Annotated in this window: 53 protein-coding genes, 1 tRNA gene and 2 pseudogenes (1 of these 56 running past the window's edge); 20 read left to right on the plus strand and 36 right to left on the minus strand. The window is 57.9% G+C overall.

Features of this window, described 5'->3' with window-relative positions:
• The 5 genes and pseudogenes from Q0O19_RS00740 to ppsA form a co-directional block, all read right to left on the minus strand.
• Positions 1 to 80 (minus strand): annotated as a pseudogene (locus Q0O19_RS00740) (30S ribosomal protein S18); the annotation flags it as partial.
• Positions 81 to 94: 14 nt separating this feature from the next.
• A complete protein-coding gene (gene priB, locus Q0O19_RS00745; RefSeq protein ID WP_295518999.1) occupies positions 95 to 382 on the minus strand; it encodes a primosomal replication protein N in 288 nt (95 codons plus the stop codon).
• Positions 383 to 399: 17 nt separating this feature from the next.
• Positions 400 to 765: a 30S ribosomal protein S6 gene (gene rpsF / locus Q0O19_RS00750; protein WP_089958179.1), complete on the minus strand. Its 366-nt coding sequence runs from the start codon at positions 763 to 765 to the stop codon at positions 400 to 402.
• 96 nt (positions 766 to 861) lie between these two features.
• A complete protein-coding gene (locus Q0O19_RS00755; protein ID WP_295519002.1) occupies positions 862 to 2976 on the minus strand; it encodes a VC_2705 family sodium/solute symporter in 2115 nt (704 codons plus the stop codon).
• A 34-nt stretch (positions 2977 to 3010) separates the two neighbouring features.
• The gene (gene ppsA, locus Q0O19_RS00760; RefSeq protein ID WP_295519005.1) at positions 3011 to 5401 is read right to left on the minus strand and encodes a phosphoenolpyruvate synthase; all 2391 of its coding nucleotides are present in this window, start codon (positions 5399 to 5401) and stop codon (positions 3011 to 3013) included.
• A gap of 144 nt (positions 5402 to 5545) precedes the next feature.
• Here ppsA and Q0O19_RS00765 point away from each other — a divergent pair, with 144 nt between their 5' ends.
• Positions 5546 to 6367, plus strand: a complete 822-nt coding sequence (locus tag Q0O19_RS00765) for a pyruvate, water dikinase regulatory protein (RefSeq protein ID WP_295519008.1) — start codon at positions 5546 to 5548, stop codon at positions 6365 to 6367.
• A gap of 19 nt (positions 6368 to 6386) precedes the next feature.
• Here the strand turns inward: Q0O19_RS00765 and glmM are convergent, their stop codons facing one another.
• From glmM to Q0O19_RS00785, 4 genes are all read right to left on the minus strand, one after another.
• Complete coding sequence (glmM, locus tag Q0O19_RS00770; protein WP_295519011.1) at positions 6387 to 7715, minus strand: phosphoglucosamine mutase; 1329 nt, start codon at positions 7713 to 7715, stop codon at positions 6387 to 6389.
• An 85-nt stretch (positions 7716 to 7800) separates the two neighbouring features.
• Complete coding sequence (gene folP / locus Q0O19_RS00775; RefSeq protein WP_295519014.1) at positions 7801 to 8688, minus strand: dihydropteroate synthase; 888 nt, start codon at positions 8686 to 8688, stop codon at positions 7801 to 7803.
• A 64-nt stretch (positions 8689 to 8752) separates the two neighbouring features.
• Positions 8753 to 10669, minus strand: a complete 1917-nt coding sequence (gene ftsH, locus Q0O19_RS00780) for an ATP-dependent zinc metalloprotease FtsH (protein WP_295519017.1) — start codon at positions 10667 to 10669, stop codon at positions 8753 to 8755.
• Positions 10670 to 10776: 107 nt separating this feature from the next.
• On the minus strand, positions 10777 to 11439 hold the full coding sequence (locus Q0O19_RS00785; RefSeq protein ID WP_295519020.1) for an RlmE family RNA methyltransferase: 663 nt from the start codon (positions 11437 to 11439) through the stop codon (positions 10777 to 10779).
• A 31-nt stretch (positions 11440 to 11470) separates the two neighbouring features.
• Here Q0O19_RS00785 and Q0O19_RS00790 point away from each other — a divergent pair, with 31 nt between their 5' ends.
• A complete protein-coding gene (locus tag Q0O19_RS00790; RefSeq protein ID WP_295519023.1) occupies positions 11471 to 11944 on the plus strand; it encodes a YhbY family RNA-binding protein in 474 nt (157 codons plus the stop codon).
• Positions 11945 to 12014: 70 nt separating this feature from the next.
• On the opposite strand, the gene greA is transcribed toward Q0O19_RS00790, so the two are convergent.
• From greA to rpsB, 19 genes are all read right to left on the minus strand, one after another.
• Positions 12015 to 12491, minus strand: coding sequence for a transcription elongation factor GreA (greA, locus tag Q0O19_RS00795; protein ID WP_295519026.1), 477 nt, complete (start codon positions 12489 to 12491; stop codon positions 12015 to 12017).
• A gap of 98 nt (positions 12492 to 12589) precedes the next feature.
• Positions 12590 to 15850: a carbamoyl-phosphate synthase large subunit gene (gene carB, locus Q0O19_RS00800; RefSeq protein WP_295519029.1), complete on the minus strand. Its 3261-nt coding sequence runs from the start codon at positions 15848 to 15850 to the stop codon at positions 12590 to 12592.
• A gap of 2 nt (positions 15851 to 15852) precedes the next feature.
• Entirely contained in the window at positions 15853 to 17016 is a 1164-nt protein-coding gene (carA, locus tag Q0O19_RS00805; RefSeq protein WP_295519032.1) for a glutamine-hydrolyzing carbamoyl-phosphate synthase small subunit, read from the minus strand.
• Positions 17017 to 17214: 198 nt separating this feature from the next.
• Positions 17215 to 17988, minus strand: a complete 774-nt coding sequence (locus Q0O19_RS00810; RefSeq protein ID WP_295519034.1) for an RNA methyltransferase — start codon at positions 17986 to 17988, stop codon at positions 17215 to 17217.
• Positions 17979 to 18602 (minus strand): ribonuclease HII, encoded by a 624-nt coding sequence (gene rnhB, locus Q0O19_RS00815; RefSeq protein WP_295519036.1) that lies wholly within the window; start codon positions 18600 to 18602, stop codon positions 17979 to 17981. The genes Q0O19_RS00810 and rnhB overlap by 10 nt, the downstream gene beginning before the upstream one ends.
• Complete coding sequence (gene lpxB, locus Q0O19_RS00820; RefSeq protein WP_295519040.1) at positions 18574 to 19752, minus strand: lipid-A-disaccharide synthase; 1179 nt, start codon at positions 19750 to 19752, stop codon at positions 18574 to 18576. The genes rnhB and lpxB overlap by 29 nt, the downstream gene beginning before the upstream one ends.
• The gene (locus Q0O19_RS00825; RefSeq protein ID WP_295519043.1) at positions 19752 to 20852 is read right to left on the minus strand and encodes a DegT/DnrJ/EryC1/StrS aminotransferase family protein; all 1101 of its coding nucleotides are present in this window, start codon (positions 20850 to 20852) and stop codon (positions 19752 to 19754) included. The genes lpxB and Q0O19_RS00825 overlap by 1 nt, the downstream gene beginning before the upstream one ends.
• A gap of 26 nt (positions 20853 to 20878) precedes the next feature.
• Positions 20879 to 21820, minus strand: a complete 942-nt coding sequence (locus Q0O19_RS00830) for a Gfo/Idh/MocA family oxidoreductase (RefSeq protein WP_295519046.1) — start codon at positions 21818 to 21820, stop codon at positions 20879 to 20881.
• Positions 21821 to 21871: 51 nt separating this feature from the next.
• The gene (gene lpxA, locus Q0O19_RS00835; protein ID WP_295519049.1) at positions 21872 to 22687 is read right to left on the minus strand and encodes an acyl-ACP--UDP-N-acetylglucosamine O-acyltransferase; all 816 of its coding nucleotides are present in this window, start codon (positions 22685 to 22687) and stop codon (positions 21872 to 21874) included.
• A 6-nt stretch (positions 22688 to 22693) separates the two neighbouring features.
• Positions 22694 to 23134 (minus strand): 3-hydroxyacyl-ACP dehydratase FabZ, encoded by a 441-nt coding sequence (fabZ, locus tag Q0O19_RS00840; protein ID WP_295519052.1) that lies wholly within the window; start codon positions 23132 to 23134, stop codon positions 22694 to 22696.
• Positions 23118 to 24122 (minus strand): UDP-3-O-(3-hydroxymyristoyl)glucosamine N-acyltransferase, encoded by a 1005-nt coding sequence (gene lpxD / locus Q0O19_RS00845; protein WP_295519055.1) that lies wholly within the window; start codon positions 24120 to 24122, stop codon positions 23118 to 23120. The genes fabZ and lpxD overlap by 17 nt, the downstream gene beginning before the upstream one ends.
• A 23-nt stretch (positions 24123 to 24145) precedes the next feature.
• Positions 24146 to 24664 carry an OmpH family outer membrane protein gene (locus Q0O19_RS00850; protein ID WP_295519057.1) on the minus strand — a complete coding sequence of 173 codons (519 nt, stop codon included), beginning with the start codon at positions 24662 to 24664 and terminating at the stop codon, positions 24146 to 24148.
• Positions 24664 to 26976, minus strand: coding sequence for an outer membrane protein assembly factor BamA (bamA, locus tag Q0O19_RS00855; protein ID WP_295519060.1), 2313 nt, complete (start codon positions 26974 to 26976; stop codon positions 24664 to 24666). The genes Q0O19_RS00850 and bamA overlap by 1 nt, the downstream gene beginning before the upstream one ends.
• A gap of 218 nt (positions 26977 to 27194) precedes the next feature.
• Entirely contained in the window at positions 27195 to 28388 is a 1194-nt protein-coding gene (gene ispC, locus Q0O19_RS00860; protein ID WP_295519063.1) for a 1-deoxy-D-xylulose-5-phosphate reductoisomerase, read from the minus strand.
• A 16-nt stretch (positions 28389 to 28404) separates the two neighbouring features.
• Positions 28405 to 29253, minus strand: a complete 849-nt coding sequence (locus Q0O19_RS00865; protein ID WP_295519066.1) for a phosphatidate cytidylyltransferase — start codon at positions 29251 to 29253, stop codon at positions 28405 to 28407.
• 73 nt (positions 29254 to 29326) lie between these two features.
• Positions 29327 to 29887 (minus strand): ribosome recycling factor, encoded by a 561-nt coding sequence (gene frr, locus Q0O19_RS00870; RefSeq protein ID WP_295519069.1) that lies wholly within the window; start codon positions 29885 to 29887, stop codon positions 29327 to 29329.
• Positions 29888 to 29911: 24 nt separating this feature from the next.
• On the minus strand, positions 29912 to 30634 hold the full coding sequence (gene pyrH / locus Q0O19_RS00875; protein ID WP_295519072.1) for a UMP kinase: 723 nt from the start codon (positions 30632 to 30634) through the stop codon (positions 29912 to 29914).
• Positions 30635 to 30693: 59 nt separating this feature from the next.
• A complete protein-coding gene (gene tsf, locus Q0O19_RS00880; protein WP_295519074.1) occupies positions 30694 to 31587 on the minus strand; it encodes a translation elongation factor Ts in 894 nt (297 codons plus the stop codon).
• Positions 31588 to 31665: 78 nt separating this feature from the next.
• The gene (gene rpsB / locus Q0O19_RS00885) at positions 31666 to 32415 is read right to left on the minus strand and encodes a 30S ribosomal protein S2 (protein WP_295519077.1); all 750 of its coding nucleotides are present in this window, start codon (positions 32413 to 32415) and stop codon (positions 31666 to 31668) included.
• A 211-nt stretch (positions 32416 to 32626) separates the two neighbouring features.
• Here rpsB and Q0O19_RS00890 point away from each other — a divergent pair, with 211 nt between their 5' ends.
• Both Q0O19_RS00890 and Q0O19_RS00895 read left to right on the plus strand, forming a co-directional pair.
• The gene (locus Q0O19_RS00890) at positions 32627 to 33982 is read left to right on the plus strand and encodes an amidase (protein ID WP_295519080.1); all 1356 of its coding nucleotides are present in this window, start codon (positions 32627 to 32629) and stop codon (positions 33980 to 33982) included.
• Positions 33979 to 35472, plus strand: coding sequence for an NAD(P)H-hydrate dehydratase (locus Q0O19_RS00895; RefSeq protein WP_295519082.1), 1494 nt, complete (start codon positions 33979 to 33981; stop codon positions 35470 to 35472). Before Q0O19_RS00890 ends, Q0O19_RS00895 begins: the two co-directional genes overlap by 4 nt.
• 6 nt (positions 35473 to 35478) lie before the next feature.
• Here the strand turns inward: Q0O19_RS00895 and rnr are convergent, their stop codons facing one another.
• A complete protein-coding gene (gene rnr / locus Q0O19_RS00900; RefSeq protein WP_295519085.1) occupies positions 35479 to 37764 on the minus strand; it encodes a ribonuclease R in 2286 nt (761 codons plus the stop codon).
• A 9-nt stretch (positions 37765 to 37773) separates the two neighbouring features.
• Between rnr and Q0O19_RS00905 the strand changes: the two genes are divergently transcribed.
• A tRNA-Leu gene (locus Q0O19_RS00905) sits at positions 37774 to 37858 on the plus strand.
• A 132-nt stretch (positions 37859 to 37990) separates the two neighbouring features.
• Here Q0O19_RS00905 and rimO read toward each other — a convergent pair.
• A complete protein-coding gene (gene rimO / locus Q0O19_RS00910) occupies positions 37991 to 39400 on the minus strand; it encodes a 30S ribosomal protein S12 methylthiotransferase RimO (protein WP_295519088.1) in 1410 nt (469 codons plus the stop codon).
• Positions 39401 to 39457: 57 nt separating this feature from the next.
• A complete protein-coding gene (phaR, locus tag Q0O19_RS00915) occupies positions 39458 to 40009 on the minus strand; it encodes a polyhydroxyalkanoate synthesis repressor PhaR (protein WP_295519164.1) in 552 nt (183 codons plus the stop codon).
• Between the two features lie 214 nt (positions 40010 to 40223).
• On the opposite strand from phaR, the gene Q0O19_RS00920 reads away from it, so the two are divergent.
• The 10 genes and pseudogenes from Q0O19_RS00920 to tolA form a co-directional block, all read left to right on the plus strand.
• Complete coding sequence (locus Q0O19_RS00920; RefSeq protein ID WP_295519090.1) at positions 40224 to 40862, plus strand: riboflavin synthase; 639 nt, start codon at positions 40224 to 40226, stop codon at positions 40860 to 40862.
• Entirely contained in the window at positions 40859 to 41986 is a 1128-nt protein-coding gene (ribBA, locus tag Q0O19_RS00925; RefSeq protein ID WP_295519092.1) for a bifunctional 3,4-dihydroxy-2-butanone-4-phosphate synthase/GTP cyclohydrolase II, read from the plus strand. The genes Q0O19_RS00920 and ribBA overlap by 4 nt, the downstream gene beginning before the upstream one ends.
• Before the next feature lie 2 nt (positions 41987 to 41988).
• On the plus strand, positions 41989 to 42495 hold the full coding sequence (ribH, locus tag Q0O19_RS00930; RefSeq protein ID WP_295519095.1) for a 6,7-dimethyl-8-ribityllumazine synthase: 507 nt from the start codon (positions 41989 to 41991) through the stop codon (positions 42493 to 42495).
• Complete coding sequence (gene nusB / locus Q0O19_RS00935) at positions 42495 to 43019, plus strand: transcription antitermination factor NusB (protein WP_295519098.1); 525 nt, start codon at positions 42495 to 42497, stop codon at positions 43017 to 43019. Before ribH ends, nusB begins: the two co-directional genes overlap by 1 nt.
• 26 nt (positions 43020 to 43045) lie before the next feature.
• The gene (locus Q0O19_RS00940) at positions 43046 to 44233 is read left to right on the plus strand and encodes a pyridoxal phosphate-dependent aminotransferase (RefSeq protein ID WP_295519101.1); all 1188 of its coding nucleotides are present in this window, start codon (positions 43046 to 43048) and stop codon (positions 44231 to 44233) included.
• A complete protein-coding gene (gene ybgC / locus Q0O19_RS00945; RefSeq protein ID WP_295519104.1) occupies positions 44230 to 44661 on the plus strand; it encodes a tol-pal system-associated acyl-CoA thioesterase in 432 nt (143 codons plus the stop codon). The genes Q0O19_RS00940 and ybgC overlap by 4 nt, the downstream gene beginning before the upstream one ends.
• Complete coding sequence (gene tolQ / locus Q0O19_RS00950) at positions 44658 to 45356, plus strand: protein TolQ (protein ID WP_295519107.1); 699 nt, start codon at positions 44658 to 44660, stop codon at positions 45354 to 45356. Before ybgC ends, tolQ begins: the two co-directional genes overlap by 4 nt.
• Positions 45357 to 45367: 11 nt before the next feature.
• Positions 45368 to 45787 carry a biopolymer transporter ExbD gene (locus tag Q0O19_RS00955; RefSeq protein WP_295519110.1) on the plus strand — a complete coding sequence of 140 codons (420 nt, stop codon included), beginning with the start codon at positions 45368 to 45370 and terminating at the stop codon, positions 45785 to 45787.
• A 10-nt stretch (positions 45788 to 45797) separates the two neighbouring features.
• Positions 45798 to 46154, plus strand: a complete 357-nt coding sequence (locus tag Q0O19_RS13995; RefSeq protein ID WP_366939014.1) for a hypothetical protein — start codon at positions 45798 to 45800, stop codon at positions 46152 to 46154.
• Between the two features lie 15 nt (positions 46155 to 46169).
• A pseudogene (gene tolA / locus Q0O19_RS14000) lies at positions 46170 to 46760 on the plus strand (cell envelope integrity protein TolA); the annotation flags it as partial.
• Positions 46761 to 46780: 20 nt separating this feature from the next.
• On the opposite strand, the gene Q0O19_RS00965 reads toward tolA, so the two are convergent.
• The 5 genes from Q0O19_RS00965 to Q0O19_RS00985 form a co-directional block, all read right to left on the minus strand.
• Entirely contained in the window at positions 46781 to 47767 is a 987-nt protein-coding gene (locus tag Q0O19_RS00965) for an NADPH:quinone reductase (protein ID WP_295519113.1), read from the minus strand.
• Between the two features lie 10 nt (positions 47768 to 47777).
• A complete protein-coding gene (gene dnaE, locus Q0O19_RS00970; RefSeq protein WP_295519115.1) occupies positions 47778 to 51320 on the minus strand; it encodes a DNA polymerase III subunit alpha in 3543 nt (1180 codons plus the stop codon).
• A 46-nt stretch (positions 51321 to 51366) separates the two neighbouring features.
• Positions 51367 to 52062: a DUF599 domain-containing protein gene (locus Q0O19_RS00975; RefSeq protein ID WP_295519117.1), complete on the minus strand. Its 696-nt coding sequence runs from the start codon at positions 52060 to 52062 to the stop codon at positions 51367 to 51369.
• A gap of 79 nt (positions 52063 to 52141) precedes the next feature.
• Positions 52142 to 52675 (minus strand): flavodoxin family protein, encoded by a 534-nt coding sequence (locus tag Q0O19_RS00980; protein WP_295519120.1) that lies wholly within the window; start codon positions 52673 to 52675, stop codon positions 52142 to 52144.
• 29 nt (positions 52676 to 52704) lie between these two features.
• A complete protein-coding gene (locus Q0O19_RS00985) occupies positions 52705 to 53418 on the minus strand; it encodes a pirin family protein (RefSeq protein ID WP_295519123.1) in 714 nt (237 codons plus the stop codon).
• A gap of 106 nt (positions 53419 to 53524) precedes the next feature.
• Here Q0O19_RS00985 and Q0O19_RS00990 point away from each other — a divergent pair, with 106 nt between their 5' ends.
• The 5 genes from Q0O19_RS00990 to Q0O19_RS01010 form a co-directional block, all read left to right on the plus strand.
• Positions 53525 to 54457, plus strand: coding sequence for a LysR family transcriptional regulator (locus Q0O19_RS00990; protein ID WP_295519126.1), 933 nt, complete (start codon positions 53525 to 53527; stop codon positions 54455 to 54457).
• A gap of 68 nt (positions 54458 to 54525) precedes the next feature.
• A complete protein-coding gene (locus Q0O19_RS00995; protein WP_295519129.1) occupies positions 54526 to 55572 on the plus strand; it encodes an FAD-dependent oxidoreductase in 1047 nt (348 codons plus the stop codon).
• 20 nt (positions 55573 to 55592) lie between these two features.
• On the plus strand, positions 55593 to 56486 hold the full coding sequence (gluQRS, locus tag Q0O19_RS01000) for a tRNA glutamyl-Q(34) synthetase GluQRS (RefSeq protein ID WP_295519131.1): 894 nt from the start codon (positions 55593 to 55595) through the stop codon (positions 56484 to 56486).
• Between the two features lie 32 nt (positions 56487 to 56518).
• Positions 56519 to 57259 (plus strand): tRNA (guanosine(46)-N7)-methyltransferase TrmB, encoded by a 741-nt coding sequence (gene trmB / locus Q0O19_RS01005; RefSeq protein ID WP_295519134.1) that lies wholly within the window; start codon positions 56519 to 56521, stop codon positions 57257 to 57259.
• 1 nt (position 57260) lies between these two features.
• Positions 57261 to 57671 carry the beginning of a pseudouridine synthase gene (locus Q0O19_RS01010; protein WP_295519137.1) on the plus strand. Its footprint extends 498 nt past the window's final position, so 411 of the gene's 909 nt are visible here — the first part of the coding sequence; its start codon is at positions 57261 to 57263; its stop codon lies beyond the right edge, outside the window.

Below are 57671 nucleotides of genomic sequence, written 5' to 3' on the forward strand. Positions count from 1 at the left end.
AAACGCTTGCGCTTGAACAGCAGTGACTGGGTGTTGCGCTTAGGGCGCTTGTCTTTGTTGAATTTTTTGAACGTGGCCATGGGGCCTCCTGAAATTAATCTTGCTGAAACTCTTGAATGTGCAACACGACACTTTTGCCTTGTCGAGGGGTGGCCAAAAAGCCTTTGAACGTCCAAACACTGCCCACCGCTTGCTTAACCAACCTCTCCGCCAAGGACCCCAAGGCCAACGCGCGGATTTTCAATTGGACTTTTCGCATTTGCCCGGCCTCTTCGATCTCAGAGGCATGCTCCAGAATCAAATCAAGAGCAGGCATACCGGCGGGGGTGTATCGCAAAGCGGCTTGCTCGGCAATACAGGCATTCAGTTCGGTTCGGTTCACTCCTCAACAGGCACGTGTCAAGCTGCGAATTCGGCTTGTTGTGACTTGCGGGCTTCTTCGCGCTCGACCGTCTTCATCATGGACGAAGGACCAGTGTCGGCTTTTTTCTTCAGCACAGTCAGGTGACGCAGCACGGCGTCGTTGAACTTGAACGCGTGTTCGAGTTCTGCCATCACAGCCTGATCGGCCTCGATGTTCACGCACAGGTAATGGGCCTTGCCCAACTTGTTGATCTGGTATGCCAGTTGACGACGGCCCCAGTCTTCCACACGGTGGATAGCACCACCGCCGGCAACAATCATGCCTTTGTAGCGCTCCAGCATGGCTGGAACTTGTTCGGACTGATCGGGATGGATCAGCAAAATGATTTCGTAATGACGCATTGAGACTCCTTGTGGTTAACCCAAAAAGGTTGGAAAAGCCGCCCCCAGCGTCGGGTCGGGGTGCGGCAAGGCGAAGTCTGAAATTATAGCGTTATTTCAGAGCCCTGGATACTCGCTTTGGACTTTTGAAGTCGGTGGGGCAGGTGCCACGCGTGGCGTGACCCATGAGCTGGGCAACAAGCAAGTCAAAAGGGCCATGACCAAAAAGCCAACGGGGACACCGAAAACGCCCGCCGACAGGGGCTGAATGCCAAACCACAAACCCTCATTTGCCGGCAACCCCATAAAGTAACGAAACCCGGGCGCATTGATCACCATGTAATAAAGGGTGACGCCCAGACCCGCCAACATGCCCGCCACCACCGCTGGGCGATGGACTTTTCGCCAAACCATGCCCAAGACCATGCCGGGGAAAAACGCCGCAGCGGCTAAAGAAAAAGAAGTGGACACCAAAGCCAAAATTTCGGCCGGTTTGAAAGCGGCCACCACGGCCGCCAACATGGCCACGGCCAAAAGTGCAAATTTGGACAAGATGACCCGCCCTTCGGATGACTTGGGTTTGCGCTCACGACCGGGCCCAATGTCATGCACCAGCGCATTGCTGATGGTCAACAGCAAGCCGTCAGCCGTCGACAAAGCGGCCGCCAAGCCACCGGCAGCCACCAGGCCCGACACCACAAAAGGCATGCCGCCCATCTCGGGCGTGGCCAGCATGACCATGTCAGCCCCCAGTTTCAACTCGCCCAGTTGCAAAATCCGATCGCCATTGACGTCGGAAAACTCCAAGAGCCCAGAGTCCAACCGGGCCCATTGGGCCATCCAACTGGGCAAATCTTCAAAACTGCTGCCCACCAAGTTGTTGAGCACCTCGAACTTGACCAGCACGGCCAGGGCGGGAACGCTCAGGTAGAGCAATCCTATAAAAAACAAGGACCAAGCGACAGAAGTGCGAGCCTCTGCCACCGAAGGCACGGTGTAAAACCGCGTGAGCAAATGCGGCAAACCCGCTGTCCCCATCATCAAACAAAAGACCAGGGCCAAAAAGTTCAGACGGGATTCGTTGAACAGCTTCACCTCTTTGGGGCTGCCTTCGGGGTTACCGGCATAAGCCTGAGTGTGCGGTGGCATACCGCCCAATGGCTTGGACCGCTCCCGGTTGTCGTGCATGGCCCGCGTCCACTGCTCTCGGGCGGTGGAGGCATCGCGTGGCACCGCCAAAAGTTCTCGCCTGGCTTGTGCAATGGCGGCGTAATCGGCCGATTGCGACTTGAGCATCCGGATTTTTTCCTCCAACTCCTGGCGCAAAATCACCATGGATGCGTCGACATTTTTCAAGCGGTCTTCGTAAACTTGGGCCCGACGCGCAAAGGCTTGGCGCACCTCGATTTCAGCGGGGTCGTTGATCAGTTTTTGCTCAATGGCCTCAATTTGTGCCAATTGCTGACCATAGGCCAAGGGCGCCAGCGGGGTCCCCAATTGCTTGTAAGCCAGCCAAGACACTGGAATCATGAATGCCAGCAGCAGCATGATGTATTGCGCCACCTGCGTCCAAGTAATAGCCCGCATGCCGCCCAAAAAAGAACACAACAAAACACCGCCCAGGCCCAGCAAAATGCCAATTTCGAACTGCACGCCAGTCAGGCGTGAGGCAATCAAACCAATGCCATAAATTTGCGCCACCACATAGGTGAACGAACACAAAACAGACGCCAAAGCGGCAAGGATGCGGGGCCAGCGCCCGCCGTAGCGCTGGTCAAAATAGTCAGGCAAGGTGTACAGCTTCATGGCGCGCAAATGGGGTGCGATCAACAAAGCCACCAGACAAAACCCACCCGTCCACCCCATCACATAGGCCAAACCACCCGGTTGCTGCCCACTTCCAGAAAAGCCTTGCAAATAAAGTGCCCCCGCCAAACTGATAAAGGATGCGGCACTCATCCAATCCGCCGCTGTGGCCATCCCGTTGTACATGGCAGGGATGCGCCGCCCAGCCACGTAATACTCGTCTTCGTCGGTGGTACGACTGGAAATGCCGATCAAGGCATAGATCATCACCGTGCTGAAAAGGAAGATGGGGCCAATCAAGTTGCGCGACAAACCCCATTGTTCTGCCCAAGCCATGGCCCCGATCAAACTGACGAGGATCACCAAGTAAATGAACACATTGCGATGAATCCGCCGATGGTAAGCCGCAAGGGGTCGGGGCGCCATGGAGGGTTTCATCGCCAATCGTTCCTTTGAAGAATCAGTTGCCCAGTTGGGTCCAAGTCGCGATGACGGTGTCCGGGTTCAGCGAGATCGAACTGATGCCCTGAGCCATCAACCACTGTGCAAAATCGGGATGATCAGAAGGCCCTTGGCCACAGATGCCGACGTATTTGCCCTGAGCCAAGCAAGCCTGAATGGCTTGGGATATCAAGGCAGTCACCGCAGGGTCACGCTCATCAAAATCGGCTGCCAACAAAGCCATGCCCGAGTCGCGGTCCAGACCCAATGTGAGCTGCGTCAAGTCGTTGGAGCCGATCGAAAAGCCGTCGAAGAACGCCAGAAACTGCTCTGCAAGGATCGCATTGCTGGGCACTTCGCACATCATGATGATTTTGAGCGCGTTCTCGCCCCGGCGCAAACCTTGGTTGGCCAACAGTTGCGTGACCTTTTCGGCCTGCCCCAAAGTGCGCACAAAGGGCACCATGATCTGGACATTGGTCAGTCCCATATCGCCACGCACCCGCTTGAGGGCTTCACACTCCATGGCAAAGGCTTCACCAAAGTCTGCACTGATGTAACGCGCTGCCCCCCGAAAACCGAGCATCGGATTTTCTTCTTCGGGCTCATAACGGCTGCCACCAATCAGTTTGCGGTACTCGTTGCTCTTGAAGTCAGACAGCCGCACGATGACGGGCTTGGGCCAGAAGGCAGCAGCGATGCTGGCCACCCCTTCGGCCACCTTGTCCACATAAAAAGCGCGGGGCGAGGCATGGCCACGCGCCACCGATTCGACAGCCTTCTTCAAGTCGGCGTCAATCGCGGGATAGTCCAAGATGGCCTTGGGGTGCACACCAATGTTGTTGTTGATGATGAACTCCAGGCGGGCCAAACCGACCCCGGCATTGGGCAACTGGGCAAAGTCAAAAGCCAACTGGGGGTTGCCCACGTTCATCATGATTTTGGTTTTGATCTCCGGCAACACACCGCGCTGGACTTCACTGATCTCGGTTTCGAGAAGACCATCGTAAATGAGCCCGGTATCACCCTCGGCACAACTGACGGTGACCAAGGTGTCTTCGCTCAGTTGCTCGGTGGCATTGCCGCAGCCGACCACCGCAGGAATGCCCAGTTCACGCGCAATGATGGCGGCGTGACAGGTACGCCCACCCCGGTTGGTCACGATGGCACTGGCACGTTTCATCACGGGTTCCCAGTTCGGGTCGGTCATGTCGGTCACCAGCACATCCCCGGGTTGAACCTTGTCCATCTCGCTGATGTTAAGCACCAATCGCACCGGGCCCGTGCCAATTTTTTGGCCGATCGCACGGCCCTCTGCCAAGATGGCGCTTTTGCCTTTGAGTTTGTAACGCAGCTCAGGCGTGCCTTTGGCCTGGCTTTTGACCGTCTCAGGGCGCGCTTGCAAGATATAGAGCAAGCCGTCGGTACCGTCTTTGCCCCACTCGATGTCCATGGGGCGGCCATAGTGCTGCTCGATCACCACCGCGTAGCGGGCCAATTGCTCGACCTCATCATCGGTCAGGCTGTAGCGGTTGCGCAGTTCAGTGGGCACGTCAGTGGTTTTGACCAATTTTCCTGTGCTGGCTTTTTCTTCGGGCGTGGCGAACACCATCTCCATCATCTTGGAGCCCAAATTACGGCGAATCACGCTGCGGTTGCCCGCTGCCAGCATGGGCTTGTGGACATAAAACTCGTCAGGGTTCACCGCGCCCTGCACCACCGTCTCACCCAAACCATAACTGGAGGTGATGAACACCACATCTTCAAAACCCGATTCTGTGTCGATGGTGAACATGACACCCGCCGCGCCCAAATCGGAACGCACCATGCGCTGCACACCGGCAGACAAAGCCACATCGGCATGGGCAAAGCCCTTGTGCACGCGGTAGCTGATGGCACGGTCGTTGTAGAGCGAGGCGAACACCTCTTTCATCTTGAGCAGCACGTCCTCGATGCCCACCACGTTCAAGAAGGTCTCTTGTTGGCCCGCGAAAGAAGCATCCGGCAAATCCTCGGCTGTGGCCGAAGAGCGCACGGCAAACGAAGCATCCGTGTTGCCGCCTTGCAGGCGCACAAACGCTTCCCGAATGGCTTGAGCCAAGTCTTCCGGAAAAGGCTGCGCCTCGACCATGGCGCGGATTTCAGCCCCCGCTGCGGCCAAAGCACGCACATCCTCGGTGTCCAACGCGTCCAAACGGGCGTTGATGCGCTCGGTCAGGCCGCCAAACGCCAAAAACTGGCGAAATGCGTGCGCGGTGGTGGCAAATCCGGTCGGCACCCGCACGCCAGAAGGCAGCTGGGAAATCATCTCCCCCAGGCTGGCGTTTTTGCCACCGACCGACTCGACATCGGTCATGCGCAACAACTCAAAGGGAACGACCAAAGCGGTCTCGTTGAAAAGATCAGACATGCAAAGCTCCAAAGTTAAAACCTGGCTCCAATGCGTTGCTCAGGGTTGTTCTTGTTCTTGGCATGGAACCCTGAGCCGACAGCGGTGGATAATCGATTGATTTTAGGGGTCTAGCTGATCTCGCACTTGAAACCAATCACCAGCATGTCGAAACGCACTGTATTTTTTGTATCGGACGGCACGGGGATCACGGCCGAAACTTTTGGCAACGCCATTCTTGCCCAGTTCGACATGAAGACCCGGCATGTGCGGCTGCCCTTCACCGACACCATTGACAAGGCGCACCAAGCGGTCCGGCAAATTAACCACACCGCCGATACCGAGGGCAACAAACCTATCGTGTTCACCACCTTGGTGAACATGGACGTGCTCAGGGTGCTTCAAGAACATTGTCAAGGGATGCTGCTCGACATGTTTGGCACCTTTGTGAACCCGCTCGAAGCCGAACTGGGCATCAAATCCCACCACCGGGTCGGTCGTTTTTCAGATGTAAGCAAAAGCAAGGAATACCAGGACCGGATCGAGGCTATCAACTTCTCCCTGGCACACGATGATGGCCAGTCCAACCGCGATCTGGAGTCGGCCGATGTGATCCTGGTCGGCGTGAGCCGCAGTGGCAAAACACCCACCAGCCTGTACCTGGCCATGCAACACGGCCTCAAAGCCGCCAACTACCCCTTGATTCCAGAAGACTTTGACCGCCGTCAACTGCCACCCGCTTTGGTGCCGCACAACAAAAAGATCTTCGGCCTGAGCATTCACCCGGACCGCTTGGCGGAAATCCGTGCAGAGCGCCGACCCAACTCCCGCTACGCCAGCCTTGAGAACTGCCGCATGGAAGTCTCGGAAGCCGAAGCCATGATGCGACGCTCGGGCATCCGCTGGCTGTCGACCACGACCAAATCGATTGAAGAAATCGCCACCACCATCTTGCAAGAAATCAAACCGGAGCGGCTGATCTACTGAGGCAGAGCAGACACCTTGACTATCTCAAAGTGGCCGCCATGCGTTCGGCACATTCTCGCGCCTGCACCGCATCTCGCGCCTCCACCATGACCCGCAGCAAAGGCTCGGTGCCGCTGGCGCGGATCAAGACCCTGCCCGAATCTCCCAGTTCAAGCTCTACCGAGCGTTTCGCATCCCACAGAGGCTGGTGACTTTGCCAGTCAAAGTCGGGGGACAAACGCACGTTGATGAGGGTTTGCGGGAAAAGCGTGATGCCCCCCAGCAATTGGGCCATGGTCTTGCCGCTGCCCACGCAGGCTTGCAACACCTGCAAAGCGCTGACCAGTCCATCGCCCGTGGTGTGCTTGTCCAAGACCAACAAATGGCCAGAGCCCTCGCCTCCGATCAACCAGCCCTTGTCGTGCAAGACCTCCAACACATAGCGGTCACCCACTTGGGCCCGTTCAAACTGCACGCCGCGTTGCTTCAGAGCCACCTCGACCGCCAGGTTGGTCATCAGTGTGCCCACCGCCCCCGGCACGGCCTCGTCTCTGGCCAGGCGATCCGTGACCATCAAATACAAGAGCTCATCGCCATTGAACAATCGCCCGGTCGCGTCCACCAACTGCAAGCGGTCAGCATCGCCGTCCAAAGCGATACCGTAATCGGCTCGGTGGTCTTCGACCGCCTGGACCAATGCCGCCGGGTGCGTTGCACCCACGTCTTTATTGATGTTCAGACCATCGGGTGAGCAACCGATGGCGATGACTTCCGCACCCAGTTCATGAAACACTTTGGGCGCGATTTGATAAGCCGCGCCGTTCGCAGCATCCACCACAATCTTCAAACCCTTGAGGGTCATGTCACTTGAAAAAGTGCTCTTGCAAAACTCGATGTAGCGGCCTGCGGCATCGTCCAAACGTCGGGTTTTGCCCAAAGCGGCAGATTCTGCCCAAACGGGGTCCTCAAGCAAGGTGGCCTCCACGGCTTCTTCCCAGGCGTCCGATAGTTTTTGCCCCTGCGCGCTGAAAAACTTGATCCCGTTGTCCGCGTAGGGGTTGTGGCTGGCACTGATCACCACACCCAACGATGCACGTTGTGCACGGGTCAAGTACGCCACCGCCGGCGTGGGGACAGGCCCCAACAACACCACATCCACCCCTGCAGAATTGAAACCCGACTCCAAGGCACTTTCCAGCATGTACCCGGAAATCCGCGTGTCTTTGCCAATCAATACCGTGGGATGCGCATCTTGGGCCTTCAATACTCGGCCCACCGCATGCGCCAAACGCAAGATGAAATCGGGTGTGATGGGGCTTTGACCCACCGTACCACGAATGCCATCTGTCCCAAAGTAATGACGCGCCATGTGAACGATCCTGATTTTTGTAATAAGTGAAGGAATTTTAGCCCTCCGCACCCTGCAAGCCACTGAGCCAGCACGTATCAGCAATTCAAAGTGTGCTGGATTGCGCCTGCATCGCGCACCAGATTTTGAGTGCGTCCACCGTGTCCTTCACATCATGCACCCGCACAACAGAAGCGCCCCGTTCCACGGCCATCAAGGCAGCCGCCACACTGGCCACCTGTCTTTGCGCAGGTTCGGGGGCTGCTCCGTCTTGAGCCAGAATGGCCCCTAAAGCCGATTTGCGAGACCAACCAGCCAACAAAGGGGCGCCCAAATGCAGCAAATCGGCTTGCCTTGCCAAGAGCTGAAAGTTCTGGGCCACGGTTTTGCCAAAACCAATGCCAGGGTCCAGCACCAATCGGGATGCCGCCACACCATTGGCCAACAAGACCGCCAAACGAGAACGCAAAAAAGCGTCGACTTCTGCCAAGACATCGCCCTGCATGGGCTCAATTTGCATGGTTTGGGGGTCCCGGTGCATGTGCATCAAACACACGCCGCAATGAGGATGGGCCGCGACCACTTGCAGGGCACCCGGCAGGCGCAGGGCCCAAATGTCATTGACAATGTCCACGCCCCAGTCCAAGCAGGCCTGCATCACCTCCGGTTTGTAGGTATCCACCGAAATCGGGACCTGCCAGCGCACCGCTTCACGCAAAACTGGCTCAAGCCGCGCCAACTCTTGGGGCGCAGGCACCACGACAGCCCCTGGGCGCGTGGATTCAGCACCGATGTCCAAAATGGCTGCCCCATCGCGCAGCAGTTGCTCAGCATGCCGCAATGCCTGCGAGGTCTCGGCGTTCAGACCACCATCCGAAAAAGAGTCTGGGGTGACATTGACTATGCCCATGACCAAAGGCTTGGCGAGGTCCAAGACAAAGCGCGTGGTTTGCCAGTGTCTGTCCGGTAGCGATGGTCTGGGAGCGCTGTTCATCGGTGTCCTTCCATGAAAAACGGGGCCCAAAAGCCCCGCTTCATGACACACGCATTTTGAAAAATCAAGCTGCAGTGGTCGCCGGTTCAGTTTGCACCGCAGGGGTTCCGCCACCGCTGCCGCCACCCGAGGGGGGCGTACGAGGCGTCCAATCCTTGGGAGGCATAGGATCACGCCCTGCCATGATGTCGTCAATTTGGTCCTTGTCGATGGTTTCCCATTCGAGCAAAGCTTTGGCCATGGCGTGCATCTGAGCGCTGTGCTCTTCGATCAGATGGCGTGCCAGTTTGTATTGCTCGTCGATGATTCGGCGCACTTCCATGTCCACTTTTTGCATGGTGGATTCACTCATGTTGGTGGTCTTGGTGACCGAACGGCCTAAAAAGACTTCGCCTTCGTTCTCGGCGTAGACCATCGGCCCCAGTGCATCGGTCATGCCATAGCGCATCACCATGTCACGGGCAATGGAGGTGGCGCGTTCAAAATCATTGCTGGCACCGGTGGTCATCTGGTGCATGAACACCTCTTCAGCGATGCGGCCACCAAAAAGCATGCTGATTTGGTTCAACATGAACTCTTTGTCAAAGCTGTATCGGTCTTGCTCGGGCAAGCTCATGGTGACACCCAAAGCGCGGCCACGGGGAATGATGGTGACTTTGTGCACAGGGTCGCACTTGGGCAGCAATTTGCCGATCAAGGCATGGCCCGCTTCGTGGTAAGCCGTGTTGCGGCGCTCATGCTCAGGCATGACCATGCTCTTGCGCTCAGGGCCCATCAAGATTTTGTCCTTGGCCTTTTCAAAGTCCACCATCTCGACCACGCGGGCGTTCCGGCGCGCTGCCATCAAAGCCGCTTCGTTACAAAGGTTAGCCAAATCGGCACCACTCATGCCCGGTGTGCCGCGGGCGATGATGCCCGCATTGACGTCTTGGCCAATCGGCACCTTGCGCATGTGCACGTTCAAGATTTGTTCGCGTCCGCGGATATCGGGCAAGGTCACATAGACCTGACGATCGAAGCGTCCTGGACGCAGCAAAGCAGCATCCAAAATGTCGGGGCGGTTGGTGGCGGCCACCACGATCACACCTAAATTGGTCTCAAAACCATCCATCTCGACCAGCATCTGGTTCAGCGTTTGCTCGCGTTCGTCGTTGCCACCGCCCAAGCCGGCACCACGTTGACGGCCGACCGCGTCGATCTCGTCAATGAAAATGATGCAAGGCGCATTCTTCTTGGCGTTCTCAAACATGTCTCGAACACGCGCCGCGCCCACACCGACGAACATTTCAACAAAATCAGAACCGGAGATGCTGAAAAACGGCACCTTGGCTTCACCGGCGATGCCTTTGGCGAGCAAGGTCTTGCCGGTACCGGGAGGGCCCACCAGCAACAAGCCACGTGGAATACGGCCGCCCAGCTTCTGGAATTTTTGAGGATCTTTCAGAAAATCAACCACTTCCTTGACTTCTTCTTTGGCCTCGTCACAACCCGCCACGTCCGCAAAAGTCACCTGGTTGTTGTTTTCATCCAGCATGCGCGCCTTGGACTTGCCAAAACTGAAAGCGCCACCTTTGCCGCCGCCTTGCATCTGTCGCATGAAATAAACCCAGACGCCAATCAGCAGCAGCATGGGCCCCCAGCTGACAAGCAAAGTCATGAGCAGAGAACCTTCTTCTCTGGGTTTCACATCGAATTTGACGCCGCTGTTGATCAGATCCCCCACCAAACCTCGGTCCAGGTAAGTGGCCGTGGTTTTGATACGGCGGTCATCGTTGGTGATGGCCAAAATCTCGGTGCCACCAGGGCTTTCGGAAATGGTGGCGCTCTTGATGCGGTTACCGCGAACCTCTTCGAGGAAATCTGAATACCCAATGGCATTCGCACCTGCGACACCACGGTTGTCAAATTGCTTGAACAAGGTGAACAGCACCATGGCAATCACCATCCAAACAGCAATTTTGGAAAACCAAGGGTTGTTCAAGAGAGGCTCCAATCGAAAAAAATAATTGAAGTGATTTTAGGCTTGCTGGAGGCTCCGATAAAGGCCAAATGTTGTTTTGGCCCTCGAAAAGGGAGGAATTAAGGGGGTCAATCGCTGTGAATCAGGCCCATGCCCACCAAAAATGTCTCCGAAGACTTGTCTCGCGAAGATTTGGGCTTGATGGGTTTGACGACTTTGAAGGTCTCTTTGAACATCTTCACGATCTGGCTGTACCCACTGCCATGGAACACCTTGACCACCAAAGCCCCCTGCGGCTTCATGTGGTTTTGGGCAAATTCCACCGCCAACTCGATCAAATGCAAGATACGGGCAGCGTCCGAAGACTCGATGCCCGATAAATTGGGCGCCATGTCCGACACCACCACATCAGCCTGTCGCCCCTGCAAAGCCGCTTCGAGCAAAGCGGCCACTTCGTTCTCACGAAAATCACCTTGAATGAATTGCACACCCTCCACTGGGGCCATGGGCAGGATGTCGAGCGCAATGATGCTGCCATTGAGCTCGCCCACAGCGGCGCCATCGGGCGACAAGCGGCGGCGCAAATACTGGCTCCAAGCGCCTGGAGCAGAGCCCAAGTCCACCACCAAATCACCCGGTCGGATCAAGCCCAGGGTCTCATCGATTTCCTTGAGCTTGTAAGCCGCACGCGCCCGATAACCCTCCTTGAGGGCCAATTTGACGTACGTGTCATTCACATGGTCGTTCAACCACGCTTTGTTAACCTTTTTACTTTTGGTTTTGACTTTCATTCTTTTGCGTCCTTACGGGGATAATACGGGGATGCCCCAAATACAACTCACACCTGCCGAGCGCAAAGTTTTTCGCGCCGATGCCCACCACCTGGATCCTGTCGTCATGGTCGGAGGCGATGGTTTGACCCCTGCCGTCATCAAAGAAACCGAAGCGGCCTTGAACGCCCATGGCCTGATCAAGATCCGCGTATTGGGCGACGATCGCGCCGCACGCGAAGCCATGTTTTCCCAATTGACAGACCAACTCCATGCTGCGCCGATCCAGCACATCGGCAAATTGCTCATCCTCTGGCGTCCTCAACCCGAGAAGATCAAAGAAACCGATGAAGACCGGAAAGCCGGTCCTCGCGATTTCAAAATCCTGAAATACAGCTCACGTGGCGGGCAGCGACCTGAAGTCAAAACCGTTCGCGTACTGGGCAACCAACGACTGGCTGCTGGTGGACAGATCAAGCGGGCCAAGCCCAAGCAAAAATCGGTCAAAAAAGGTCGCCTAGACTGACCCAGAGGGCACCTGAAATAGCCCGTTGGGGTGTTAGAGTGGGCCGTTTTTCAACGGCCCTTTTTGCATCTCAAATGTAAGAAACGCTGACGATTTCGTAGCGACGCACGCCCCCGGGTGCCTGGACTTCGGCCACATCACCCTCTTCTTTACCGATCAAAGCGCGGGCAATCGGGCTACCGATGTTGATCAATCCCAGCTTCAAATCCGCCTCATCCTCGCCCACAATTTGGTACTTGAACGCTTCGCCTGAGCCTTCGTCTTCCAGTTCCACGGTGGTGCCGAACACCACACGGCCGCCCGCATCCACCGATGACGGATCGATGATTTGCGCGGCGGACAACTTGCCTTCAATTTCCTGAATTCGCCCCTCGATGAAGCCTTGACGGTCTTTGGCTGCATCGTATTCGGCGTTCTCACTCAAGTCGCCTTGGGCTCGCGCCTCGGCAATGGCTTGAATCACGCCAGGACGGTCAACGGTTTTGAGGCGATGCAGCTCATCTTTGAGCTTTTCAGCACCACGTTTTGTGATCGGGATGGTGGACATGCAGTGTTCTCCAAAAACAAACCGCCGAGTTTTAAACTCGGCGGTCATTCATTGCATTATGCCTTGCCAAATTGACCAGGCAAGGTTCAAAAGGCGGATCAGGCCAAGAGCTGGGCGTGCATTTCCTGAACAGAGATGACGCCCAACTGGTCCATGTACTTCATACCTTCCACAGCCGCCTCCGCGCCTGCGATGGTGGTGAACGTCGTGACGCGGTTGAGCAAAGCCGAAGTTCGAATGTGACGAGAGTCGGCAATCGCATTTCGCCGTTCTTCCACTGTGTTGATGACCAACACAATTTCTCTGTTCTTGATCATGTCCACGATGTGCGGACGACCTTCCGTGACTTTGTTCACGATGGCGCAAGCCACACCCGCTTCGTTGATCGCATTGGCTGTACCTTTGGTCGCTACCAGTGCAAAGCCTTGTGCGGACAACTGACGCGCCACTTCAATGACACGGGTCTTGTCGTTGTTTTTCACCGAAATGAACACTTTGCCAGATGGCGTACCGTCTGCCTTGTGGGAACGGGGTAACTTGGTGCCCGCACCCAACTGGCTCTTCACAAAGGCTTCACCAAAGGTCTTGCCCACGCCCATGACTTCGCCGGTGGACTTCATCTCGGGTCCGAGAATGGTGTCCACACCCGGGAACTTCACAAAGGGAAAAACCGCTTCTTTCACACTGAAATAAGGGGGGGTGACTTCTTTGGTGATGCCTTGCGAAGCGAGGGTTTGACCGGCCATGCAACGCGCAGCGACTTTGGCGAGCTGTATGCCTGTGGCTTTGGACACATAAGGCACTGTCCGAGAGGCTCGGGGGTTGACTTCCAGCACGTAAATGACGTCTTTGCCGTCCACGTGTTGAATGGCAAACTGCACGTTCATCAAACCCACCACATTCAAAGCACCCGCCATCGCAGCCGATTGACGCTTGAGTTCGGTCACGGTTTCGACAGACAAGGAATAAGGTGGCAAGGAGCACGCCGAGTCACCGCTGTGCACACCCGCTTGTTCAATGTGTTCCATCACGCCACCGATGAAGGTTTTGCCTTCGGGGTCGCGCAAACAGTCCACATCGCACTCGATGGCGTCGTTCAGGAAACGGTCGAGCAAAACGGGCGAATCGTGCGACACTTTCACCGCTTCGCGCATATAGCGCTCCAGGTCGCGCTGCTCGTGCACGATTTCCATCGCGCGGCCACCCAACACATAGCTGGGGCGAACGACCAAGGGGTAGCCCAACGATGCGGCTTTTTCCAAAGCTTCTGGCTCTGTGCGCGCGGTGGCGTTGGGTGGCTGACGCAAGCCCAGGTCCTGCAACAACTTTTGGAAGCGCTCACGGTCTTCGGCCGCGTCAATCATGTCGGGGCTGGTGCCGATGATGGGCACGCCAGCGGCTTCCAAATCCAGCGCCAATTTCAATGGGGTTTGACCACCATATTGAACGATGACGCCCGTGGGTTTTTCTTTGTTGACGATTTCGAGCACATCCTCCAAAGTGACGGGCTCAAAATACAAGCGGTCCGAGGTGTCGTAGTCGGTCGACACGGTCTCGGGGTTGCAATTGACCATGATGGTTTCATAGCCGTCTTCTCGCATGGCAAGCGCTGCATGAACGCAGCAATAGTCAAATTCGATGCCTTGGCCAATGCGGTTGGGGCCACCACCCAGCACCATGATCTTCTTGTTCGTCGTAGGCTCTGCTTCACACTCACCATCACCATGGCCCTCATAACAAGAGTACATGTAGGCAGTATCGGTTGAGAATTCGGCAGCACAGGTGTCCACCCGTTTGTAAACGGGGCGAATGTTCAGGGCGTGGCGCCGTGCGCGAACCACGTGTTCAGTGGTCTTGAGCAACTTGGCCAATCGACGGTCAGAAAAACCCTTCTTTTTCAGGGCGCGCAACTCGTCGGCCGTGATGGCCTCGAGTGTGGTGGTTTCCAACTCCAACTCGATTTTGACAATTTCTTCAATCTGCACCAAAAACCAAGGATCGATTTTGGTCAGAGCAAACACCTCGTCCACGCTCAGGCCCATGGCGAAGGCATCGCCCACATACCAAATGCGCTCAGGACCGGGCTCGCCCAGTTCCTTCTCGAGCACTTCGCGGTCCTGGGTTTTTTCGTTCATGCCGTCCACGCCCACTTCCAAACCACGCAGGGCTTTTTGGAAAGACTCCTGGAAGGTGCGGCCCATGGCCATGACCTCGCCCACCGACTTCATCTGGGTGGTCAAACGGCTGTCAGCAGTCGGGAATTTTTCAAACGCAAAACGTGGGATTTTGGTGACCACATAGTCGATCGAAGGCTCGAACGAAGCGGGGGTGGCGCCGCCCGTGATGTCATTGCGCAACTCGTCGAGTGTGTAGCCCACAGCCAATTTGGCCGCGACTTTGGCGATCGGAAAACCTGTGGCTTTGGACGCCAGTGCGGACGAGCGCGACACGCGGGGGTTCATCTCGATCACCACCATGCGGCCGTCTTTGGGGTTGATGGAAAACTGCACATTAGAGCCACCGGTGTCCACACCGATCTCTCGCAAAACCGCCAAAGAGGCGTTGCGCAAAATTTGGTATTCCTTGTCGGTCAAGGTTTGGGCAGGCGCCACTGTGATGGAGTCCCCGGTGTGCACGCCCATCGGGTCCAAGTTTTCGATTGAACACACAATGATGCAGTTGTCCGCTTTGTCGCGGACCACTTCCATCTCGTACTCTTTCCAGCCGAGCAGAGATTCTTCGATCAGCAATTCGGTGGTGGGTGAGGCCTCCAAACCGCGCTTGCAAATCACTTCGAAGTCTTCGGGGTTGTAGGCGATGCCGCCGCCCGTGCCGCCCAGGGTGAAGCTCGGGCGAATGACGGTGGGGAAACCCAAGGTCTTTTGAACCTCCCAGGCCTCTTCTATGCTGTGCGCAATGCCGGAACGTGCTGAGCCCAGACCAATTTTGGTCATGGCGTCTTTGAACTTCAAACGGTCTTCGGCTTTGTCAATGGCCTCCGGCGTAGCACCGATCAACTCAACCTTGTACTTTTCGAGCACACCGTGGTGCCACAAGTCCAAGGCGCAGTTCAGGGCCGTTTGTCCCCCCATGGTGGGCAAGATGGCATCGGGACGCTCTTTGGCGATGATTTTTTCAACCGTTTGCCAAGTGATGGGCTCGATGTAGGTGACATCGGCAGTGGCCGGGTCGGTCATGATCGTGGCGGGATTGCTGTTGATCAAGATGACTTTGTAGCCCTCCTCGCGCAAAGCTTTACAAGCTTGCACGCCAGAGTAGTCGAACTCGCAGGCCTGCCCGATGATGATCGGGCCTGCGCCAATGATGAGGATGCTTTTGAGGTCGGTGCGCTTTGGCATGGTTATTTCGCCTCCATCAATTGGATGAAGCGGTCAAAGAGGTAAGCAATGTCATGTGGGCCAGGCGATGCTTCAGGGTGCCCTTGAAAGCAAAACGCGGGCTTGTCGGTGCGGACCAAGCCTTGCAAAGTGCCGTCAAACAAGGACACATGCGTGGCACGCAAATTGGCAGGCAGCGATTTTTCATCCACTGCAAAACCGTGGTTTTGACTGGTGATGGACACGCGTCCAGAGTCCAGGTCTTTCACAGGGTGGTTGGCGCCGTGGTGACCAAACTTCATCTTGAACGTCTTGGCGCCACTGGCCAAGGCCATGATTTGGTGACCCAGGCAAATGCCGAATGTGGGAATACCGGTTTCGATCAACTCAGCCGTCGCCGCAATCGCGTAATCGCAAGGCTGTGGGTCGCCAGGGCCGTTGGACAAAAAGATGCCGTCAGGCCTGTGCTTGAGCACCTCAGCCACAGGGGTCTTGGCTGGCACTACGGTGACCTTGCAACCGCGCGCGGCCAACATGCGCAAGATGTTTTTCTTCACGCCAAAGTCATAAGCGACCACATGGAACTTGGGCGCAGTCAAGTTGCCGTAGCCTTTGCCCAATGTCCACTCGGTTTGTGTCCACTCATAGGGCTGGGACACCGTGACTTGTTGCGCCAAATCAAGGCCAGCCATATTGGGCGCGCCTTTGGCTGCGGCCACCGCTTGGTCGATCACCGCTTGTGTGACTTCTTGGCCTTTGGCCAGGCCCACGATCGCGCCGTTTTGCGCGCCCTGAGTGCGCAAGATGCGTGTCAGCTGTCTTGTGTCGATGTTGGCAATGGCCACCGTGCCTGCATCGGCCAAATAGGCCGACAAGCTTTGGCCAGAACGAAAGTTACTGGCCACCAAAGGCAAGTCTTTGATGATCAAGCCAGCAGCATGGACTTTGTCAGATTCGATGTCTTCCACATTGACGCCATAGTTGCCAATGTGCGGATACGTCAAGGTGACGATCTGCTGGCAGTAGCTGGGGTCGGTGAGGATTTCCTGGTAGCCGGTGAGTGAGGTGTTGAACACCACTTCGCCGACTGTGGAGCCAGCGGCTCCGATCGAGTTGCCGATAAAGACCGTGCCGTCTGCGAGCGCCAAGATGGCGGGCGGGAAAGTTCCCTGAAGAGACAAAAGCACTGGGTTCTCCGGAATAGTTCGGGTACGCCTCAGCACTCACAAGAGATGTGATCTCTTTTTGGCTGCTTGTTCGAGGATTGGGCCTGGGATGGACTGTGGCGTACAGGTTGATGCGGGAAAGCCCACTATTATAGCCGAGTACTACTTGAAAACCCTGACAAATCAGTCCTCGAAAGCCAAGCCGTTCAGCCTACAGCTTCACAATGCAACGGTCGCACTGGCGTGCAAACAAATGGCGGCAGCGGTTGCCACATTCAAGGACTCCTCGCCGCCGGGCTGGGCGATGCGAACGGAATGCTGGGCCATGGCCAGCAGGTCTTCACTCACGCCCTGCCCTTCGTGCCCGAAAACCCAGGCGCAGGGGCTGGGAAAGTCACCCCGCCTGAGCATTTCATGCAAAAAAGGACCTTCATGGGAGCTGGTGGACAAAACGGGCACTTGCAAAGCGGCCACATCGGATGGACTCACCGACTCGACCAATTTCAGACCACAATGCGCTCCCATGCCTGCTCTCAACACTTTGGGTGACCACAGAGCGGCCGTGCCCTTGATGGCCAAAACCTGGCGATAACCAAATGCCGACGCACATCGCAAAATGGCCCCCACATTGCCTGCATCTTGCAAACGGTCCAAAACCACTGTGGGCATTTCAGCAACGATCTGTGTTTCTGCCATCCAAGCGACAACGAAGCCCATGCGTGCAGGCGATTCCAGGCCACTCAGACTGGCAAACAAGGCATCAGGCAAGACAAAGACCTGATCCGTCAACCCCATCCAATGTTGGCCTTGCTCAACCTGAAAAGACTCGGTCATTACCACCTGAGAAGGACGCACGCCGCGCTCAAGGGCTGCCATGCACAGGTGATCGCCCTCCAGCCAAAACTGTTCAGCTTTGCGGTAAGCGGTAGTTTCCTGGGCCAAACGCCGCCAGAGCTTCACATGCGGGTTGTCTCTCGACGTGATCAAATGCACCGCACACTCCTGGCCACTGGGGCAAATGTCATTCTGTGGCAATCCGCCGGACCATGGGCTTGTAATGCAGCCAAGTGTTGGGCTGTGCCATAACCTTTGTGCTGGTCAAACCCATACATCGGATGGCGCTGGTGCATCGCTTCGCACAAACGGTCGCGGTGTACCTTGGCCAAGATGGAGGCCGCCGAAATGGCTGGCACCAAAGCATCCCCCTGCACGATGGCTTCTGCCCGAATGGACAAGGTGGGCAATCGGTTGCCATCGACCAGCACCAACTTAGGGGGCAGTCGCAAAGCCTCGACGGCCCGTTTCATGGCCAACATCGTGGCTTGCAATATATTGAGTTGGTCAATTTCTTGCTCGCTCGCTTGCGCAATGGCAAAACACAGCGCACGCGCCCGGATCTCGTCAAACAAAGCCTCGCGGCGTTTGGCTGTCAGTTTTTTCGAGTCATTCAGCCCTCGAATAGGGTTCAAGTCGTCAAGGATCACGGCCGCCGCGACCACGGGGCCCGCCAATGGACCGCGCCCAGCCTCATCCACCCCGGCCATCAAGCCATCGGTATCCCAATTCAAGGTTTTTTGCTCAAGCAGCAATGGTTTTTTGAATCGCATGGGCGGCCAGCGTTGGCATGTCCTGACGCAGTTGATGGTGCAAAACGGTGAACCGATCCTGAAGAAGGGCCACTGCCGTGGGATCGTCCAGCCACCGCATCACCGCATTCGCGAGCGCTTGAGCTTGCACTTGCTCTTGCAAAAACTCGGGCAGCAAACTTTCGTTACACAAAATATTGGGCAACCCCACCCATGGCAGCAAGCGCTGGCGGTTGGCAATCTGCCAAGACAGCCATTGCATTTTGTAGGCGATGACCATGGGGCGCTTGTGCAAAGCGGTTTCCAATGTGGCGGTACCGCTGGCCACCAGCGCCACATCACAAGCCGCCTGCACCTCGTGCGAACGGCCCATCACCAAATGCACATGGGCTTGCATGCCCGTCTGGGCCATGACCGCCTGAATCATGGGCTTCAACAGGCCATGCGTAGGCAAGACAAATCGTAATCCAGGCCGTTGCTTCAGCATGAGCTGGGCCGCTTGCAGGAACGGCAAAGCCAAACCCTTGACCTCAGAGGGTCTGCTGCCGGGCAGCAAAGCCACGACGGTGGCCTCGGCGGGCAAATCCAAGGCCTGCCGGGCTTGCAATCGGTCAGGCTCCAGTGCGATCACATCGGCCACCGGGTGGCCGACGAACGTGCCCTCAATCCCATGCTGGGCCAACAAATCCGGCTCAAAAGGGTAAATGCACAGGACATGGTCTACGCTGTCGCGAATTTTTTGCACCCGCTCAGGGCGCCAAGCCCAAATGGACGGGCACACCAGTTGAACCGTGGGAACACCCTTTTGACGCAGCAAGCGCTCCACCGGCAAGTTGAAGTCCGAGGCATCCACTCCCACATACAGGTCGGGCAGGTCACTGAGCACCTGTTGAATCAAGGCCTGTCGGATGCCGTTGATATGACGGTAATTCCAAAGCGCTTCCACCAATCCCCGTACAGACAACTCATCGCAGGACCAGCGCGAGACAAATCCTGTCGCATCCATCTGTGGCCCGCCAATGCCAGAAGCTTGCAAGCCGGGCCACACTTTGTGCAGACCACCCAGCAGCAAGGCCGCGAGCATGTCACCCGAACGCTCGGCAGCGACCATGCTCACCCTCAGGTCTGGCATGGTGGCATCCGATGTCGCGCGCAAGCCTGACAAATCCATCACGCGGTCAACGCCTGGCGAATCACACCACACACCTCGTCAATCGACTCGTTGCTCAACTCGGGGTAGATTGGCAGGGACAGGCAGTGCTCGGCCACCGATTCGGTGACAGGAAAACGGGTACCGTCTGCGATTGAGGCAAACACTTTTTGCTGGTGCAAAGGCACGGGATAATAAACAGCGCTGGCGATTTTGTGCTCAGTCAAAGCCTGTTGAATGGCCGCACGGTGATCGGTCAACACGGTGTACTGGTGGAACACATGCAAGCCCACGCCATCTTCGCAGGGCGTTTGCAAATTCAGGAAACACAAGCCAGCGTTGTAGCGGTGAGCAACGCGGCGACGCTCTTGGTTGTAATGGTCAATCAACGGCAGCTTGGCCCGCAGCACCACGGCCTGCAGTTCATCAAGTCGGCTGTTGTAACCCACGATGTCGTGGTAATAACGCACCTTGCTGCCGTGGTTGCGCAGCATGCGCAGGGTTTCCGCCATGTCGTCAGACTGCGTTGTGATCATGCCGCCGTCGCCAAAGCAGCCCAAATTTTTACTGGGGAAAAAGCTGAAAGCCGCCACATCGCCAAGCGCTCCGGTTTTGCGGCCACCGATGTCGGCACCAAAAGATTGAGCGCAGTCCTCCACCAATTGAAGCTGGTGCTCTTTGGCCAAGGCCATCAACGGCGCCAAATTGGCGGGCTGTCCAAACAAATGCACTGGCAGCAAAGCCTTGGTTTGGGGGGTGATGGCGCGCTGGGCCTGCGCCACGTCGATGTTGAAGGTGCAGGGATCGATGTCCACAAAAACCGCTTTGGCACCCACATAGGCAATGGCCTCGGCAGTGGCAATGAAGGTGAAAGGCGTGGTGATCACTTCGTCGCCAGGCCCAATGCCGGCAGCCAGCAAAGCCAAGTGCAAAGCATCGGTGCCGTTGGCGCAAGTGATGGCGTGGGCCACGCCCAGATAGTCGGCCGCCTCTTTCTCAAAGGCTTGAACATTGGGGCCCAAAATAAACTGCGCTGCAGACAAGGCCTTCAAAAATGCAGGCTCCAGCTCAGGCTGGAGATCGCGGTATTGCGCGACCAGATCGACCATAGGGATGGGCATGGCGTACCTTTCAATTGTGCAAAAAATCAGGAAATCAAACGGGTGGCGTCGGTGATGCGTTGAACAGCTTGCAAGGCACGCCGTCCAGCCTCACCACTCACTTTGGGGGGACGTTGATGTCGAACGCTCTCCACAAAGTCAAAAATCTCGGCAAACAAGGGATCGGCTTCGCCAAAGGATTGCTCATGGCGCTCAATCGCCTGCTCAGGATCGGCCAAAGGCGATGTGGCGCCTCGGTAAGTGGTCAAGGTGCGCGCCTGAAAATCCAGAGAGTGGCAGGCTTGGTCTTGAAAGACCCGCATTTTGCGCTCGCTCTTGGCGCTCACCCGACTGGCGGTGACATTGGCCACGCAGCCATTGGCAAACCGAATCCGTGCATTGGCAATGTCGATGTCGGCAGTCAGCACACGCGCACCCGAACACTCCACGCTTTCCACCTCGCTGTTGACCAAAGACAAAATCAAATCGACATCGTGGATCATCAAGTCCAGCAACACACTGACGTCGGTGGCCCGTGGTTTGAAAGGGGCCAAGCGGGAACTGTCGATGAAACGGGGGTTCGACAGCAAGGGCTCTAAGGCCAAAGCGGCAGGGTTGAAACGCTCTAAATGACCGACGGCCAACACGCAATGGTTTTCTTTGGCCAGTCGGATCAACTCATCGGCCTGCTCCAAGGTGGTGGTCATGGGTTTTTCCACCAAGACATGCACACCAGCCCGCAAAAAATCGGCGCACACCTCGTGATGCCCTTGCGTGGGCACCACAATACTCACCGCATCCACCTGCCCGATCAAAGACCGGTAATCGGTGAGGGCAGCACAGTGCAGCGGGCCAGCGACAGCATCAGCTTGTTCCTGACGGCTGTCCACCACGGCCACCAACTGACACGCTGGAATTTTGGCGTACTTTTGAGCATGAAACTTGCCCAGATAACCAACGCCAATCACGGCGCAACGCAACAGGGCCAAGGGGCCCTCCTTTCATGCTCGGCCGGGACCCATTCCCAACCCTTGAAATTTTCAATCCACCGAACGGCGACGCGAACGAACGATGCCGACCTTGGGGGAAACACCCGCCAGGAAGTCCACCATCATGTCGACATCGGCCTGGATCTCGGGTTTGTCCTTGGCCATTTGCACGATGCGTTCTTTGGACGCATCCAAACTGAGGTTTTCCCGGTACAGGGCTTTGTGCATGGCGCGAACAGTCGCAATGCGGTCGGGCGAATAACCGCGACGACGCAAACCTTCCGCGTTCACCGTGCGGGCAGATGCGGGTTGGCCTTGGCAGGTCACATAAGGCGGAAGATCCGCGAACAACAAGGTGCACATGGCGGTGAAGCTGTGTGCGCCCAAACGCAGAAATTGGCGAACCACGGTGAAACCCCCCAAGATGACCCAATCACCCACCACCACGTGCCCTGCCAACTGCGAGTTGTTGGCGAAGATCGTGTGACTGCCTATTTGGCAGTCGTGCGCCAAATGCACGTAAGCCATGAACAGGTTGTCATCGCCCACCCGCGTCACGCCGCCCCCATTCACTGTTCCGGCATTGAAGGTGCAAAATTCGCGGATGGTGTTTCCATGGCCAATTTCCAGACGAGTGGGTTCGCCCGCATACTTTTTATCCTGAGGCGCTGCGCCCAAGGAGGTGTAACTGTGGACATGGTTGTTCTGTCCCATCGTGGTGTAACCCTCGATCGTGCAATGCGAGCCCACGGTTGAACCCGCACCGATCACCACGTTCGGTCCAATGGTGGTGAAAGGCCCAACCGTGACAGAAGCATCAAGTTGGGCGGCTGGATCGACCAATGCGGTAGAGTGAATAGTCGCCATAGGTCCTCACGCGATTTTGCGCATGGTGCACATCAATTCAGCCTCACAAGCCAGTTCATCTCCGACTTTGGCTTGGGCTTTGAATTTGAAAATTCCAGCTTTCATGCGGTCAAGCCGCACCTCCAATGTCAGTTGATCACCAGGCTCCACAGGTCGCTTGAAACGCGCGCCGTCAATCCCCGCAAAGTAGTAAAGCGTATTCTCGTCAGGGGCTGCATCCAAGCTGTCAAAAGTCAACAGGGCTGCCGCCTGGGCCAGTGCCTCCAGCATCAAGACGCCCGGCATGACAGGACGGTGAGGAAAATGACCGGTGAAAAATGGTTCATTGATCGTGACGTTTTTCAAGGCTTTGATGCGTACGCCTTTTTCGATTTCGAGCACGCGGTCCACCAGTAAAAACGGGTAACGGTGCGGCAGTAGTTTGAGAATTTTATGGATGTCCATCATGGTCGTTTTCCTGATTGTTCTGAATGTCGGCTTCAAGCGCTTTGATGCGTTCACGCAAGCGGGACAATTGTTTGAGGCTGGCCGCGTTCTTTTCCCAATTGGCGTTGGTGTCCAAGGGGAACATGCCGGTGTAGTTGCCGGGCTGAGTGATGGAGCGCGTGACCACCGAGGCTGCTGAAATGTGCACATGGTCCGCCAAGGTCAAATGCCCCAGCACCACCGCGCCACCGCCGACCGTGCAATGGGCACCGATCCGGGCACTCCCGGCCACACCCACACAACCGGCCATGGCGGTGTGTTTGCCAACCTGCACGTTGTGCCCGATTTGAATCAGGTTGTCCAACTTCACACCGTCTTCAATCACCGTATCTGCCAAAGCACCACGGTCAATGCAGGTGTTGGCACCGATTTCCACATCGTCGCCAATGCGCACCGCGCCCAGTTGCTCAATTTTTTCCCATCGCCCTTGGTGGGGGGCAAAACCAAAACCATCGGCACCGATCACCACACCGGAATGGATCAGGCAGCGCGCTCCGATTTTGCAGTCTTCACCGACGGTGACACGCGACTTCAGCCAAGTTGCGGGGCCGATCTCGGCACCGCGTTCAATTACGCACAAAGGGCCGATCACGGCATCTTCGGCAATCAACGCATCCCGGTCAACCACCGCAGTGGGATGAATTTGAGGACCAGCAGGGCTTGGGTGCGCGCGCTTCCATAAACGGGTCAAGCGGGCAAAATACAAATAGGGGTCGTCGGTGATGATGGCCGCTGATCGGTGGGCGACTTGGGACTCGAAAGCGGGGGCAACAATCACACAGCCCGCCATGCTGGTCGACAACTGGTTTTGAAACCGTGCTTGACTTAAAAAACTGACCTGCCCGACTTGCGCGGTCTGCAGCGGTGCCAGCCCAGACACTTGCATGTCGGGAGAACCCAACAAACGGCCGCCCAAGGTCTCAACAATAGCGCCAAGCGTCAGCGACACGGTCTCAAACAGGCTCAAGCCTGTTATTTGCTCACCGAGGCGTTGAGCACCTTGATGACTTTTTCAGTGATGTCGTGCTTGGGATTGAAGTAAGCCGCATCTTGCAAGATCAAGTCGTATCTTTCAGACTCAGCCACTTGCTTGACGGCACGGCCTGCTTTTTCAAACAGCATTTGGTTCTCTTCGTTCTTGCGGGCACTCAAATCTTCTTGAAATTCGCGCTGACGCCGCTTCAAATCACGGTCTTGTTCAACCAACTGCTTTTGCTTGGTGACGCGTTGAGATTCTGACAAAGTCGGCGCATCCCGCTCAAATTTTTCAGCCGCGACCTTGAACCCATTGATCGCATCGTTCAGGTCTTTTTCGCGTTTTAAAAATTCAGATTCGAGCTTGCCTTGAGCCGCTTTGGCGACATTGGAGTCACGCAATATACGGTCGGTGTTGACGATGCCAACTTTGAAATCTTGCGCTTGCGCCCAGCCCGTCAAAGCCGATGCACCCGCCAGCAGCGCGACGAGAAGGTTCTTGCGAATCGTTTTCATTAGAAAGAGGTTCCGATCTGGAATTGGAGTTTCTGGATTTTATCGCCAGTCTGTTGATGGACAGGCGTGGCATAAGAGAAGCGCAAGGGGCCCATCGGTGAAATCCAGCTCAGGCCGATACCGGCTGATGCACGCAATTCAGACAGTGACACCCTTTCAGCATCACCAAACGCGCGGCCCACATCGGTAAATCCGAACAACCGCAAAGTTTTATCATTGCCCGCTCCTGGGAAGGGCACGATGAACTCGGCGTTCAGGACGATCTTTTTAGAACCGCCAATGTAGATGCCTGCTGTTTGCGAAGCAGGGCCAAGTGTAGATTGTTCAAAACCCCGAACACTGCCCAAACCGCCCACATAGAAATTCTTGAACAGCGGGTATGTTTGACCATTCAAGCCTTGGCCCCAACCCAAATCGGCATTCAGTGCCAGCGTATATTTGTTGCTCAAGGGGTAATAGTACTGGTGCTGGTAGCTGGTTCGTACATAACGCACATCGCCGGCCAAGCTCAGGTCCGCGTTGAAACGCTGAAAACTGCCTTTTGACGGCACCAAAGCACTGTCTCGACCATCCCTGGCCCAACCCAAAGTGAGTGGGAATGCGGTACTTTTAAAACCGAAAAGTTGTCCATATTGGTTGTATTCATATGGCAAATTGCCAGCCGTGCCTTTGTCAATGGTGGTCTGTTCCGCATTCATGCCTAAAAAGACCGTGTCGTTTTCGGTGACGGGCACGCCAAAACGAATCCCTGCACCGGTGTTGACCAAGCTGTAACTGCTCAAATCGGTGGTCAGATAAGGGCGGGTCGTCCGGTGAAAGATGTCCAATGTTCTGGAGATGCCGTTTTGGGTGAAATAGGGGTCGGTTGTGCTCAAGACCAGATTGCGGTTGTATTTGCTGGTATTGACTTCAACCGCCAAATAGTTCCCCGAACCGAAGGCGTTTTCCTGACGGATACCGAAGCTCAAGGTCACTTTTTCGGTGGACGAAAACCCAGCGCCCAAAGAAATGCTGCCCGTTGGCTTTTCAGTCACCGTGAAAGCCAAGTCAACTTGGTCGGGCGCACCAGGAATTTCAACCGTTTCCACGTTCACTGAGGTGAAAAAGCCCAAACGGTCTACTCGGTCACGTGACAAACGGATCTTGTCACCGTCGTACCAAGCGGCTTCAAACTGGCGAAACTCGCGCCGAATCACCTCATCGCGTGTGCGGTTGTTTCCAGCGATCAAAATGCGCCGGACATAAGCACGGCGTGATGGCTCTGCTTGCAAGACGAATTGCACACGGTTGCTTGAACGGTCAATTTCAGGTTTGACCTCCACGCGGGCAAAAGCAAAACCGAATGTGCCAAAGTAATCCGTGAAGGCTTTGGAGGTCTCTGCCACCGTCTCGGCGTTGTAGGGCTTGCCAATGGCAATCTTGACCAAAGCCTTGAACTCATCGTCTTTGTTCAGGAAGTTGCCTTCCAACTTGACACCCGAGACCACAAACCGCTCGCCCTCGGTCACATTGATCGTGATCGCCATTTCCTGCTTGTCTGGAGAAATGGCCACCTGCGTCGAGTCAATCCTAAACTCCAAGAACCCTCGGGAGAGATAGTAAGAACGCAACGCCTCCAAATCGGCATTGAGCTTGGTGCGGGCATACCGGTCCGACTTGGTGTACCAGCTCATCCAGCCACCTGTGTCCAAACTGAATTGGTCTCGCAAATCGGACTCAGAAAATACCTTGTTGCCTACGATCTGGATTTGCTTGATCTTGGCGGGCCCACCTTCTGTGATGGTGAAACTCAAATTCACACGGTTGCGATCAACCGGCGTGGCCGTGCTCACCACTTCGGCACCATAAAGGCTGCGATTGATGTACTGGCGCTTGAGTTCTTGCTCGGCTTTATCGGCCAAGGCTTTGTCGTAGGGCCTGCCTTCGGCCAAACCCACATCTTTGAGCGCTTTGATCAGGACATCTTTGTCAAACTCTTTGAGGCCAATGAACTCCACCACGGCCACCGATGGACGCTCTTCGACCACCACCACCAAGATGTCACCCTGTGTTTCCAAGCGCACATCTTTGAACAAGCCCAAAGCAAACAAGGCACGAATTGCAGCGGCCCCTTTTTCATCCGAATACTGATCGCCCACCCGCAGTGGCAAGGAGGCGAAAACAGTGCCGGATTCAATCCGCTGCAAACCCTCCACACGGATGTCACGCACCGTGAAAGGCTCCACCGCCCAAGTGGGCAAGCAGGCCAACAAGGTCGCCGCCAGCGTCAGTGCAGCAGGTTGGAGGCGTGGTCGAATGTCAAAAAGATTCATGGAACAACCATTTGGAGATCAATGGCTAAAGTACTAAGGAAAGTCACCATTGACCTGTTGAAAAAAACCAGCTGCTTGCCGAAATTTGCTCGTTCAACACAGCAAATTCGCCAGAGGCTACCGGGGTCAAACCGGTCACCTTGAAACAATCCAAGATAATACACCTCGCAAGGGCGTCAAAGGCTGGCATGCTTGAGCGTCTTGCCGCTCCAAATCCTTCACCCCAATGCCAGCACCCGCTGCTTGGCGGCCTCACGGCTGCGGCGGTCCATGTCGAGCAAGTCGGCCAAATTTTGGGGGCGCACCGCACTGACAGCGCTCAATGTCGCTTCATTGACTTGGTGGATTTGATCGAACCTGATTTGACGATTTAAAAATGCCTCTACCGCGATTTCGTTGGCGGCATTGAGCACCGCACAACTGCCGGGTGCGCCTTTCAAGGTGGCCCACGCCAAGCGCAGACCCGGAAATCGCTCGGGATGACCGTGGTCATCCATCGATTCAAACGTCATGGCGGCCAATGCATGAAAGTCCAAGGCCGCTGCACCCGACACCATGCGCTCGGGCCAACTCAGGCCGTAGGCGATGGGCACCCGCATATCGGGCGTACCCAGTTGGGCCACGACGGAGTGGTCTTTGTACTGCACCATGGAATGGATCACGCTTTGAGGGTGAATCACCACCTCCAGTTGGTCCGGCTCCAGGCCAAAAAGATAACGCGCCTCGATGACCTCTAAGGCTTTGTTCATCATGGTGGCCGAGTCGACCGAAATTTTCCGCCCCATCACCCAATTCGGATGCGCGCAGGCCTGCTCGGGCGTGACCTCTTTCAGCGTCGCGGGATCACGCCCCCGAAACGGACCACCCGAAGCCGTCAAAATGATTTTTTCGACCCGACGTGACCATGTGGCAGGGTCCTCGGGCAGCGACTGGAAAATGGCCGAGTGTTCACTGTCAATGGGCAAGAGCACGGCTGCGCCTTCGCGCACCGCAGCCAAAAAGACCTCACCGCCCACCACCAAAGCCTCTTTGTTGGCCAGCAGAAGCTTCTTACCGGCACGCGCCGCAGCCAAACAGGGTGATAAACCTGCCGCACCCACAATCGCCGCCATGACCGCGTCCACCGGGTCAGCGCAAGCCACGTCATCCAAAGCAGCAGCCCCCCATCGAACCTGGGTTTTCAAACCCTCGGCCTTGATTTTGTCCGCCAAGGCGCGAGCCGCGTCTTCCTGAACCATCACGGCGACTTCGGGCTTGAACTGCGCACATTGCGCCAGCATCAAGTCCACTTGGGTCGATGCGGTCAAGGCGAACACAGAAAACCGATCAGGGTGACGGGCCAAAACATCCAGTGTGCTTTGGCCAATGGAACCCGTGGAGCCCAAAATGGTGATGCGTTGCTTTGTTTGCATGATGAGCGATCTCCAATCAAATCCAGAAAACCAACATCATGGCCAAAGGCAATGTTGGCAGCAAGGCGTCCACCCGGTCCAACACGCCACCATGCCCGGGCAACAAGCCTGAGCTGTCTTTCATGCCGGCACTGCGTTTGACCAAAGATTCCAACAAATCGCCCACCACACTCATGGCGGACAGGAACAGCAAGGCAGGCAAGGCCACCCAAGCCCCCCTGGCAAACAACAAAGAGTAAAGGCTCAAATCAAGAAGCCCCCAACGGCGGTCAAGTTCGACCCAAATCAGAGCCACCAACAAGACGCCCAACATACCGCCCAAAACACCCTCCCAGCTTTTGCCAGGGCTGATGCTGGCCGCCAGTTTGGTCTTGATCCATCGGCCGCCCACCGCCTTGCCAAAAAAATAAGCAAAAACGTCGGCGGCCCACACCAAGACCAGCAAGGACAACAAGAAATTGACACCCCGTTGATGTGCCTGCGCCATGGCCACCCACGCCAAAGACAGCAACAACAGGCCGCCCAACCAACGCAGGTTGCGCGGCCAAAGCACCCAACCCGACACGCCGCGCAGGATCATCCAGCCCCCAATCAAGACCCAAAAAGCCCCTGCAAACAACCACACCAGCGGGGGCGTGTACTGAACCCACCCCATTTGATGGGCCAAGGCACACGCCAACAAACACAGCAAGGCGCCAGCCCAAGCCACCGAGGATGACACACCGTTCAGGCGCCCCCATTCCCAAGCGCCCGCCGAAATGATCACCACCGTCAACACCATGAAGGGCCATGGGTTCACGGTAAACAAGGCCGGCAGCAACAGAGCCAGCAAGATCAGCGCGGTGATCACTCTTTGTTTGAGCATGGACAGTCCAGAAAAAAAGGCCGCCATGGGGCGGCCTGTCAGGCCGTGGTGTGCCACGGCAGGGAATTCAAACTCAAACGGCCATGATCTCTTGTTCTTTGGCGGTCACCAACTGGTCAATCTCGGTCATGCGTTTGTCGGTCAATTTTTGGACATCGGCCTCGGCGCGCTTTTGATCGTCTTCGGAAGCCTCTTTGTCCTTGACCAACTTTTTAACCGATTCATTGGCGTCTCGGCGCAAATTGCGAATGGCAATTTTGGCGTTTTCACCCTCGGTGCGCGCTAATTTTGTCATTTCCTTGCGGCGCTCTTCGCTCATGGCGGGCATGGGCACACGGATCAACTCACCCAAGGAGGCAGGGTTCAAGCCCAACTCGCTCTCGCGGATGGCTTTTTCAATTTTGGCCGCCATGCTTTTCTCCCAAGGCTGCACGCTGATGGTACGCGCGTCCATCAATGACACGTTGGCCACTTGGGACAAAGGCACCAAAGAGCCGTAATAATCGACATGGATGGTGTCGAGCAGTGCCGGGTTGGCACGACCGGTGCGGATACGGGTCAGGTTGTTTTTGAAAGCCGCGATGGACTGCTCCATCTTGTTTTCGCAGTTTTTCTTGATGTCTGGAATGGTCATAGGGTTCTCCTCGTCAGAACGTTCTCAAGCGTGCACCAAAGTGCCTTCGTCTTCACCCAAAACCACGCGCTTCAAAGCGCCGTTTTTGATGATCGAAAACACCTTGATCGGCAACTTTTGGTCGCGGCACAAAGCAAATGCGGTGGCATCCATGATGCCCAGATTGCGCGAAATGGCTTCATCGAAACTGATTTTGCTGTAACGCGTCGCATTGGGGTCTTTTTTAGGGTCAGCCGAATAAACACCATCGACCTTGGTGGCCTTGAGTACCATTTCGGCACCAATTTCGGCCCCCCGCAAGGCTGCCGCGGTGTCGGTGGTGAAAAATGGATTGCCCGTGCCCGCCGCGAAAACCACCACTTTACCCTCTTCCAGGTACTGCAAAGCTTTGGGGCGAACGTAAGGCTCCACCACTTGATCGATGCCAATGGCCGACATCACACGCGCCGTCAACCCCGCCTTGTCCAAGGCATCCGCCAGGGCCAAGGAGTTCATCACCGTGGCCAGCATGCCCATGTAATCGGCCGTTGCGCGGTCCATGCCCACCGAACCCCCTGCCACACCCCGGAAAATGTTGCCGCCACCAATGACCACGGCCACTTGCACCCCCAGCCGATTGATCTCAGCGATTTCTTCGGCCATGCGCACGATGGTGGCACGGTTGATGCCAAAAGCATCGTCGCCCATCAAGGCCTCGCCGGACAGCTTGAGCAAAATGCGCTTAAAGGCTGGCTTGGCTGAAGACATGATGGACTCCTTGGTGGTCAATTTGAAAGGTGAAATGGCGATTGAACGGGTCAATGGACTCAGGCTGCGCCTTGAGCCGCTGCCACCTGAGCAGCCACTTCGGCTGCGAAGTCATCGACTTTCTTTTCAATGCCTTCGCCCACCACGTACAAAGTGAAGGCGTTCACGGTGGTCCCAGCAGCCTTGAGCATTTGCTCAACGGTTTGCTTGTCATTTTTCACGAAAGTCTGATTGAACAAAGACACTTCTTTGAGGTACTTTTGAACAGAACCTTCGACCATTTTGGTGACGATGTCGGCAGGCTTGCCAGATTCAGCCGCTTTGGCAGCAGCCACTGAGCGCTCTTTTTCAATCAACTCGGCAGGCACTTCAGCGCTGGTCAAAGACACCGGCTTCATGGCGGCCACGTGCATGGCCACATCTTTGGCGGCTGTGGGGTCACCTGCAAACTCAACCAAAACGCCGATGCGGGTACCGTGCAAATAGTTGGCGATCTGGGCACCACCGGCAGCACGCTTGAAGCGGCGGAAGCTCATGTTTTCACCGATTTTGCCGATCAGGCCCTTGCGCACTTCTTCCAGGGTGGGGCCAAAACCGTCTTGGCTGTAAGGCAACTCGCCCAAAGCAGCGATGTCAGCAGGGTTGTGTTCGGCCACCAACTGGGCAGCGGCATTGGCCAAAGCCAAGAAGCTGTCATTTTTGGTCACAAAGTCGGTTTCGCAGTTGACTTCGATCATGGCGCCTGTGGTGCCGTTGACAAAACTGGTCACGACGCCCTCCGCGGTCACGCGAGAGGCAGCCTTGCCGGCCTTGGTGCCCAGCTTGACGCGCAGCAGCTCTTCTGCTTTGGACATGTCGCCTTCTGCTTCCGTGAGGGCTTTTTTGCACTCCATCATGGGGGCGTCGGTTTTTGCGCGCAGTTCAGCGACCATGCTTGCGGTGATTGCAGCCATTTGATTTCTCCGTATTCAGTCAAAAAGTTAAATTAAAAAAAAGGGGCCACAAAGCCCCTTTCATCGAGTCTTGGGAACTCAGGCAGAAGCGTTTTCTTCTTCAACAAACTCGTCAGCGCCTTCGGTGACGGCTTTGACCACATCGTTGACCGCATTGGCGCGCCCTTCGATGATGGCGTCAGCGATGCCGCGGGCGTACAAGGCCACGGCCTTGGCCGAGTCGTCGTTGCCCGGAATGATGTAGTCAATGCCTTCGGGCGAGTGGTTGGAGTCCACCACACCAATCAATGGAATGCCCAATTTCTTGGCTTCCGAGATGGCAATTTTGTGGTAACCAACGTCGATCACGAAAATGGCATCTGGCAAAGCGGCCATATCCTGGATGCCCCCGATGTCTTTTTCGAGCTTTTCCATCTCGCGCTTGAACATCAGTTGCTCTTTTTTGCTTAAGGCTTCGAGACCCACTTCTTGCTGAGCTTTCATGTCCTTCAGGCGCTTGATCGAGGTCTTGACGGTTTTGAAGTTGGTCAACATGCCGCCCAACCAGCGCTGGTCGACGAAAGGCACACCGGCGCGCAGAGCTTCTGAAGCCACCATTTCACGGGCTTGGCGCTTGGTGCCGACCATCAAAATGGTGCCCCGGTTGGCCGACAATTGCTTGGCGAACTTGATCGCGTCCTGGAACATCGGCAGCGATTTTTCCAGGTTGATGATGTGAATTTTGTTGCGGTGACCGAAGATGAAGGGGGCCATCTTGGGGTTCCAGAAACGGGTTTGGTGGCCAAAGTGGACACCGGCTTCCAGCATTTCGCGCATGGTAACGGACATAGTGAATACTCCAAAGGTTGTGTCTAAAACCAGTCCACTGATTCGGCTCGCTTGAGGAAGCAAGAGGAACACCTTGACGGGACGGGTTCGCGGATGAACTTTGTTGACCTGAAACAGGTCTTTTGGAGTTGACTCCCAAAAGACACCGTTCGCGGTACACAAAGCCTTAGGATTATAGCACCCAGACACCCTACTTTCGAGGCGTTTTCCCATGAAATCCGACCTGACCGCGACGCGCGAAGCCCTGTTCACCGGCCAAAAAACGGCTCTGGAGGTTGCGCAGGCTTGCCTGGACATCGCAGAAAGCGCGGCCTGTGCGCATGTCTTCAGAAGCATTTCTGGCGAAAGCTTGAAAACCGCCGCAGCTCACCACCATGCACCCCATCAAACACTGGCAGGCTTGGCCGTCTCGGTCAAAGACTTGTTTGACATGCAGGGAGAAAACACCGCCGCAGGGTCCATCGTGCTGCAAAACCAGCCGCCAGCGGCGCATGATGCCGCAGCCGTCGCACGGTTACGCGCCGCAGGCGCAGGCTTCATTGGCCGCACCCACATGGTTGAATTTGCCTTTTCTGGGGTGGGCATCAACCCACACCACGGCACACCTGCCGCTTGGGACGCTTTGACCGACACGCCTGCAGGTTCACCTCTGGCCGCCCATGCGCCCGGTGGCTCCAGCTCGGGCGCAGCGGTGTCGGTGGCCACGGGTGCTGCGTTCATTGGCCTTGGCTCGGACACGGGGGGCTCCATTCGCATCCCCGCCGCCCTGAACGGCATTGTGGGTTTCAAAAACACCGCTCGGCGGGTGCCCACCCAAGGCGCTTTGCCCTTGTCCACCACGCTGGACACGGTGTGTGCCATGACCCGCTCGGTCAGAGACGCGGTATTGGCCCATGAAGTGCTTTCTGCCCGAAAAGTGCCCACATCCACACGCCCCCTGTCCTCTTACCGACTGGCGGTGGCTCAAAACTTGATGCAAGACGGCATGGACAGCGGCGTCACCCGTGCGTTTGAGCGCAGCTTGAAAAACCTGCGAGCCGCTGGCGCCCATATCGAAGAAATCCCATTGACCGAACTGCTCGACATCGCCCCCATGATGGCCACAGGAGGATTTAGCCCCGCCGAAAGCCATGCCTGGCACCGCGAGCTGCTGGCTCAGCATGCCGATCAATACGACCCGCGCGTGGCGATGCGCATCCAACGGGGCGCCCAGATGGCGGCTCATGAGTACATCCAGTTGCTCAAAACCCGCACCGACTGGATTTGCCGCATGGAAAAACGTTTGCATCGCTTTGACGCGGTGTTGTCGCCCACGACGCCCATCACGTCTCCGCTCATCCGTGCTGTGGCACCAGGCACCGAGCGCGATGCAGAATTTTTCCGAGTGAATGCCTTGCTGCTGCGCAATCCCAGTGCCATCAACACACTGGACGGCTGTGCCATTTCCTTGCCCTGCCACGCGCCTGGGGAGATGCCCGTGGGTTTGATGGCTTGGCACACCGCCATGCACGATGACACCATTTTGCAGCTTGCCCTGCTGCTGGAGCCGTTGCTGCAACACCAATGAACACCTTGCAGAGCCTGAACCCCGACTGTGCATGGCCAGTGCACGACCGCGCTGGCATTCGGGCATTGGAAACGTTGCTGCAAGCGCGCAGCCTTGACCCGCTGATGCAGCAAGCGGGACTGGCCACGGCCCAGTTGGCCTTGGCCGTGGCCCCTCATGCACAACACATCTGGGTGGCGGCCGGCCCAGGCAACAACGGCGGTGACGGAATCGAAGCAGCTTTCCACCTGCACCAATGGGGCAAGTCGGTTGCTGTGAGCCTGATCGGACAAGCCGAGGAGCTGCCTGCTGACGCCCAAGCCGCTTGGCAACGCGCACGCCATGCCGGGGTTCCGATTTCCAATACGATGCCCATCGATGGGCTGAACAATTTGGGGCCGAAAGACCTGATCATCGACGCCCTTTTGGGCATCGGCAGCACGCGGCCATTGCAAGGCCCCATGGTCCCTTGGGTTCAAGCCATCAACCAGTCCTGTGCAAAAGTGCTGGCGGTCGATGTGCCCACGGGATTGGATGCCGACTCGGGCCAACTGTCTGGGCAAACCCATGAGTTTCACTGCGTCAAAGCCGACCACACCCTGACCTTCATCGCCGCCAAAGCCGGCCTGTTCATGGGGCATGGGCGCGATGTGTGCGGGCAAATCTGGCTGGCCAACCTGGGCAACTCTGTTGACCTTGAGGGGCCTCAACCCGTCGCTTGGCTCAACAAAGGCTCAGTGCGCCCAACCAAAAGCCACGCCAGCCACAAAGGCAGCCATGGCGACCTGGCGGTGATCGGCGGAGAAGCGGATGACGCGGGCATGGGCATGACCGGCGCTGCTCTATTGGCCGCCTCAGCGGCCTTGCATGCGGGCGCGGGGCGCGTTCTCTTGAGCACGCTTTCGGGGCAAGCGATGGACACCGCCCCCCCCGACCTGATGCAACGCCATTGGCAAAGTTTGGAATTGGAACATCTGCAGGTGGTGTGCGGCTGTGGTGGCGGGAGCGCAGTGAAAGCCGCATTGCCAGACGTTATGCGTCGATCCAAGCAACTGGTGCTGGACGCGGACGGTCTCAATGCCGTGTCGCAAGACCCCCGTCTGCAAGGGCTGCTGCGCCAACGCGCTCAGTCACACACCACCGTGATCACGCCCCATCCCCTGGAAGCCGCGCGCCTGCTGAACAGCAGCACCAGCGAAGTTCAAAATAACCGCCTGAAGGCTGCACAAAACTTGGTCAATCTGTTTGAATGCACCGTGGTTTTGAAAGGCTCGGGCACGGTGATCGCCGCACCCGGTCAAACACCACGCATCAACACCACAGGCAATGGCCGCTTGGCCATGGGCGGAACGGGCGATGTGCTCGCCGGTCTTATCGGTGCCCGCATGGCGCAGGGCTCGAGCGCATTTGAGGCCGCTTGCATGGCCGTGGCCCAACATGGCCAAGTCGCCGACGACTGGCCGCAAGGCTGGGCCCTCACCGCCAGCCGCTTGGCCCGGCAACTGGCCTGAGGTCAATCAGCGGCGCGGCTTGGTCGAGCGTGACCCTTTTTTCTTGGCCGCCGCTTTTTTCACCGAGGCTTTGAGCGCCTGAATCGGCGAACGGTTGCGCTCAGCATCGGCCAGCCGGCGATCGGTCGACGATTGCTTTTTGCCTCGCCCGCCTTCAACGGGTGCCGACAAGCCCTTGTCCCGCATGGCGCGGGGCAACAAGTCGTCGCCCGCATTGACCAAACGAAAATCGATTTTGCGGCCATCCAAATCCACACGACTGACCTGGACCTGCACCCGGCTGCCAATGGCATAACGGATACCCGTGCGCTCCCCGCGCAACTCTTGGCGCAGCTCATCAAAGCGGTAGTATTCACCACCCAGTTCGGTGATGTGCACCAAGCCTTCGACATACAAGCTGTCCAGCGTCACGAAAATGCCGAAACTGGTAGCGGCCGAGACCACCCCACCGTATTCCTCACCCAAATGCTCGCGCATGTACTTGCACTTGAGCCAAGCCTCCACATCGCGGCTGGCCTCGTCGGCCCGGCGCTCATTCGCGCTGCAATGCAAACCCGCCGCTTCCCAGGCCCGCTGATCGGCGGCCGACATGCGCACGCGTGGGGCTTGAGATTCGTGCGCGTCACCTTTGGCGGCACGGCTTTTTTCCAGCCGCTTGCTGAGCTTGGCATGCGCTTCGCCGGGCACGGGCAAGCTGGGCAGCGTGTATTTTCGGCCGAGCAAAATCGATTTGATGACCCGGTGCACCAGCAAATCCGGGTAACGCCGGATCGGGCTGGTGAAGTGGGTGTAGGCCTCATAAGCCAAGCCAAAGTGTCCGCTGTTCACGGGCGTGTAAATGGCTTGCTGCATGGAGCGCAACAGCATGGTGTGGATCTGCTGCGCGTCCGGGCGTTCCTTGGTTGCTTGCGCGATTTTCTGAAATTCCGAGGTGTGCGGATCGTCACTGATGCTCATTCCCAAGCCCAAGGCCTTGAGGTAATTGCGCAAAATGTCCTTTTTCTCAGCCGTGGGGCCTTCGTGCACACGGAACAGACCGGGGTGCTTGCCCTGCTGAATGAAATCAGCACTGCAGACGTTGGCGGCCAGCATGGCTTCTTCGATCAGGCGGTGCGCTTCATTGCGCACACGTGGCACGATCTTCTCAATGCGCCCGCTCTCGTCGCAGACGATTTGCGTCTCAGTGGTTTCAAAATCCACAGCCCCGCGCACGGCACGCGAAGCCAACAAGGCTTTGTAAACATCCTGCAAATTCATCAAGTCCGTCACCCGCGCTTTGCGTTTGAGGGCTTCGGGCCCGCGCGTGTTGCCCAATATGGCGGCCACTTCGGTGTAAGTGAACCGCGCATGGCTGTGCATCACCGCAGGGTAAAACTGATAGGCATGCACATCGCCATTGGCGTTGACCAGCATGTCGCAGACCATGCACAAACGGTCCACATCAGGATTCAATGAACACAGGCCATTCGACAGCTTCTCAGGCAACATGGGAATGACACGGCGCGGGAAATAGACACTGGTGGCACGGTCGTAGGCATCAATGTCAATAGGGGTACCGGTCTGTACATAGTGACTCACATCGGCAATCGCCACCAGCAAACGCCAGCCCTTGCCACGGCCGACTTTGGCCGGTTCACAATACACAGCATCGTCAAAATCGCGGGCATCTTCGCCATCGATGGTGACCAAGGGCACATCGCGCAAATCCACACGGTCTTTGCGATCCTTGGCACCCACCTTGTCAGGCAATCCTTTGGCCTGGTCGATGCAAGCGGCAGAAAACTCATGTGGCACGCTGTACTTGCGCACCGCAATTTCGATCTCCATGCCTGGGTCGTCAATTTCGCCCAAGACCTCTTTGACACGGCCCACGGGTTGCCCAAACAAAGCGGGCGGCTCGGTCAACTCGACCACCACCACTTGGCCAGGCTTGGCCGGGCCGATGGCCCCTTTGGGGATCATCACGTCTTGGCCATAACGTTTGTCTTCTGGTGCCACCAACCACAGACCGCCTTCGTGCAGCAAGCGACCAATGATGGGCTGCTCAGGGCGTTCAACGATCTCGACAATGCGCCCTTCAGGCCGACCCTTGCGGTCCTGGCGCACGATGCGAACTTTGACCCGGTCACGGTGCAAAACAGCACGCATCTCATTGGGCGAGAGGTAAATGTCCGACTCTCCGCTGTCTCGGATCAAGAAGCCATGACCGTCGCGGTGTCCTTGGACACTGCCCTCGATTTCTTCCAGCAAGCCGCTGGGTGGCAGTGCTTTTTTGATATACAATCCTTTCATTCCTGAGGCGCCCAGATGGCGGAATTGGTAGACGCACTAGTTTCAGGTACTAGCGAGTAACATCGTGGAGGTTCGAGTCCTCTTCTGGGCACCAATGCGATCGAACCGGGTAAGTTAAAAACAGCGCAAGCCGTTGGTCCAGCATCAGCGGCTTTTTTGTTGCCTGTCATCTGTTGATGGATACCCCAAGCCAACCGAAAGCTGGCCAAGAACGTAGCCGATGGCATCAAACCGGAACCCCCACCAGATCATGGCCTTCCACGCTGACAATGCGGGCTCGGGTGAAATCACCCACTTTCAAGGTCTTGCTTAATTTTTCGGGTGGCAACAAACGCACCACGCCATCGATCTCAGGGGCATCGCCAAAGCTTCGGCCCACACCACCCCGACGGCCCATGGCTGGGGCAGAGTCCACCAACACCTGCATGGTCGAACCCACACGCTGGTGCAAGCGGGCAATCGACACCTCCTCGGCCACCGCCATGAAACGGGCACGACGCTCTTCCCGCACAGCCTCTGGCAACATACCGGGCAAGTCGTTGGCTGTGGCGCCCTTCACCGGGCTGTAGGCAAAGCAACCGGCGCGGTCAATTTGCGCTTCGCGCAAAAAGCCCAACAGATGCTCAAATTCTTCTTCGGTCTCACCCGGAAAGCCCGCAATGAAGGTGCTGCGAATGACCAACTCCGGGCACAGTTCGCGCCAACGCTGGATGCGTTCCAGATTTTTCTCGCCACTCGCTGGTCGCTTCATGCGTTTGAGCACATCCGGGTGGCTGTGCTGAAACGGCACATCCAAATAAGGCAAGACCAAGCCCTGCGCCATCAAGGGGATGATGTCGTCCACGCTCGGGTACGGGTACACATAGTGCAGGCGCACCCAAGCGTCGTGCTCGCGGGCCATCTCGCCCAAGGTTTGAACCAACTCCAACATCCGGGTTTTGACCGGTTTGCCATCCCAAAATCCGGTGCGGTATTTCACATCCACCCCATAAGCCGAGGTGTCTTGGCTGATGACCAACAGCTCTTTCACGCCACCTTCAAACAGGGCCTTGGCTTCTTTGAGCACATCTCCAATGGGGCGCGACACCAGATCGCCGCGCATGGATGGGATGATGCAAAACGTACAGCGGTGGTTACAGCCTTCGCTGATCTTCAAATACGCATAGTGACGGGGCGTGAGCTTGAGACCCGCCTCCCCAAAACCACCGGGGACCAAATCCAAAAACGGGTCGTGCGGTTTGGGCAAATGCGTGTGCACCGCGTCCATCACCTCTTGTGTGGCATGCGGTCCGGTCACGGCCAGCACGCTGGGGTGCATTTCCAACACCATGTTGCCACCGCCCTCGCCCGTTTTGGCCCCCAAGCAACCGGTCACGATCACTTTGCCGTTTTCACTCAGGGCTTCTGCGATCGTGTCCAAGCTTTCCTTGATGGCTTCGTCAATGAAACCACAGGTGTTCACAATGACCAAGTCCGCGCCTTCAAAGGTTTTGGAGGTTTGGTAGCCCTCGGCGCTCAGTTGCGTCAGGATCAGCTCGGAATCGGTCAGTGCTTTGGGACACCCCAGGCTGACAAAACCCACTTTGGGGGACGGAAGAATTGCGGGAAGGGTTGCAATTGGGATCATTTCACTCATGACCTTATTGTCCCCGTAAAAACGACCGGGTTATGACAAAAGGTCATGAAGGGCCCCTCAAGTTCTCAAACCCATCACGCCCAGCAACTGTTCTGTGTTCTTGTGAATTTGCTTTTGCAGCTGCTCTTGCAATTGCGTCATCACGTTTTCGGAGGGATTGACCAGGCCAGAGAACATGTTTTGCATCAACGGGGTCTGCAGTTGCATGAATTGCGCCCACACCTCGGGGCTCAGCGCGGGACTGGATTCACCCAGCTTGCTTTGCCAATCCATGAAGGACTGCACATGGTTCTCGAGATATGAACCCATGTGCCCCTGCATGGCATGGCCATAAAACCGAATGATGTTGGACAAGACGGCTTCACTGAACATGGGCACCCCCGCAGACTCCTCTTCCAAAATGATCTGCAGCAAGATGGCGCGGGTCAGGTCTTCGCCTGTTTTGGCATCCAGCACCACCAAAGGCGAGGCGCTCAAGACCAGTTTTTTGATTTCGGTCAGGGTCACATACGTGGAAGTTTCCGTGTCGTACAAGCGCCGATTGGGGTATTTCTTGATGGTTCGCACAAGGTCTGGCGTGCGCGAAGATGCCGACTTGGCTGATTTCATCGACGGTGCGGACGGCTTGACGGGCAAAAAAAACTCCTGATGACTGACTGACCATTGCAAATCTGCTGCAATGGACCATTCTAGGCACACACCCAGGCCTCTCAAGCCTTGGTTAACCCTGATCCCTTTTGGCTGACCCTTCAAAAAGCCCGCGCAGGGTTTTTTGTTGGAGGTCACATCGTTTCACCCTCTTTACCTGCGAAAATACACCGCTATGTTCACCGGAATCATCACCGGCGTGGGGCGAATCGTCGCCATCCACGACCTGGGTCGCTCTTTACAACACGGCAAACGCCTCACCATCGAGGTCCCTGCCGGTTACCTTGACGACGTGGGTCTGGGCGACAGCATCGCCTTGAACGGCGCCTGCATGACCGTCACCACCTTCAGCCCCGAGAGCCGTCAGTTCACCATCGACATCTCGGCCGAATCCTTGGACAAGACCAGCGGTCTGGACCAAGAAGGCACCGTCAACCTCGAAAAAGCCTTGCGCGCCAACGACCGATTGGGCGGCCACATCGTGTCCGGTCACGTGGACGGCGTGGGCTCGGTCAGCCGATTCGAGGAAATTGGCGAAAGCTGGGAACTTTGCGTGCTGGCCCCTTTGTCGCTGGCCAAATACCTGGCCTACAAAGGCTCCATCACGGTCAATGGTGTGAGCCTCACCGTCAACCGGGTCACCGACCAAGCTGCAGGCTGCGAAGTCAGCATCAACCTGATCCCGCACACGGTGCAAAACACCGCACTTGGGCACCTCCAAACAGGCAGTCCCGTCAACCTTGAAATCGACACCGTTGCCCGTTACGTGGAGCGCATGCTCAGCGCGGGCCTGATTCAGAAAGAGCATGAATGAACGCCCCCAAACAAGCAACACCCGTGGCGATCTCGCCGGTTGAAGAGATCGTGGCCGAGATGAAAGCCGGCCGCATCGTGATCCTGGTGGACGAAGAAGACCGCGAAAACGAAGGCGATCTGGTGCTGGCCTCTGACCACGTCACGCCTGAAGCCATCAACTTCATGGCCCGCTTCGGCCGGGGCCTGATTTGCCTCACACTCACCCGCGAGCGCTGCGAATTTTTGAAGTTGCCGCCCATGGCAGCGCGCAATGGCACCGTCTACAGCACCGCGTTCACCGTGTCCATTGAGGCCGCTGAAGGCGTGACCACCGGCATTTCGGCTGCCGACCGCGCCAAGACAGTCCAAGTGGCCGTGGCGCGAAATACCCAGCCCAGCGATCTGGTGCAACCCGGTCACATTTTCCCGCTGCAAGCCGTGGACGGCGGTGTCCTCATGCGTGCTGGCCACACCGAAGCCGGTTGCGATTTGGCCGCCATGGCCGGCTGCTCACCGTCCTCGGTGATCTGCGAGATCATGAAGGACGACGGCACCATGGCCCGCTTGCCCGATCTGCAAATTTTTGCAGCCGAACATGGCCTCAAAATCGGCACGATTGCCGATCTGATCCAGTACCGTAGCCGCAATGAAAGCCTGGTGGAGCGCATCGGCAGCCGCACCTTGCAAACCGCCCACGGCGAATTCACCGCCCACGCTTTTCGCGACCAACCCAGCCAAACCGTGCACCTGGCCCTGGTCAAAGGCCAATGGTCCGCCGACTCGGAAGTGGCAGTGCGCGTGCACGAGCCGCTGTCGGTGCTCGATGCGCTGGAAATCAACCGCGCCATGCACTCGTGGAGCCTGGACGCCAGTTTGAAATACATCCATGCCCAAGGCTGCGGTGTGGCCGTGCTGCTCAACTGCGGTGAATCGGCCGACCAACTCTTGGCCCAATTTGAAGGCCGAGCCCGCTCGGCCCAAGCGCCTGAGCGCGGCAAGATGGACCTGCGCACTTACGGTGTGGGGGCCCAAATCTTGCGTGAATGCGGCGTGCAAAAAATGAAACTCATGGGCAACCCCCGACGCATGCCCAGCATGACGGGTTACGGCCTCGAAATCACCGCTTACATCTCCAAGGAATAACCATGCTCGAAGCCAACAAAGGTCAAGCCGAGGAACTCGACGGCCAATTTCTGCACATCGGCATCGTGCAAGCCCGATTCAACGAAGACATCACCAACGCCTTGGCCGCAGCCTGCATTGCCGAACTCGAAGCCTTGGGGGTGACCAGCATCGACCACGTCATGGTGCCCGGCGCTCTGGAAGTGCCTGTGGCCCTGCAGGCCATGGCCGAGCGTGCCGAATACGACGCGCTGATCGCCTTGGGCTGCATCATCCGCGGAGAGACCTACCATTTTGAATTGGTGGCCAACGAGTCTGGCGCGGGTGTGAGCCGCGTGTCGCTGGACTACAACCTGCCGATTGCCAACGCGATTTTGACCACCGAAAACCTGGAGCAAGCCCTTGCACGCCAGACCGAAAAAGGGCGCGATGCAGCCCGCGTGGCGGTCGAAATGGCCTGCATCATGGACGACCTGGCCGCCGACATGGCCGAGCTGGCCGACGATTTCGACGAAGAAGACCCCGCGTGATGACCCAACCGACCCGCACAGCCGAGACCGCCAACGATGGCACGCCATCGACCGCAGCTGGAACACGCAAATCCTCGGCCAAGCCTGCCCGCAGTCGCTCGCGCGAGTTTGCTTTGCAGGCGCTTTACCAACACATCGTCGGCCGCAACGAGGCGTCGGACATCGACCTGTTCACACGCGACTTGTCCGGTTTTCACAAAGCCGACTCGGCCCACTACGACGCCCTGCTCTTCGGTTGTATCGAACAAGCGCAAACCATGGACGCCCTGATCGCGCCCAAGCTGGACCGCAGCTTTGCCGAAATTTCGCCTATTGAGCACGCCATCATGTGGATTGGCGTTTACGAAATGCAGCACTGCCTGGATGTGCCATGGCGCGTGGTCCTCAATGAATGCATCGAGCTTGCCAAGGACTTTGGCGGCACCGATGGCCACAAGTACGTCAACGCCGTGCTGGGCGGCCTGGCTCCCGAGCTGCGCAGCGCCGAAGTCCAAGCCGACCGCCAATCTGGTCGCGCCAGATAAACGACACCCCCCACACCCCAGACACCATGCGCATTTCTGAGCGAGCCGAGCGGATCGAACCCTTTTGGGTCATGGAAGTGGCCAAAGCCGCATCCCAAAAAGCCCTTGAGGTTGCACACACCGACCGGCCCGTGGTGTTCCTCAACATCGGCGAACCCGACTTCACCGCCCCCCCCCGCGTGAAACAACTCGCGCAGGCCACCATCGAGGCCGGACACACCCAATACACCCCAGCTTTGGGCTTGGACGCTTTGCGTCAAGCCATCAGTGGCTGGTACGCGCAGCGTTTTGGCGTGGTGGTGCCCGCAAGCCGCATTGTGGTCACCGCAGGCGCTTCAGCGGCTTTGCAATTGGCTTGCTTGGCGCTGATTGACAGGGGCGACGAAATCCTCATGCCCGACCCGAGTTACCCCTGCAACCGCCAATTTGTGAGCGCGGCAGACGGCAAAGCGGTCTTGCTCCCCACCACCGCCCAGGAGCGCTTTCAGCTCAGTGCGGCCAAAGTCGCTGCCGCATGGGGTCCCCACACCCGCGGCGTCTTGCTGGCGTCGCCCTCCAACCCCACGGGCACGTCTATCGACCCGGCCGAGTTGGCCCGCATCGTGGATGTGGTGCGTTCGCACGGCGGCATCACCCTGATCGACGAAATTTACCTGGGCTTGAGCCACGACGACGCCTTTGGCCAAAGCGCATTGGCCCTGGGTGAAGACGTCATCAGCATCAACAGCTTCAGCAAATACTTCAACATGACCGGCTGGCGTCTGGGCTGGCTGGTGGTGCCCGAACATCTCACTCCCGTGCTGGAGCGCTTGGCGCAAAACCTGTTCATTTGCGCCAGCACCGTGGCGCAACAAGCGGCCCTGGCCTGCTTTGAGCCCGAGAGCCTGGCCGAATACGAGCGCCGTCGCGCCGAGTTCAAGGCCCGACGCGATTACTTCATCCCGGCCCTGAACGAGCTGGGCCTGAGCGTGCCCGTGGCCCCCGATGGCGCGTTTTACGCCTGGGCCGACTGCACCGCTGCCTGCCAACAACTGGGCCTCAAAGACAGCTGGGACTTTGCCTTGGCCGCACTGGAACACGCCCATGTCGCCATCACGCCGGGACGCGACTTTGGCACCGACCAAACCGCTCGTTTTGTGCGTTTTTCCACCGCCAACTCGATGGGCGAACTGCAAACCGCCATCGACCGCCTGAAAGCCTGGTTGCAGCCATGACCGCTTTCAGCCCCGCACAAACGGCCTTTGAGCACCCGATTCGCATTTATTGGGAAGACACCGATGCCGGAGGTATTGTGTTTTATGCCAACTACCTCAAGTTCTTTGAGCGTGCCCGCACCGAATGGCTGCGTGCTTTGGGTTTTGGTCAGCACGCGTTGCGTGACCAATCGGGTGGCATGTTTGTCGTGTCTGAAACCGCCGTCAAATACCATTCTCCGGCCCGCTTGGACGACACCCTGATCGTCACCGCCGAGTTGCAGCAAGGTGGCAAAGCCAGCCTGACCATTGCCCAACGCGCCCTCTTGCGCTCAACGGGCCAAACCGATCGGCTGCTGGCCGAAGGCACCATCCGCCTGGGCTGGGTCGACAGCCAAACTTTGAAACCGGGCCGGATTCCGGCCCCTGTTCTGGAAGCACTGAAATGAACCAAGACATGTCCATCGTCTCCCTGTTGCTGCACGCCAGTTTTGTCGTCCAGCTGGTGGTGCTCATTTTGCTCGGCATCTCGGTGGCCAGCTGGGCGGCCATCGTGCGCAAACTCACCGCCATCAAGCACATCAAAAACCTGAACGAAGCGTTTGAGCGCGTGTTTTGGTCGGGCACCAGCTTGAACGAGCTGTTCAATTCGGCCAGTCAGAACGCCAAACTGTCCGGCCCGATGGAGCGCATTTTTGCCAGCGGCATGCGCGAGTACCAAAAACTGCGCGAGCGTCAAATCAGCGATCCAGGCACCTTGCTCGACGGCGCACGCCGCGCCATGCGGGCCAGCTTTCAGCGCGAGATGGACGTGGCCGAATCGCAGCTGGCCTTCTTGGCATCGGTGGGCTCCATCTCGCCTTATGTCGGTCTGTTTGGAACCGTGTGGGGCATCATGCACGCCTTCACCGCCTTGGCCAACTTGCAACAAGTCACGCTGGCCACCGTGGCCCCCGGCATTGCCGAAGCGCTGATCGCCACGGCCATTGGCTTGTTTGCGGCCATTCCTGCAGTACTGGCCTACAACCGCTTCTCACACGATGTGGACCGCATCGCCATCAAGCTGGAAACCTTTATTGAAGAGTTCTCTAACATCTTGCAGCGCAGCCTGGGCGCAGCCCACAGCTCGGCCTCAGGCCGCTGAAAGGAAGCCCCATGCCAGCCGTCTCTTCACGCAGCCGTGGTCGCCGTACCATCTCCGAAATCAACATGGTGCCCTTCATCGACGTGATGTTGGTGCTGCTGATCATTTTCATGGTGACCGCTCCCATGATCACGCCCAGCGTGGTGGACCTGCCCAGTGTAGGCAAAGCGGCCAAACAACCGGACAAAGTCATCCAGATCGTGATCCAAAAAGATGAACGGCTGCAACTCGTGCGCGACGGCAAAACCGACAGCGCCACCCTCGCCAGCGTGGCGGCCAGCGTCAAAGGCCTCGTGGGTGACAGCGACAACACCGCCGTGGTCATCAGCGCAGACCGCACCGTGAAATACGAGACCGTGGTCAAGGTCATGGACAGCCTGCAACGCGCGGGCATTGCGCGCGTGGGTTTGTCGGTCCAACTGGCCCCTTGAGGATTTGCCCTTGAACGTCAAGGCCGCTGCGCACCTCGAATTTGCCCCCCCGCCACAGCCGGGTGCGGGCAGAGCTTGGTTGGCCGCAGGTCTGGTGCACGCGCTGCTTTTCTTGGCCTTGGGCCTGGCCACCGCTTGGAAGAGCCAACCCCAAACCGTGCAAGCCGAAGCCGAGCTGTGGTCGGCCACAGCGCAAGCTGCCGCGCCGCGCCTACAAGACCCCCCACCTGAGCCGGAGCCTGAACCCGCGCCTCAACCAAAGCCCAAGCCCACCGCTAAACCCAATCCACCGCCACCGCCTGCGCCCGACCTGCAAGCCGAGCGCCGTGACGCCCATATCGCAATCGAAAAGAAAAAGCAACAATAAAAGAAAAAAGAAGCCGAGAAAGCTGAAAAGTTGAAGGCCGAGAAAGAAAAAAAGGACAAGGAAAAAACCGACAAGGAAAAGCTTGAACTCAAGCGCAAGGAACGTGAAAAAGAGCGCGAGAAAGAAGACAAAGCCAAAGAAAAAGCGGCCAAAGAGAAAAAGGCTCAAGAAGAGAAAGACCGCGACAAGAAAAAAGCTGCGGAAAAAGCCAGCGCTGAAAAAGCCGATGCGGCTCTGGCTGAAGCCCTGCGCCAAGAAAACCTCAAACGCATGCAAGGCATGGCGGGTGCATCCGGCGGCGAAAACGCCGCTGGCAACGCACTCAAATCATCAGGTCCCTCGGCCAGTTATTTGGGTCGTCTGGCTGCCAGAATCAAACCCAATATCATTTACACCGGCGAAGTCACGGGCAACCCATCCGCTGATGTGGAAGTAAAGGTCAACCCCGATGGCACCATCTTGAGCCGACGCATTGTTCAGTCGAGCGGCAACCGGGCTTGGGACGATGCCGTGTTGCGGGCCATCGACAAGACGGAGGTCTTGCCCAAAGACGCCGATGGGAAAGTACCCTCTGTGATCCCGTTTAGATTCAGGCCTCAGGACTGAGGCCAACCACCGCCTCCACTTCAAAGTTCTAAAACCACATTGCCTACGGTCTGTCCCGCTTCCACCGTTTGGTGTGCCTGAGTGATCTGGTCCAACGTAAAGCAGGCACCGATGCTGTGCTGCAACTGCTGTTGTGACAGCATCGCCGACAGACGGGCCACAGCCACTAGGCGGTCGGCAGGGGTCAGGTCGTAGACCAGAAAGAACTTCACTCCCATCGACTGGTACAACCAGGGACGAAACGGCATGGGCACCTCCAGAGCGTTGGAGCCATAGCACACCACCTGGCCATGCGGGGCCAAAGCGCCCTCGGCCGCCCAGCGGGCCGTGGTGGAAAAATCCATGTCAATGATGACATCGGCGCCCCGTCCTTGGGTGAACGCTTTCACGCGTTCGGGCACCGACTCGGTTTTGTAAAAAATGGCTTCATCCATACCAGCCGCGCGGGCATGCGCCGCTTTGGCCTCAGACCCCACAGTGCCGATCACGCGGCCACCGGCTAAGCACACCATCTGCGTGATGTAGTGGCCCACAGCCGAAGAAGCCCCGGTGACCAACACCGTTTTCCCGTGCAAATCACCGGCCAGCCGCTCGGCCAAGATCACCGACTGCACAGCCGTCAGGCCGGGAATGCCCATGCAAGCGCCGGCCGCAAAATCGACGCCATCGGGCAAGTTCACGGCTTGTGCATCGGGCAAGGCGATGTGTTGGGCGCAGGTGCCCATGGCGCGTTGCCATTGGCCGTTCCAAATCCAGACGCGTTGGCCTACACGCGAGGCGGGCACACCCTCCCCCACGGCTTCGATCACACCCGCGCCATCGCTGTGCGGAACAATCAAAGGATCGCTGACGGGGCGGGCCCGGCGCGATTTCACATCCGATGGGTTGACGCCCGAAGTGGCCAAGCGCACCAACACTTCCCCCGCTTGAGGGCTGGGCGTGGGCAGCTCACCCACTTGCATCACGTCTTGGGCTTCGCCGTTTTGGGTGTACCAGGCTGCTTTCATGGGGGGGTCCTTAAGCGTTGGAGGATTCATCGTAAACAATCCGCGCCTGCCCCTGGTCGGCCTGGGCCATCCAGCTGGCGAGGGCCGCGTCGGTGGGGAAGAATTTGACAGCGTCACCCAGTGCCAGCTCAGCGCGGGCAGCCAGTTGGTCGTTGCTGCGCTCCAGCACCAGACGCACAGGCAGGCCGCGCCACAAATCGCCTTGCTCGGTCTGCTCTCGCTGTGCGGGAAATTCTTTGACAAGGCGGGGGATGTCGGGTGCACGGCCATTGACGGCCACGCGCAGGTATTTGCCATAGCGGCAGCGGGCGGCACCCAAGTCCATGATCTGCTCGATCTTGAGGCGAAAGCCCCCCGAAAAACGGTCGGCCTGCATCTTGGCCGTGACGATGATGAGTTCGTCGTCTTTCAGCAGGTGCTTGGCCGAGTTGATCAAGGCCTCGTCGGCCGTGGCCTCCAACATGCCCGATTTGTCGTCCAATTTGAAGATCGCCACCTTGCCGCGCTGACCGTTGATGATGCGCAAGTCACTGACGATACCGGCCAGCACCATGGACTCGCGGCTGTCGATCAGGTCGTCGATTTTGCGGCGGGCAAATTGGCGCACTTCGCGCTCGACCGCGTCAAACAAATGGCCGGACAAGAAAAAGCCTACAGCGGTTTTTTCAAGCAGCAGGCGTTCTTTGATGCCCCAAGGCATGACCTCCACCAGTTCGGGCTCTTGGGTGCTCGATCCATGCGAATCGTCGCCCAACATGTCGAACAAGCCGCCTTGGTTGGCGTTGGCCGTGGTGGCGTTCGAGAACTCAAATGCCCGGTCAATGCTGGCCGACAAAGCCGCACGGTTCATGTGCAGCGCGTCAAAAGCCCCAGCCCTGATGAGCGCGTCCACCGTGCGTTTGTTGATGCGGGTACGGTCCACCCGCACAGCAAAGTCAAACAAGCTGGTGAAGGGGCCGCCTTCGTTGCGGGCGGCCACGATGGCGTCGATCGCTTGTTGGCCCGTGCCCTTGATGGCCCCCAGGCCGTAGCGGATCACCTTGTCGGTGACCGGCTCAAAGCGGTGCGTGCCGCGGTTCACATCGGGCGGGTCAAAGGTGATGCCAAATTTGACCGCGTCTTCGTAGAGCACCTTGAGCTTGTCGGTGTCGTCCATCTCCACCGTCATGTTGGCGCAGAAGAACTCGGCGGTGTAATGCACCTTGAGCCAGCCCGTGTGGTAGGCCAGCAGCGAATAAGCGGCCGCGTGCGACTTGTTGAAGCCGTAGCCCGCGAACTTTTCCATCAGGTCAAAGACCTCGTCGGCCTTGTCCTGGGGGATGTTGTGCGTGGCCAGGGCACCGGCGCGGAACTTTTCGCGGTGCTCGGCCATTTCTTCGGCCTTTTTCTTGCCCATGGCGCGGCGCAGCAAGTCGGCGCCACCGAGTGAGTAACCCCCCAAGATTTGCGCCGTCTGCATCACCTGCTCTTGGTAGACCATGATGCCGTAGGTCTCGCTGAGCATCTCTGCCACTGCGGGGTGCGGGTACTCCACCGCTTCGCGCCCATGCTTGCGGGCCACAAAGCTGGGGATCAGGTCCATGGGGCCAGGGCGGTAAAGCGCGTTCAGGGCAATCAGGTCCTCCAGCCGACTCGGGCGTGCGTCCCGCAGCATGCCTTGCATGCCACGGCTTTCAAACTGGAACACCGCCTCGGTCTTGCCGTCTGAGAACAGTTTGTAGGTCGCCACGTCGTCGAGGGGGATGTCTTCAAAAGTGAAGTGGTCCTGGCCTTTGTGGCGCTGGATGATGAACCCGCGAGCAATCTCCAAAATCGTCAGGGTGGCCAGGCCCAAGAAGTCGAACTTCACCAGACCTGCCGCCTCCACATCGTCCTTGTCGTACTGGCTCACCGCCGATTCGCTGCCGGGCTGCTGGTACAGCGGGCAAAAGTCGGTCAGCTTGCCCGGCGCGATCAAGACACCCCCCGCGTGCATGCCCACGTTGCGGGTCATGCCTTCGAGTTTTTGCGCCAACTCGATGAGGGTTTTCACATCCTCCTCGCGCTCAATGCGCTCGGCCAAGATCGGCTCCATGGCGATCGCGTAGTTGTTCTTGTCGCCCTCTTTGGGCGTGGCGGGCGGGTATTGCAGCGTGACCGACATGCCCGGTTTGTTGGGGATGAGCTTGCTGATGCCGTCGCAAAAGGTGTAGCTCATGTCCAGCACGCGGCCCACATCGCGAATCGCTGCACGCGCAGCCATGGTGCCGAAGGTCACAATCTGACTGACGGCGTCACGGCCGTATTTGTCCTTCACATAGTCGATCACCCGATCCCGGTTGCCTTGGCAAAAATCAATGTCGAAGTCGGGCATCGAGACCCGCTCGGGGTTCAAGAAGCGCTCAAACAAGAGCTTGTATTGCAAGGGGTCGAGGTCGGTGATCTTGAGCGCATAGGCCACCAGTGAGCCCGCACCCGAACCCCGGCCGGGACCGACGGGGCAGCCGTTGGCCTTGGCCCACTGGATGAAGTCGCCCACGATCAGAAAGTAACCTGGAAACCCCATCTTCAAGATGGTGTTCAGCTCAAACTCCAGCCGCTCCACATAGCGCGGGCGCTCTTCCTGGCGTCGGGCCTCGGCCGGATACAGGCGAAGCAGCCTCGCCTCCAGGCCCTCCAAAGACACATGCCGGAAATAGTCTTCCACCGACATGACCACACCGTTCACGGGTGGGATGGGGAAGTCTGGCAACTGGGGTTTGCCCAGCACCAAAGTCAGGTTGCAGCGCTTGGCGATCTCGAGCGTATTGGCAATGGCGCTGGGCACATCGGCAAACAAGGCGCACATTTGTTCGGCCGACTTGAAATACTGCTCGCGGGTGAAGCGGCGAACTCGGCGCTGGTTGGCCAAAATTTCACCTTCCGAGATGCACACCCGCGCTTCGTGGGCTTCGTAATCGTCAGGCCCATGGAACTGCACCGGGTGCGTGGCCACCACAGGCAGGTGCAAACGGGCGGCCAAGGCCACCGCACCGGCCACTTGGCGTTCGTCTTCAGGGCGGCCCGCGCGTTGCAGCTCGAGGTAAAAACGGTGGGGAAACAAGGAGCCCAATTGCAAGGCCAGATCGGCGGCTTTGTCGTGGTCACCTTGCACCAGGGCTTGACCTACCGGCCCGGCTTGTGCACCGGACAACAAAATCAGGCCCTCAGAGAGTTCTTTCAGCCAAACCAGCTTCACCACGGCCAAGCCTTTGGCCACGTTTTGCGTCCAGGCACGGGCCAACAACTCGCAAAGGTTTAAGTAGCCCCGGTGGTTTTGTACCAAAAGTACGATCCGGCTCGTGGCGCTCGGGTCACCACCCAATCCTTCGAGGTAAATCTCGGCACCGATGATGGGTTTGACCCCTTTGCCCCGGCCTTCTTTGTAGAACTTGACCGTTCCGAACAGGTTGTTCAGGTCGGTGATGGCCAGCGCAGGCTGAGCGTCTTGGGACGCGATCTTGACCACATCGTCGATGCGGCAGGTCGAGTCAACAACAGAAAATTCGGTGTGAAGGCGCAGGTGAACAAACATAGCCTGTCATTGTAGGAGGTCACCCTGCGGCAAAAGGTGTGTATTTTCAGTCGCGCAAGACATGCAGGACTTCGGAGCGGAACTCTCTCCCGTACAAAATCAAGACCACCAAGGCCGTGGCCAGCACCAGCGCCATGGGTGAGAAAAACCAGGCCATGGCGGCAAATGAAAAGTAATAAGCCCGCAAACCGTCGTTGAAGGTTTCAGCGGCCGCACTGACCAAATTGCCGGCTCTTTCGGCAAAGTGTTGGCGGTCGTGAAGATGGGCATCGAAGTCTTCTGGCGAGGGCATGGCGCCAATGACCAGTGCCACAAAGGTGTACTGCCGCATGGACCATGAAAACCGGAAAAAGGCATACACAAAGATGCCCACCATCACCAGAATTTTGAGTTCGAACACCAACAAAGGCGTGGGCTGGGCAAACGGGATTTCACCCACCAATTCGGCGGCTTTGTCGGTGGTGCCCAAAAGTGCAAACAGACCCCCGATGATGATGATGCTGGTGGATGAGAAAAAAGCGGGAGTTTGCGACAGGTTCTGGGTGATCACGCCATCGAGCACACGTGGGTCCCGACGGGTGGCTTGCATCATCCACTTTTGGCGGTAGCGGTTGGTGTTGGCGATCAGGCTTTGGTCACGCAGGCCGCGCACCTTGGCTAACCACGCATAACCCACCCACAAAGCAAAAAAAGTGACGATTGCCAGCCAGTCGGCCCACGGCAGCATGGTGATGATTTTCATGCTGCCATGCTAACCGAGGCGAGGTGACTCTTGCCGGGGCCACTCTTGCGTGAGCGAGCCCCTCGCTCGACCGGGGCGATCAGCCGCGCAGTTTGGCCGCCACAGCAGCCACGCGCTCGCCGTAGGCTTTGGCGGTGTCCAAGTCACCTTGGGGGATGTCTTCTGCGGGGCTGGTGGGCCCCACTTGCGCCATCACACCAGAGTTGGAGCCGATGCGGTTGATGGTGCCGTCGTTCAAGGCGGGCTGACCCACCCAAATCATGCCTTGCTGTTGCGACAAGGTGATGAAGTACTGGAGGGTCGACAACTTGTCACCGCTGGGGCTGGCCGAGATGGTAAAACCGCCTGCCACTTTGTCTTTCCAGGCGCTGGTGAACCAACGCTTGGAGGTGGCATCGGCAAACTTCTTGAACTGCCAAGAGGCCATGCCCATGTAAGTGGGCGAGCCGAAGATGATCGCATCCGCCGCGTCCAAAGCGGTCCAGTCGGCGTCGGTGATGTTGCCATCGGCGTCGATCGCGATCACTTGTGCGTTGGCGCCTTGGGCCACAAATTGGGCCACGCGCTGGGTATGGCCGTAGCCGGAATGGTAGACAACAACTGTTTTAGCCATGAAAAAACTCCAAAGGGTTGAGAAAGAAATCAAGCGGACAAGTCGAACACCAGCACTTCGGCGTTCTCGCCCTGACTCAGCGTCAGGGCCGATTCGGATTGCAGCAGCGCCGCATCGCCGGCACTGAGCAGCTGGCCATTGACCTGCAAACTGCCGCGCACCAAAAAAACATAGGCTTTGCGAGCTGGGTTGAGCGCAAGTTGGGCAGTCTCAGATCCTGTGAAGAGACCCGCAAACAAGCGGGCATCGGCATGGATTTGCACCGCGAATGGGGCCGACTGCACGTCAGCCGCTGGTGCGGCCACCAAGGCCAGCTGACCGCGCTTGACGCTTTCCGGCACGGTTTTTTGTTCGTAACCAGGATCGATGCCCATGACATTGGGCTCAATCCAAATCTGCAAAAAGTGGGTTTGTTCGCCTTCAGCGTGGTTGAACTCGCTGTGGCGCACACCACTGCCTGCGCTCATGCGTTGCACGTCGCCCGGCGGAATGCCTTTAACGTTGCCCATGCTGTCTTGGTGGGCCAAGTTGCCCGACAAGACGTAGCTGATGATTTCCATGTCACGGTGGCCGTGTGTGCCAAAACCTGTACCGGGGTCAATGCGGTCTTCGTTGATGACACGCAGATTGCCAAAACCCATGTGGGCCGGATCAAAGTAGTTGGCAAAAGAAAAGCTGTGGAAGGACTTGAGCCAGCCGTGGTCGGCGTAGCCGCGTTCCGATGATTTGCGCAGGGTCAACATGGGGGATTCCTCAAAACAGACCTGAACTGTAGGGAAAAAACGACCTATTGCAGTGCAATGGTTTTGCCGTCATCGTTCAAATTATTTGAAATAAAATAGCAAGACCATGCAAAGTCCCAAAGATTGGCTCACGCCAGACGCCCTGTTCATGCTGCAAACCATTGCCGAGCAAGGCAGTTTTGCAGCCGCCGCGCGCCATTTGGGCCTGGTGCCCAGCGCCTTGACTTACCGTGTGCGGCAGCTGGAAGACGCACTCGATGTGTTGCTGTTTGACCGCAGTGCGCGTCAAGCCCGCCCGACCGCAGCAGGTCAGGAACTGCTGCGCGAGGCGGGGCGCTTGCTGCTGGACATCGACAGCGTGGCCAACCGCGTCAAACGTGTGGCCACCGGTTGGGAGGGTGTGCTCACGGTGGCGGTCGACAGCATCATGGCCCGCGACGTGGTGATGGACATGTGCGAGGCCTTTTTGGCGCTGAACAGCCCCACCCGCTTGCGGATTCGCAACGAGGCTTTGTCCGGCACCATGGCCGCACTGACCTCGGGGCAGGCCGACTTGGCTTTGGGGGTTGTGCTGGGACAGCACATGGCCGCCGACATCCAACACATTGCTCTGGGCGACGTGCCATTTGTCTTTGCTGTGGCACCCCAACACCCCTTGGCCCATGCACCAGAGCCCTTGAGCAATGCCTTGCTGCTGCAACACCGGGTGGTCGCCGTGGCCGATTCGGTGCAGCGTGGCAGCGGCCTCACGGTGGGCCTGCAAGGCGGTCAAGATGTTTTCACGGTGCCTGACATGCCCAGCAAATTGCAAGCGCAATTGCGGGGCCTTGGCGCAGGATTTTTGCCGCAACGTCTGGCGCAGCCCTTTGTCGCGAAGGGTCAACTGGTGATCAAGACCACCGAACAAACACGTCTGAACAGCGTGCATGCCGCATGGCGCGACAGCCGCCTGAGTCCAGCAGGCCACGCCTTGCTGTGGTGGACGGCACAGCTCAACAAGGCGGCGACGCGGGAAGCTTTGCTGGGAGTCAAGCCCTGAGGCCAAGGGGCATCGGGACAAACCCACCCAAACGACAATCACGCGCATTTCTGGGCTAAAGTGGCAGCATGACCACACAACACATCGCCATCATTGGTGTCGGCATGGCCGGCGTGACTTGCGCCCGCACCTTGCGCCAAGCCGGACACAACGTCACTTTGTTTGAAAAAAGCCGGGGCCTCGGAGGACGCATGTCCACCCGCGCCAGCGCATTCGGCAGTTTTGACCACGGAGCCCAGTACTTCACCGTCCGCGATCCCCGTTTTGAACTGGCGATGGGCACCGCACCGGGCGTCTGCAAGCCCTGGAGCGCCAATGCCGTGCGTGTACTCGATCCCAATGGGCGCGTGATCGAAGCCGGGCTGCCGGGCGGCGAGCGCCATTGGGTGGCTGCACCCGGCATGAACGCCTTGGTCAAAGCCTGGGCGGCGCCCCTGCTGGACGACGGCAATGTGCAGCTGCAAACCCGAGTGACGCAGATCATGGCCGACCCCCTGAGGAAAAACGGTTGGCAGTTGCAAACCGAAACCGAAGACGGCGGGCACCGCGTCTACGCTGGTTTTGACAAAGTCATCTTGGCCATTCCGCCAGAGCAAGCCAGCGCTTTGCTCCAAGCCTCGGGGCAAAGTGCCTTGGCGCAGCCCTTGGCCTCCGTTCGGGTGGACCCTTGCTGGACCCTCATGTTGGCCTACCCCCAAGCCGTCCAACCGGGTCTGATCACCTTGGGGCCGCAATGGAACGCCGCCCGCAGCACACACCACCGCATCGCCTGGATGGCCCGCGAATCGTCCAAGCCCGGCCGTGAACGCATTGAACGCTGGACAGTTCAAGCCAGCGCCCCTTGGTCGGCCGAACATGTCAACGATACCCCCGAGCGCGTCAAAGGCAAGCTGATCAAGGCCTTTGCAGAAATCACCGGCATCCGCGTGACCCCGGCGCATGCCGAAGTTCACCGATGGCTTTACGCCAAAACTGCGCAGCCTTTGGGCCACAGTTTCTGGTGGTCGAAAGACCAAGGCATTGGCCTGTGCGGCGACTGGTGCTTGGGCCACCGGGTGGAAGACGCCTTTGTGTCTGGCCTCGAGTTGGCTTTGGCGGTGCTCAAAAAACGATGACCTGAGCATGCTGACCCCGTATGTCTGAGGTCTATACAGGCCGGTTTGCGCCCTCGCCAACCGGCCATTTGCATGCCGGCTCGCTGGTGGCCGCTCTGGCCAGCTGGCTGGATGCCCGCGCCCACGGTGGCCGATGGTTGGTGCGCATCGAAGATGTGGACACCCCGCGCTGCGTGCCGGGAGCCGACCCAGCGATCTTGCAGCAACTGGCAGCCTGTGGTTTGGTCCCTGACGAAGCCGTGGTGTGGCAAACGCAGCGCAACGACCTCTACGCCACCGCGCTCCAAACTTTGGTGACGCGAGGCTGGGCCTACCCCTGTGGCTGCTCGCGCAAAGACATTGAATCGGCCCAGACTGTGGCTCGGCACAGTGCCGCCATCTACCCCGGGACCTGCCGCCATGGCCTGAACGGCCGGCCCGCACGCGCTTGGCGACTCAACGTGCAGGCCGTGCAAGCGGCCTTGGGCCTGCCCACCATCACCCGCTGGCAAGACCGCCGCTTGGGGCCGCAACAGCAAAACGTGGGGCAGGAAGTGGGCGACTTTGTGTTGCGCCGCGCCGACGGCCTGTGGGCCTACCAACTGGCGGTGGTGGTGGACGATGCCGCTCAAGGCATCACCCATGTGGTGCGCGGCCAAGACCTGGCCGACAACACGGCCCGGCAAATCCTGCTGCAAGCCGCCTTGGGCCTGCCCACCCCAGACTACCTGCACACCCCCCTGGTGCTGGCTGCAAATGGCGAAAAACTCAGCAAGCAAAATGGGGCTCTGGCGCTGGACTTGCACACACAGCAGACCGTGTTGACTGCACTCAATGCTGCGGCGCAAGTGCTGGGCCTGCCGCTGGTGCCTGAGCACACGGTCACAGAACAAGCGCTGGCAAAGTGGGCGGCCATGCGCGGATCGCCACGATAATCACAGGCTTTGCACACACCCCCTGCCCATCCATGACGACGCCTGAAGACCGCACGACCGCCCCGGCAGACCCCGCCCTTGAAGCCCCAGAAGCCCCCTTCATGCGGCAAATCAAAACCTATGTGCTGCGTGCAGGGCGGATGGGCTCGGGCCAAGTGCGGGCTTTTGAGCAGTTCGGCCCTCAGTTTTTGATCGCCTACAGCCCAGAGCGTCTGGATGTGCAGGCCGCTTTTGGGCGCAACGCACCTTTGATTCTTGAAATCGGTTTTGGCATGGGCGATGCCACCGCCAAAATCGCGCATGTGCGCCCCGACGACAATTTTTTGTGCTGCGAAGTGCACGAGCCCGGCGTCGGCGCTTTGCTCAAACGCTGCGGCGAAGAAAACATCGTCAACATCCGCATCGTGCGCCACGACGCCATCGAGGTCATGGACCACATGCTGGGCGCAGACAGTCTGGACGGCGTGCACATCTTCTTTCCGGACCCTTGGCACAAGAGCCGCCACCACAAGCGCCGCTTGATCCAGTCGCCCTTCATCCATCGCCTGGCAGGGCACATCAAGCCCGGTGGCTACCTGCATTTGGCCACCGACTGGCAGCCCTATTCCGAACAAATGATGGGCGTGCTGCGGGGTGAGCCTTTGCTGGTGAACACCAGCGATGCCGCCGATGGCTTTGCTGTAAAGCCTGGCTACCGGCCCCTGACCAAGTTTGAAAACCGGGGCCTCCAACTCGGCCACGGTGTGTGGGATTTGGTATTCCGCCGGGTCTGATATGCACGACTCAAGGCAAGCGGTTCATTGGCCCATGCGCGATGGCGTGAGTGCCAGTGTCGTATCGGTGCCGCAAGGCGCACCCCACTTGCTCGATTTCTTGGCCCAACGCATGCCGGGCATCTCACGCAGCGAATGGGCCGAGCGCTTGGCGCAAGGCCTGGTGCTGCATGAAAACGGGCAAACTGCCCTGCCCGACCAAGCCTGCCAACCCGGCCAACGCCTGTATTACTACCGCCATCTGGCCAACGAACCGGTCTTGCCGTTTCAGGTGCAGATCCTGTTTGAAGACGCGCACTTGCTGGTGGCCGACAAGCCGCATTTCATGCCGGTCACCCCTTCAGGGCGCTACGTGCAACAAAGCCTGCTGGTGCAGCTCAAACGCCGGACCGGCTTGAGCAATCTGGTGCCC

The organism is Limnohabitans sp. Rim8, from assembly GCF_945869175.1.
GTDB lineage: Bacteria > Pseudomonadota > Gammaproteobacteria > Burkholderiales > Burkholderiaceae_C > Limnohabitans_A.

Coding starts and splice junctions, on each gene's coding strand:
- ispC (WP_295519063.1), bottom strand. CDS start 28,388: ATGCAAACAAAGCAACGCATCACCATTTTGGGCTCCACGGGTTCCATT.
- ribH (WP_295519095.1), top strand. CDS start 41,989: ATGCTCGAAGCCAACAAAGGTCAAGCCGAGGAACTCGACGGCCAATTT.
- Q0O19_RS00965 (WP_295519113.1), bottom strand. CDS start 47,767: ATGAAAGCAGCCTGGTACACCCAAAACGGCGAAGCCCAAGACGTGATG.
- phaR (WP_295519164.1), bottom strand. CDS start 40,009: ATGAAATCAGCCAAGTCGGCATCTTCGCGCACGCCAGACCTTGTGCGA.
- rpsF (WP_089958179.1), bottom strand. CDS start 765: ATGCGTCATTACGAAATCATTTTGCTGATCCATCCCGATCAGTCCGAA.
- Q0O19_RS00850 (WP_295519057.1), bottom strand. CDS start 24,664: ATGAAAACGATTCGCAAGAACCTTCTCGTCGCGCTGCTGGCGGGTGCA.
- lpxA (WP_295519049.1), bottom strand. CDS start 22,687: ATGGCGACTATTCACTCTACCGCATTGGTCGATCCAGCCGCCCAACTT.
- Q0O19_RS00895 (WP_295519082.1), top strand. CDS start 33,979: ATGAACACCTTGCAGAGCCTGAACCCCGACTGTGCATGGCCAGTGCAC.
- Q0O19_RS00975 (WP_295519117.1), bottom strand. CDS start 52,062: ATGAAAATCATCACCATGCTGCCGTGGGCCGACTGGCTGGCAATCGTC.
- glmM (WP_295519011.1), bottom strand. CDS start 7,715: ATGGCGCGTCATTACTTTGGGACAGATGGCATTCGTGGTACGGTGGGT.
- gluQRS (WP_295519131.1), top strand. CDS start 55,593: ATGTCTGAGGTCTATACAGGCCGGTTTGCGCCCTCGCCAACCGGCCAT.
- rpsB (WP_295519077.1), bottom strand. CDS start 32,415: ATGTCCGTTACCATGCGCGAAATGCTGGAAGCCGGTGTCCACTTTGGC.
- Q0O19_RS00825 (WP_295519043.1), bottom strand. CDS start 20,852: ATGCCCATCCCTATGGTCGATCTGGTCGCGCAATACCGCGATCTCCAG.
- tolQ (WP_295519107.1), top strand. CDS start 44,658: ATGAACCAAGACATGTCCATCGTCTCCCTGTTGCTGCACGCCAGTTTT.
- rnr (WP_295519085.1), bottom strand. CDS start 37,764: ATGAAAGGATTGTATATCAAAAAAGCACTGCCACCCAGCGGCTTGCTG.
- pyrH (WP_295519072.1), bottom strand. CDS start 30,634: ATGTCTTCAGCCAAGCCAGCCTTTAAGCGCATTTTGCTCAAGCTGTCC.
- fabZ (WP_295519052.1), bottom strand. CDS start 23,134: ATGATGGACATCCATAAAATTCTCAAACTACTGCCGCACCGTTACCCG.
- carB (WP_295519029.1), bottom strand. CDS start 15,850: ATGCCAAAGCGCACCGACCTCAAAAGCATCCTCATCATTGGCGCAGGC.
- lpxB (WP_295519040.1), bottom strand. CDS start 19,752: ATGGATTTGTCAGGCTTGCGCGCGACATCGGATGCCACCATGCCAGAC.
- bamA (WP_295519060.1), bottom strand. CDS start 26,976: ATGAATCTTTTTGACATTCGACCACGCCTCCAACCTGCTGCACTGACG.
- ribBA (WP_295519092.1), top strand. CDS start 40,859: ATGAACGCCCCCAAACAAGCAACACCCGTGGCGATCTCGCCGGTTGAA.
- frr (WP_295519069.1), bottom strand. CDS start 29,887: ATGACCATTCCAGACATCAAGAAAAACTGCGAAAACAAGATGGAGCAG.
- Q0O19_RS00890 (WP_295519080.1), top strand. CDS start 32,627: ATGAAATCCGACCTGACCGCGACGCGCGAAGCCCTGTTCACCGGCCAA.
- ybgC (WP_295519104.1), top strand. CDS start 44,230: ATGACCGCTTTCAGCCCCGCACAAACGGCCTTTGAGCACCCGATTCGC.
- rimO (WP_295519088.1), bottom strand. CDS start 39,400: ATGAGTGAAATGATCCCAATTGCAACCCTTCCCGCAATTCTTCCGTCC.
- Q0O19_RS00985 (WP_295519123.1), bottom strand. CDS start 53,418: ATGTTGACCCTGCGCAAATCATCGGAACGCGGCTACGCCGACCACGGC.
- rnhB (WP_295519036.1), bottom strand. CDS start 18,602: ATGCGATTCAAAAAACCATTGCTGCTTGAGCAAAAAACCTTGAATTGG.
- trmB (WP_295519134.1), top strand. CDS start 56,519: ATGACGACGCCTGAAGACCGCACGACCGCCCCGGCAGACCCCGCCCTT.
- Q0O19_RS00980 (WP_295519120.1), bottom strand. CDS start 52,675: ATGGCTAAAACAGTTGTTGTCTACCATTCCGGCTACGGCCATACCCAG.
- Q0O19_RS00790 (WP_295519023.1), top strand. CDS start 11,471: ATGCCCCAAATACAACTCACACCTGCCGAGCGCAAAGTTTTTCGCGCC.
- greA (WP_295519026.1), bottom strand. CDS start 12,491: ATGTCCACCATCCCGATCACAAAACGTGGTGCTGAAAAGCTCAAAGAT.
- nusB (WP_295519098.1), top strand. CDS start 42,495: ATGACCCAACCGACCCGCACAGCCGAGACCGCCAACGATGGCACGCCA.
- Q0O19_RS00920 (WP_295519090.1), top strand. CDS start 40,224: ATGTTCACCGGAATCATCACCGGCGTGGGGCGAATCGTCGCCATCCAC.
- Q0O19_RS00955 (WP_295519110.1), top strand. CDS start 45,368: ATGCCAGCCGTCTCTTCACGCAGCCGTGGTCGCCGTACCATCTCCGAA.
- folP (WP_295519014.1), bottom strand. CDS start 8,688: ATGAACAGCGCTCCCAGACCATCGCTACCGGACAGACACTGGCAAACC.
- ppsA (WP_295519005.1), bottom strand. CDS start 5,401: ATGTCTGATCTTTTCAACGAGACCGCTTTGGTCGTTCCCTTTGAGTTG.
- Q0O19_RS00755 (WP_295519002.1), bottom strand. CDS start 2,976: ATGGCGCCCCGACCCCTTGCGGCTTACCATCGGCGGATTCATCGCAAT.
- Q0O19_RS00785 (WP_295519020.1), bottom strand. CDS start 11,439: ATGAAAGTCAAAACCAAAAGTAAAAAGGTTAACAAAGCGTGGTTGAAC.
- Q0O19_RS00990 (WP_295519126.1), top strand. CDS start 53,525: ATGCAAAGTCCCAAAGATTGGCTCACGCCAGACGCCCTGTTCATGCTG.
- dnaE (WP_295519115.1), bottom strand. CDS start 51,320: ATGTTTGTTCACCTGCGCCTTCACACCGAATTTTCTGTTGTTGACTCG.
- Q0O19_RS00995 (WP_295519129.1), top strand. CDS start 54,526: ATGACCACACAACACATCGCCATCATTGGTGTCGGCATGGCCGGCGTG.
- Q0O19_RS00940 (WP_295519101.1), top strand. CDS start 43,046: ATGCGCATTTCTGAGCGAGCCGAGCGGATCGAACCCTTTTGGGTCATG.
- tsf (WP_295519074.1), bottom strand. CDS start 31,587: ATGGCTGCAATCACCGCAAGCATGGTCGCTGAACTGCGCGCAAAAACC.
- Q0O19_RS00865 (WP_295519066.1), bottom strand. CDS start 29,253: ATGCTCAAACAAAGAGTGATCACCGCGCTGATCTTGCTGGCTCTGTTG.
- Q0O19_RS00765 (WP_295519008.1), top strand. CDS start 5,546: ATGTCGAAACGCACTGTATTTTTTGTATCGGACGGCACGGGGATCACG.